At 59.8% G+C, this 51,062-nt stretch carries 38 protein-coding genes, 4 pseudogenes and 1 riboswitch; of the genes and pseudogenes, 13 read left to right on the forward strand and 29 right to left on the reverse strand.

What is annotated here, in order from left to right:
- Positions 1–248: 248 nt before the first annotated feature.
- Positions 249–2,378 (reverse strand): prolyl oligopeptidase family serine peptidase, encoded by a 2,130-nt coding sequence (locus AC0L3D_RS25455; RefSeq protein WP_473646197.1) that lies wholly within the window; start codon positions 2,376–2,378, stop codon positions 249–251.
- Between the two features lie 1,232 nt (positions 2,379–3,610).
- On the opposite strand from AC0L3D_RS25455, the pseudogene AC0L3D_RS25460 reads away from it, so the two are divergent.
- Positions 3,611–3,787, forward strand: a pseudogene (locus tag AC0L3D_RS25460) (transcriptional regulator domain-containing protein); the annotation flags it as partial.
- A 115-nt stretch (positions 3,788–3,902) separates the two neighbouring features.
- On the forward strand, positions 3,903–4,418 hold the full coding sequence (locus AC0L3D_RS25465; RefSeq protein ID WP_176478106.1) for a DUF2285 domain-containing protein: 516 nt from the start codon (positions 3,903–3,905) through the stop codon (positions 4,416–4,418).
- 1,439 nt (positions 4,419–5,857) lie between these two features.
- Here AC0L3D_RS25465 and AC0L3D_RS25470 read toward each other — a convergent pair.
- From AC0L3D_RS25470 to AC0L3D_RS25495, 6 genes are all read right to left on the reverse strand, one after another.
- Complete coding sequence (locus AC0L3D_RS25470) at positions 5,858–6,016, reverse strand: HAD hydrolase-like protein (RefSeq protein ID WP_473646199.1); 159 nt, start codon at positions 6,014–6,016, stop codon at positions 5,858–5,860.
- Complete coding sequence (locus AC0L3D_RS25475) at positions 5,977–6,606, reverse strand: HAD-IIA family hydrolase (protein ID WP_473646201.1); 630 nt, start codon at positions 6,604–6,606, stop codon at positions 5,977–5,979. Before AC0L3D_RS25475 ends, AC0L3D_RS25470 begins: the two co-directional genes overlap by 40 nt.
- A gap of 397 nt (positions 6,607–7,003) precedes the next feature.
- On the reverse strand, positions 7,004–8,479 hold the full coding sequence (locus tag AC0L3D_RS25480) for an NAD-dependent succinate-semialdehyde dehydrogenase (protein ID WP_065011143.1): 1,476 nt from the start codon (positions 8,477–8,479) through the stop codon (positions 7,004–7,006).
- Between the two features lie 342 nt (positions 8,480–8,821).
- Complete coding sequence (locus AC0L3D_RS25485) at positions 8,822–10,663, reverse strand: type II toxin-antitoxin system HipA family toxin (protein ID WP_065011144.1); 1,842 nt, start codon at positions 10,661–10,663, stop codon at positions 8,822–8,824.
- A 282-nt stretch (positions 10,664–10,945) separates the two neighbouring features.
- Entirely contained in the window at positions 10,946–12,331 is a 1,386-nt protein-coding gene (locus AC0L3D_RS25490) for a M16 family metallopeptidase (RefSeq protein WP_473646239.1), read from the reverse strand.
- A 4-nt stretch (positions 12,332–12,335) separates the two neighbouring features.
- Positions 12,336–13,895 carry a M16 family metallopeptidase gene (locus AC0L3D_RS25495; protein ID WP_473646203.1) on the reverse strand — a complete coding sequence of 520 codons (1,560 nt, stop codon included), beginning with the start codon at positions 13,893–13,895 and terminating at the stop codon, positions 12,336–12,338.
- Between the two features lie 518 nt (positions 13,896–14,413).
- Here AC0L3D_RS25495 and AC0L3D_RS25500 point away from each other — a divergent pair.
- Positions 14,414–14,626 (forward strand): cold-shock protein, encoded by a 213-nt coding sequence (locus AC0L3D_RS25500; protein WP_008874821.1) that lies wholly within the window; start codon positions 14,414–14,416, stop codon positions 14,624–14,626.
- A 218-nt stretch (positions 14,627–14,844) separates the two neighbouring features.
- Positions 14,845–15,507: a prephenate dehydratase gene (locus AC0L3D_RS25505; protein ID WP_473646205.1), complete on the forward strand. Its 663-nt coding sequence runs from the start codon at positions 14,845–14,847 to the stop codon at positions 15,505–15,507.
- Between the two features lie 563 nt (positions 15,508–16,070).
- Here AC0L3D_RS25505 and hemN read toward each other — a convergent pair.
- The gene (gene hemN, locus AC0L3D_RS25510) at positions 16,071–17,405 is read right to left on the reverse strand and encodes an oxygen-independent coproporphyrinogen III oxidase (protein ID WP_473646206.1); all 1,335 of its coding nucleotides are present in this window, start codon (positions 17,403–17,405) and stop codon (positions 16,071–16,073) included.
- Positions 17,406–17,609: 204 nt separating this feature from the next.
- Positions 17,610–18,077, reverse strand: coding sequence for a Ros/MucR family transcriptional regulator (locus AC0L3D_RS25515; protein ID WP_065011147.1), 468 nt, complete (start codon positions 18,075–18,077; stop codon positions 17,610–17,612).
- A 537-nt stretch (positions 18,078–18,614) separates the two neighbouring features.
- On the opposite strand from AC0L3D_RS25515, the gene AC0L3D_RS25520 reads away from it, so the two are divergent.
- A complete protein-coding gene (locus tag AC0L3D_RS25520) occupies positions 18,615–19,652 on the forward strand; it encodes a cytochrome-c peroxidase (protein ID WP_473646208.1) in 1,038 nt (345 codons plus the stop codon).
- Positions 19,653–19,872: 220 nt separating this feature from the next.
- Here AC0L3D_RS25520 and tdh read toward each other — a convergent pair whose 3' ends face one another.
- The 5 genes from tdh to AC0L3D_RS25545 form a co-directional block, all read right to left on the reverse strand.
- On the reverse strand, positions 19,873–20,925 hold the full coding sequence (gene tdh, locus AC0L3D_RS25525) for an L-threonine 3-dehydrogenase (protein WP_473646209.1): 1,053 nt from the start codon (positions 20,923–20,925) through the stop codon (positions 19,873–19,875).
- Between the two features lie 328 nt (positions 20,926–21,253).
- A complete protein-coding gene (locus AC0L3D_RS25530) occupies positions 21,254–23,410 on the reverse strand; it encodes a peptidase domain-containing ABC transporter (RefSeq protein WP_473646211.1) in 2,157 nt (718 codons plus the stop codon).
- A 32-nt stretch (positions 23,411–23,442) separates the two neighbouring features.
- Positions 23,443–24,528: an HlyD family secretion protein gene (locus AC0L3D_RS25535; protein WP_473646212.1), complete on the reverse strand. Its 1,086-nt coding sequence runs from the start codon at positions 24,526–24,528 to the stop codon at positions 23,443–23,445.
- A 513-nt stretch (positions 24,529–25,041) separates the two neighbouring features.
- Positions 25,042–25,203: a hypothetical protein gene (locus tag AC0L3D_RS25540; protein ID WP_473646213.1), complete on the reverse strand. Its 162-nt coding sequence runs from the start codon at positions 25,201–25,203 to the stop codon at positions 25,042–25,044.
- Positions 25,204–25,240: 37 nt separating this feature from the next.
- A complete protein-coding gene (locus AC0L3D_RS25545) occupies positions 25,241–25,402 on the reverse strand; it encodes a hypothetical protein (protein ID WP_473646216.1) in 162 nt (53 codons plus the stop codon).
- A gap of 489 nt (positions 25,403–25,891) precedes the next feature.
- Between AC0L3D_RS25545 and AC0L3D_RS25550 the strand changes: the two are divergent.
- Positions 25,892–25,978: pseudogene (locus AC0L3D_RS25550) on the forward strand (IS5/IS1182 family transposase); the annotation flags it as partial.
- 93 nt (positions 25,979–26,071) lie between these two features.
- On the opposite strand, the gene metE reads toward AC0L3D_RS25550, so the two are convergent.
- From metE to AC0L3D_RS25570, 4 genes are all read right to left on the reverse strand, one after another.
- The gene (metE, locus tag AC0L3D_RS25555) at positions 26,072–28,417 is read right to left on the reverse strand and encodes a 5-methyltetrahydropteroyltriglutamate--homocysteine S-methyltransferase (RefSeq protein WP_473646241.1); all 2,346 of its coding nucleotides are present in this window, start codon (positions 28,415–28,417) and stop codon (positions 26,072–26,074) included.
- A gap of 115 nt (positions 28,418–28,532) precedes the next feature.
- A riboswitch (cobalamin riboswitch) is annotated at positions 28,533–28,722 on the reverse strand.
- A 381-nt stretch (positions 28,723–29,103) separates the two neighbouring features.
- Positions 29,104–30,096 (reverse strand): adenosine kinase, encoded by a 993-nt coding sequence (locus AC0L3D_RS25560; protein WP_473646217.1) that lies wholly within the window; start codon positions 30,094–30,096, stop codon positions 29,104–29,106.
- Positions 30,097–30,204: 108 nt separating this feature from the next.
- Positions 30,205–31,380 carry a methionine adenosyltransferase gene (gene metK, locus AC0L3D_RS25565; protein WP_473646219.1) on the reverse strand — a complete coding sequence of 392 codons (1,176 nt, stop codon included), beginning with the start codon at positions 31,378–31,380 and terminating at the stop codon, positions 30,205–30,207.
- Positions 31,381–31,434: 54 nt separating this feature from the next.
- A complete protein-coding gene (locus AC0L3D_RS25570) occupies positions 31,435–32,772 on the reverse strand; it encodes a serine hydroxymethyltransferase (protein WP_473646242.1) in 1,338 nt (445 codons plus the stop codon).
- A 102-nt stretch (positions 32,773–32,874) separates the two neighbouring features.
- Here AC0L3D_RS25570 and AC0L3D_RS25575 point away from each other — a divergent pair, with 102 nt between their 5' ends.
- The 4 genes and pseudogenes from AC0L3D_RS25575 (at position 32,875) to AC0L3D_RS25590 (ending at position 35,195) form a co-directional block, all read left to right on the forward strand.
- Positions 32,875–33,132: a hypothetical protein gene (locus AC0L3D_RS25575; protein ID WP_473646221.1), complete on the forward strand. Its 258-nt coding sequence runs from the start codon at positions 32,875–32,877 to the stop codon at positions 33,130–33,132.
- 304 nt (positions 33,133–33,436) lie between these two features.
- Positions 33,437–33,640, forward strand: a complete 204-nt coding sequence (locus tag AC0L3D_RS25580; RefSeq protein WP_473479300.1) for a hypothetical protein — start codon at positions 33,437–33,439, stop codon at positions 33,638–33,640.
- 77 nt (positions 33,641–33,717) lie between these two features.
- Positions 33,718–34,335: a type IV toxin-antitoxin system AbiEi family antitoxin domain-containing protein gene (locus AC0L3D_RS25585; RefSeq protein ID WP_473479302.1), complete on the forward strand. Its 618-nt coding sequence runs from the start codon at positions 33,718–33,720 to the stop codon at positions 34,333–34,335.
- Positions 34,328–35,195, forward strand: a pseudogene (locus AC0L3D_RS25590) (nucleotidyl transferase AbiEii/AbiGii toxin family protein). The gene AC0L3D_RS25585 and the pseudogene AC0L3D_RS25590 overlap by 8 nt, the downstream one beginning before the upstream one ends.
- A gap of 363 nt (positions 35,196–35,558) precedes the next feature.
- Here the strand turns inward: AC0L3D_RS25590 and AC0L3D_RS25595 are convergent.
- The 7 genes and pseudogenes from AC0L3D_RS25595 to AC0L3D_RS25625 form a co-directional block, all read right to left on the reverse strand.
- Complete coding sequence (locus AC0L3D_RS25595; RefSeq protein WP_473646222.1) at positions 35,559–36,509, reverse strand: restriction endonuclease; 951 nt, start codon at positions 36,507–36,509, stop codon at positions 35,559–35,561.
- Positions 36,506–37,771, reverse strand: a complete 1,266-nt coding sequence (locus tag AC0L3D_RS25600) for a three-Cys-motif partner protein TcmP (RefSeq protein ID WP_473646224.1) — start codon at positions 37,769–37,771, stop codon at positions 36,506–36,508. Before AC0L3D_RS25600 ends, AC0L3D_RS25595 begins: the two co-directional genes overlap by 4 nt.
- Before the next feature lie 27 nt (positions 37,772–37,798).
- Positions 37,799–38,587, reverse strand: a pseudogene (locus AC0L3D_RS25605) (phage Gp37/Gp68 family protein).
- Between the two features lie 36 nt (positions 38,588–38,623).
- The gene (locus AC0L3D_RS25610; protein WP_473639606.1) at positions 38,624–39,055 is read right to left on the reverse strand and encodes a PIN domain-containing protein; all 432 of its coding nucleotides are present in this window, start codon (positions 39,053–39,055) and stop codon (positions 38,624–38,626) included.
- Positions 39,052–39,351, reverse strand: a complete 300-nt coding sequence (locus tag AC0L3D_RS25615) for a hypothetical protein (protein ID WP_473646225.1) — start codon at positions 39,349–39,351, stop codon at positions 39,052–39,054. The genes AC0L3D_RS25610 and AC0L3D_RS25615 overlap by 4 nt, the downstream gene beginning before the upstream one ends.
- Positions 39,352–39,983: 632 nt before the next feature.
- Positions 39,984–40,436, reverse strand: coding sequence for a BRCT domain-containing protein (locus AC0L3D_RS25620; RefSeq protein ID WP_473646227.1), 453 nt, complete (start codon positions 40,434–40,436; stop codon positions 39,984–39,986).
- 133 nt (positions 40,437–40,569) lie between these two features.
- Entirely contained in the window at positions 40,570–40,887 is a 318-nt protein-coding gene (locus tag AC0L3D_RS25625; RefSeq protein ID WP_473646229.1) for a hypothetical protein, read from the reverse strand.
- A 614-nt stretch (positions 40,888–41,501) separates the two neighbouring features.
- Here AC0L3D_RS25625 and AC0L3D_RS25630 point away from each other — a divergent pair.
- On the forward strand, positions 41,502–41,795 hold the full coding sequence (locus tag AC0L3D_RS25630) for a hypothetical protein (RefSeq protein WP_473646230.1): 294 nt from the start codon (positions 41,502–41,504) through the stop codon (positions 41,793–41,795).
- 361 nt (positions 41,796–42,156) lie between these two features.
- On the opposite strand, the gene AC0L3D_RS25635 is transcribed toward AC0L3D_RS25630, so the two are convergent.
- Positions 42,157–42,486, reverse strand: a complete 330-nt coding sequence (locus tag AC0L3D_RS25635; RefSeq protein ID WP_473479318.1) for a helix-turn-helix domain-containing protein — start codon at positions 42,484–42,486, stop codon at positions 42,157–42,159.
- Between the two features lie 64 nt (positions 42,487–42,550).
- Positions 42,551–42,904 carry a hypothetical protein gene (locus tag AC0L3D_RS25640; protein WP_473479320.1) on the reverse strand — a complete coding sequence of 118 codons (354 nt, stop codon included), beginning with the start codon at positions 42,902–42,904 and terminating at the stop codon, positions 42,551–42,553.
- 1,018 nt (positions 42,905–43,922) lie between these two features.
- Here AC0L3D_RS25640 and AC0L3D_RS25645 point away from each other — a divergent pair.
- The gene (locus tag AC0L3D_RS25645; RefSeq protein ID WP_473646232.1) at positions 43,923–44,486 is read left to right on the forward strand and encodes a DUF6088 family protein; all 564 of its coding nucleotides are present in this window, start codon (positions 43,923–43,925) and stop codon (positions 44,484–44,486) included.
- 383 nt (positions 44,487–44,869) lie between these two features.
- On the opposite strand, the gene AC0L3D_RS25650 is transcribed toward AC0L3D_RS25645, so the two are convergent.
- Positions 44,870–45,415: a (2Fe-2S)-binding protein gene (locus AC0L3D_RS25650; protein ID WP_473646233.1), complete on the reverse strand. Its 546-nt coding sequence runs from the start codon at positions 45,413–45,415 to the stop codon at positions 44,870–44,872.
- Positions 45,412–48,234 (reverse strand): xanthine dehydrogenase family protein molybdopterin-binding subunit, encoded by a 2,823-nt coding sequence (locus AC0L3D_RS25655; protein WP_473646235.1) that lies wholly within the window; start codon positions 48,232–48,234, stop codon positions 45,412–45,414. Before AC0L3D_RS25655 ends, AC0L3D_RS25650 begins: the two co-directional genes overlap by 4 nt.
- A gap of 1,802 nt (positions 48,235–50,036) precedes the next feature.
- Between AC0L3D_RS25655 and AC0L3D_RS25660 the strand changes: the two genes are divergently transcribed.
- On the forward strand, positions 50,037–50,288 hold the full coding sequence (locus AC0L3D_RS25660; protein ID WP_473646237.1) for a hypothetical protein: 252 nt from the start codon (positions 50,037–50,039) through the stop codon (positions 50,286–50,288).
- Positions 50,289–51,062: the final 774 nt, after the last annotated feature.

The following is a 51,062-nucleotide window of genomic DNA, read 5'->3' on the forward strand; positions in this document are numbered from 1 at the left end:
GCGGAGACGCGGAGGGGGCTTTTGGAATCGCGATAGCCGGCTGTGCCAGCAGCATCAAGACGACGGCCGCTGTTACTCCCCGCGCCACCTTCACTCGCTTTGTTGCCATGATATTTCTCCTTGCTCTTCAGAAACGGTAGACTGCTATAGTCCTGCAGTATTGATTGATATCGACAGCGTGCGGGGCGCACATTTGCGCAAACCGTGCTCGCATTATTTACACCTTTGTCGCAGTCCTCGACCTGTACTCACTCATCCGAAGTCCGCGCTTGTCGAGCTCCCGGTCGTCTATGGAAGCTATCGGCGTGCCAGCCGATCGCGCTGCGAAGGAAGTTGATGCCAAGACTGATGAATGCAGCGCGCTCCCGATTGTCCTTGCCGGAGCCGTGGCCGCCCGCGCCGGGCTCGTAGAAGAACGCGGGATAGCCAAGGGCCTGCAGCTTTGCCGCCATCTTGCGCGCGTGGCCCGGATGGACGCGGTCGTCCCGCTTCGTGGTCGCGAGCAGGATCGGCGGATAGGGCTGTCCGGGCGTCGCGGCGTGATAGGCGGAGATTTCCTTCAGGAAAGCCCAATCGTCAGCCTTGTCGGGATCGCCATATTCGTCGATCCAGCTCGCGCCCGCCAGGAGCTTGGTGTAGCGGCGCATATCGATAAGCGGAACCGTGCAGAACAGCGCGCCGAAATGCTCAGGATAGCGGGTAAGCATGTTGGCGATCAGCAGGCCGCCATTTGAGCCGCCCTCGGCGGCAATCCGCCTCGGCAGCGTAATGCCCCTTCGCACGAGGTCGGCGGCAACGGCGGCGAAATCGTCATGGGCGAGACGCTTGCCCTCCCTCCGCCCGGCATCGTGCCACCGGGTGCCGAACTCGCCGCCCCCGCGGATGTTCGCCACCACACACGTGCCGCCGCGCTCGAGCCACAGCTTGCCGAGCGAGGAGTTGTAGGAGGGCAGGAGCGATATGCCGAACCCGCCATAGGCGCTGAGATGAACCGGGGCATCCCCGTTCCCATCCGCCGGACCGACCTGTGTATAGGGAATCATCTCACCATCGATCGATACTGCCTCGTGGCGCGTGACCACCAGGCCGGATGCGTCGAAATTCTCCGGGCTGCGCTTCAGGATTACTGAAGCGCTGACAGGCGGCGCGGCATTGAGATCGAATAGGAAAAGCTGCGGCGGGGTGATTGGATCATGAGCCCCGACCAGAACCTCCCCATTGGTCTCGTGATCTGCGGCATCGAGTGACCAGAGGTGAACAGTCCCTTGCACGGGAACGGTGTCCAGGGCTCGGCGCGTCCATTCCTGCGGGCCCGGCGTGAACACCTCGAATCTCGGAACGAGGTTCGCCAGGTAGGCGATAATGAGCTTCCCGTCATTCCAGAAGAATGACTGCAGACAGCGCCTCTCGTCCGGTTCAAACAGGGTACTGAAACGGCGTTCGCCGGCCAGGAAAGAGGAAAGCGAGATGCCGATCAGCGCGTCGGCGTGATAGGTCGTCCCGGCAACCGTCCATGCTGTGCGCGGCTTTACCGCCAGCCAATCGCCGAAGTTACCCCACCAGGCGTCCTTAGGAAGGTCGATCTCAATCTTCGGCCCGCTATCATCGCCAATGCGGACTATCTTCTCGAAGCAGGCCAGCTGCTCGATGAACCACACGCGCTCGCTCTCGGCGGTACGGTCCAGATGGCCAGACACACCCAGGGTTTCGGAACCGGTCTCGAAGATTACCGGCGCGGTGAGAGGATCCGCGCCACGCTTCCACAGTCGCACGGTGCGCGCGTAACCGGAGCGGGTGGCCATGCCATGACCAAGCGCACTGGAAAGCAGAAGCGTGTTGGGGTCGAGCCAATCAATGTCACCCTTGGCCTCGGGGAGATTGAAACCGTCGGCGACAAAGCTCAGAGAGCTCAGGTCGAATTCGCGATGCACGACCGCGTCGCTGCCGCCGCGCGACAGGCGCAAGACGGCTCTTTCGCGCGTCTCCGGCTCGATCGACGCGCCGCCCCAGACCCAGTCTTCTCCGTCGCTAGCCGCGAGGGCGTCCAGATCGACCAGTAGCTCCCATTGGGGATCCGCCTTCATGTAGGCGGCAAGGGTGGTCCGGCGCCACTGTCCGCGCGGGTTTCCGGCATCTTGCCAGAAATTGTAGAGGTACTGACCACGGCGCCAGATGGTGGGAATCTTGTCAGGACGGTCGAAAATCGCTGTCAGGGCCGCCCGATCGCGCTCGAACTGCGTTCCCGCGAAGTGCTTCAGGGTCTTTGCCGACTGGCTGGCGGTCCACGCAAGTGCCGGTTCGCCTTCTACATCTTCAAGCCAAAGATGAGGGTCATCGTCGGGCGCATTCAGCGTTGGGCGGAAATCGAATTCGCTCATGTGCGAAAGACCTGAGGAATGAAGGCGCAATGGCTCTCGCCTGCTCGAGAAGGATCAATGTTTGCGGCGTCGCCCGCATGTTCGAAAAGCGTGATCATGGATGAGTTCTTCCCAGTCGGTGCGGCGTCGCAGTGCTTTTGCGCATAGGACCGCAACCGTCGTGCCAACTGGGAAATCCCTTACGGAACAATGGGATCGCTCTGGCAGCGCTGTGTCAGATGTCAGACATCGTCGCGAATGCGACAACGAGCGTACCCCGTAATCACCGGATCAACCTCCGGCGCGAGCGGTGACACCGTGCAGCACTCAAGCAGGAGTGGCTGGGCTGTGGTCCAGCGGCAAAAAACCGGAGATTCGAGGAAAGGGCTGGGCGCCGCTTGGGCGACCTGATGGTGCCCAAGCCCTGCCGCAATCTTGACCTGCACCGTTCCCTTGATTGCATTCTTGAAGTCTGTCGATCAAGTCACCAAGCTGCATTCCGGCGAACGCATGGGACTCGTCCCTATGGCAACCTGGGCTGATGTCGGGCCGCCGTCCGATATGAGGGTTTAGGATTGGGGGAGCTCGGGCTCGGCGTAGTATCTCAACGAGACGCCTAATGGTCGACGATGTCTACCTGACGCTACGCATTGGTGTGCCGCGGCAACAGGGCAGTGCGGGGCAAGTCTGCTTGGAAGAATCAGCTGCAGCAGGCGCTAGTGGACCCCGGCCGCGCTCGATCTCCATACCGTCCGCAAAGAAAGCTCGGCGTGAGCACCGGCAAAAAGCGATCTGCGCGCCTCGCCGGTTCGTTTTTCGGTCCACTGAGCTGTCGGCTTAACCTGTACAACTATACAGGCTGCCATAGCGCGGAACTTGGCCTCCAATGGCGGAAATTCCCCCGAGGAGACCTCCATGACTGAGCTTATAGCGCCGGCGCTACGACAACTTTCCCACCAGCAGCGTGCAATCCACCGCCACGCCACTACGTCTCCAAGGAACCTCTTGAACGGGACGGATGAGCCGATCACCGATACGAAACCGATATCCTTGGCGTGCTCAGGCCGCGCTGGCTGTCGCTGCGCGGGTTCGACGGTGTTCTTGCTGTTTGCGCGCGCCTTCTGCCCTCCAAGGTGCCAATGGCACAGTCTTCGACCAAATGGCGTCATCGGGGTCTGGTGGCCCCGGCGCCGGTGCTTTGCCAGGTCGCATGATGTTTCGACCTCCCTGGGGGCGGGCAGGGGAGCACAGTGATGCCTACAGTTCTCGTGACTGGCGCGGATGAGGCTGATTGGCGCGATGAAAGATCGTACGATTACACCGCTGGTCTGACGCCGCGCGAATGGGCCTGGGAGTTCTTGCGCCGCAATCCAGCATTCCAGCGGGAGGTGACCGCTCCAAGCCAGCAGGCCAATACTTTGTCCTACCGACCCTTTCTCGACGTCGTCGCGCTCGCCGGCGACCTGTCACACTGGGGTGTCCTGTTTCGCCGACTCTTATGGGCGAAATTCGGTCGTATTCTGGTCTCCGCTCTGGTGCGTCCATGTGCTGCCGGTCATTGCAGAACAGCTGTCCGCATCCTCGGCGACATTGCCGTTCGAGCTCTCGGCGTTGCCATGTCGTGCGACGGTCCTGCTGGCGCCCGACAAGGGCCAGCATGTTCTTCTTCGCAATGCGGAACATACGCTCCAGCTCGCCGTCTCTGGCGCGGATATCTTGCGCCCTGTTTGCCTCCGCACCGAGGCGATCTGGCCAGCGATGCTTTCGAAGCCCCGTCTGAGGACGCTCGAGTGCCTCAATGTTCTGAGTCTGGGTCAGCAACTGCCTGCCCGCTTGTTTCCGCGGGAAAAACGCGGTCCTCGTTTGACCTTCGTTCTTCGTGCGCTCGACGGCTCACTTGCCGGGGCATCACATCGCGAGCTCGCCGAAGCTCTGGTTGGTCAACGGCGCGCCCATGCCGACTGGAGGGATCCTCGCGATCATCTGCGCGACCGCATTCGCCGCGCCGTCTCTCGTGGCCGCGCGCTCATGAATGGAGGGTACAGAGATTTCCTCACTTGAAAGTGATATCCGCCCTGTGCGTCAGCCGGCGAACAGTTCGGAGCTAAAACCCGTCACCACCGATTGGCCCGCTCGACATGGCAGCGAACGGCCTTCGTGAGGCATCATCGATGCCAAGAGGCACGTTCGTATTGTCCGATAGCCGACAATGTCGAGTACGCAAGGTACAGGAACCTGACTCTCGGGTGTTTTTAAGCGCTTTTTGACTTGGCACGGTACATGCTCGCTATTCAGCAAAACACGCGGACTGAGTGGTTCCCACCTCCACGAGAGTCGCTGAATTACGCCACCTCCCAAGGCGTACCCGGCCCGGCAGCGAGCTCAGTCTCCTGCCGGGCATCCGTGTTCAGACGTACTCGCGTTCAGAACTTCAAATTAGAGGCGCAATGTTTCGCGTCCGGCTATGCGAACTGGTGCTGAAGATTTGTCAGACTTCGAGCGCGGTCGGTATTCACAGCAGCGACTATTTCGGCCATTGCCACTCGAGATCCGCCTTTGGAGTAGATGTGGAAAGGCTCACTCGCAGCGTAGACTTAGCATCTTGATAGGTGATCCCCATCGTCGTCAGCACATACGACGGATCGCTGGAGCCAGCGCGGCAGGCGGAACCTGTGGACAGACAGATTCCGCGCATCGCCAGGCGCTCGACAATCGCATCGGCCTCACACCACGGGATGGTCAAGAGCACGTATTTGGAAGGCGCGGAGCTTGAATCTCATTAAAACGTACTTGCGGCAGGCGGATTGCAACTCCCGTTCAAAGTTGTTTCGAAGCGCTTCGATGCCACTCGCTACACTCAGCCGCCGAGCCGCCTGTTCCGCGGCAACGGCCAGTCAGGCGGCTGCTTAGCTGTTCAGCGTCCCGCGCCGTCGCCCGTCCTCCTGTTCACCATAAAAAAAGCGGTTCGAGGCGCAACCCCTCCCTAATGTACAACGCGCCCACGCCTTTCGGGCCTTGGAATTAATGCGCTGATAGGGAGAGCAGATCGACTTCGACGAACTCGTCTGTCAGATCTATGGGTATACGACTAACAATCTGCACGGCGTCCACGTGTAGGATCGCCTCCGGAGCGAGGCGGCGACGATATCGGTCTAAACTACAATGGGTTGAACGACGCCCATCTCGTTGTCGCAGCCATGACAGAAACGAAGGCGGTGTCGGGCGTGAGTGTCGCAGCGAACGCATCTGGTCGATCCGACCTGCCCATTCGCTGGACTAGCCTACTTCGGCGCGCGAGATTCTTCGGTCGAAGACTCTTGCTTCATAGAGGTCAAGACCGGCCTGCATTGGGCTACATGGGTATACTTCGACTAAGTTGTCATGCTTATCACTTCTTTTCTGGATGTGGCCAGCTGTTCCTGCCGATAATTGCCCAGGTTGACGGCCGCCATGCGGAACGCAGAGGGAGCGTTCGGTCTTCGTGTAAAGGTGCGCTCGGCTTATTGGTTCACGATGATCTGGCCCAGATCGGCAAGGCACTCGACCACGTGGTCCGGTCTGAATGGAAACCGCTCTATGTCAGCCAGTTTCGTGACCCCAGTAAGCACAAGGGCTGTCTTCAGGCCCGATTCCAGCCCGGCGAGCACGTCGGTGTCCATGCGGTCACCGACCTGATGGTATTGACAGCTCGCACTCCGAGCCGGTCGAGCACGTTGCGCATCATGAACGGGTTCGGCTTCCCGACGAAATAGGGCTGACGGCCGGTGGCCTTCTCGATTAGTGCTGCGACTGCACCGCATGCCGGATGGGAGCCCCGCTCGGTCGGGCCAGTCGCATCCGGATTGGTGGCGAGAAAGCGCGCGCCCTTCGCCACAAGCTCGGCGCCAGTTGCGATCTGCTCGTAGTGGTACGAAGTGGTGTCTCCGAGGACCACGAACTCGGGGGCAAACTCCGTTATCCGGCAGCCTGCCTGCCGCAGGGCCTCGACCAGACCGTGGTCGCCGATGACATAAGCAGATGATCCGTGCTTTTGTAGTTCCACGAACCGCGCAGTGGCGAGCGCCGATGTGTAGATGTGTTCTGGCTGCACGGCGAAGCCAACCGCTCTTAGACGCTCGGCATGATCTTCGGGCGTGAAGCGCGAGTTATTGGTGAAGATCTGAAACGGCTCACCCTTGGCGACTAACCCGGCGACATAGTCGACCGAGCCAGCAATCGGTTGGCCGCCGCGGACCAGGACCCCGTCCATGTCGAGCAGATGCGCTATAATCATTGGATCTCACCCTTCAATGTCTCTGTGGATGCGCGGCCTGGGTACGTCTACTGTATATTCTCCAGGCGAGCACGCCGGCGACTCTAGCGATTCAGAGCGATGCGCGAAGGGCGCTCAATTGCTTGTGCGGCAATAAGGAGGTTGCGGCGTAAACTTGCCGCGGTTAGATAGGATGAGCAACGTACCGTCCGGTACCGGCGCCTTGGCTCGTCGCCGTAGAGGCGGTTCAACGTAGCTGGGCGCTTAGATGCACACGTAAGGCGCGCAGGCCGGATCGCGATAGACGACCCGAATCAGCCGCAAGAAGGTTCGCCAAAGCGCTCGATCATCCCTTTGGTTCATTCTGCGCCTGAGGTGTCCATCCACATAGAGATCAGATTCCGCCTATGCAGAGATATTTCATTTCGAGGTAGTCTTCGAGCCCGTGGCGGGAACCCTCCCGCCCGATGCCGGACTGCTTCATCCCGCCAAAGGGCGCCGCTTCCGAAGACATACGCCCCGTGTTGATGCCAACCATGCCATATTCCAATGCCTCGGCCACGCGCCAGACACGCTTCAGGTTCGAGGCATAGAAATAGGCGGCTAGGCCGTAGATCGTGTCGTTGGCCTCACGCACAACCTGATCCGCCTCGTGGAAGCGAATGATCGGCGCCAGCGGCCCGAAAGTCTCCTCTTGCGCAACCGCCATGATGCTGGAGATTTCAGTGAGGACTGTGGGCTTGAAGAAGGTGCCATCCTTGCCAATACGTTCGGCCCCGCATCGAATTGTCCCACCCTTGGCAACGGCATCTGCGATGTGGGACTCGATCTTGGCCAAAGCATGCAAGTCGATGAGCGGTCCGACGTCCACTCCGGGGGCGAAGCCGTCGCCAACCGACAAGTACCGGATTTTCTCCACGAACTTCTCGACGAACTCATCGTGAACGCTCGATTGGACGTAAAGGCGGTTCGCTGAAACGCAAGTCTGGCCGGCGTTGCGGAACTTCGCCTGGATCGCGCCGTCAACCGCAGCGTCGATATCAGCGTCGTCGAAGACGATGAAAGGCGCATTGCCGCCGAGCTCGAGGCTGACCTTCTTGATCTGGTCCGAGCACTGGCGCATCAGCAGCCGGCCAACCTCGGTCGAGCCTGTAAAGCTGATCTTTCGGACCTTAGGATTGGAGCAGAGTTCGCGTCCAACGTCAGCACCTTCGGACGCATAGATCAGGTTGACGACACCGGAGGGAAAGCCGGCTTGGTGCGCGAGGGCGAACATTGCGCCTGCCACGAGCGGCGTCTGTTCAGCAGGTTTGAGCACGATCGCGCAGCCCGCCGCCAGGGCCGGCGAGATCTTGCGCGCCACCATCGAGGCTGGGAAATTCCACGGCGTAATCGTGCCGACCACACCGATGGGCTGCTTGATCACCAGCATCCGACGGTCTGTCGATGGTGCGGGGATCGTCTCGCCATAGATGCGATTGGCTTCTTCGGCGTACCATTGCAGATACGCGGCCGCATGCGACACCTCCGACTTGGCTTCGGCAAACGGCTTGCCCATCTCTGCAGTGAGTATCGCTGCAAGATCACCGGCGTGGTCAATGATCAGCTCATGCCATCGCCACAGAACGTCACTGCGTTCTCGGGCGGTCAGCCCCGCCCATCCAGGCTGCGCTACGTAGGCCTTGTCGATCGCAGCGCGTGTCTCCTCCACACCCATGTCGGGAAGTACTGCCAGCACTTCGCCGCTCGACGGGTTGAGGACCTCGAATGTCCGCTCGCTAACCGGCGTGCCGAGCGCCGGCAGGCGATCGAGGGCGCCAAACAGATCCGGGGATTTCAGGTGGCGGATCATCGGCAGGCACAGGGGCAATACCGGATTCCTCTCAAACGCGGCGGATATGTATGTCGACAGGGCGCCGGCGTGTACTCCGCACCTGCGGGTTCCTTATAGGGCCTCGGCCAGACGCTTGGTAGACCATTCCACTCAACTTGAGAGGGAGAATTCTTGAACTCTTCTGGTCGATGGCTTGCGGTTCTCACCATGTGCAAACTGAACAATGGACATCGGCTGGGGCCCCTAGTACGGCCCCTCCACTGAGCATCTATCACTAGCCGGAACTTTTGAGCCCTTGCCAAGCTTTGTTCGGGAGGTCTCGTCTACCACGCTGGGAAGTGCGGTCCTTGGAAACCGGCATACCAGTTAGATTATCATCTACGCAAACCCATCGATGCGTTCGTGGACAATCGCGCGCATTTGCTCCGCCATCTTCGCGCCTTGAGAGCCGTCTGATAGAGGCGGCGGCAATTCGAGGTGGTTGAGAGCGCGTGAGAGGGCTGCAACAAGATCGTCGATGCTGGTATCCGCATCGGCTGCCTTGAGGCCAGCCGTGCTCGCGAAAGCCTTGAAGTCGGCGCGCCGCAGACGATCGTCCTTGTCGTTCAGCTTGAGGGCCATCCGGTCTTTTTCGAGATGTGGAAACACGCGAGTCGTGACCGCGTCGTAGAGCGGAGCCATGCGGACTGAGCTGAACTGCGCGCTGCTGGGCTCTGCGATTTTCAGCAGTGCCATGTTCTTCAGGTGCATGTCGCCATCTGCGATCAGCCAGGCGAATAAGGATCGCTTGAGGACAAGCAGGACGTCTTCTTCGGGAGAGGTCGATAGCGGCCTTAGTGCCCGCGCGATGCGCTCCATTGTGCCGCCGTATTTTGCTTCCGTGGGCACACCGAGCACCGAGCAAAAATCCTCAAGCGCCAAAAGATGCTTGTCGTCAAGGCTCGTTCTGATGTCGAACCGCTCCACGAGGAGCGCCGGAGGCATCCTGTCAGGCATCGAGACGAGCGCCGTCGCGGGCGTCGTGAAACCGGCCGCGCTGCCCAAAGCGAGCGACTGCCATTCGATAACCGGCAGGGCCTCAAATCCACCTGTACCGGCAGGCTTGAGGATGTGGGTGAACGGTTTGCCGGTACTGGGGGAGAGAGTACCGTCGGTATCGAGGAACATCGGCGCTTTGATCTGAACGCCTGATAAACGCGGCGTATCGGTACGCTCGAAAATCTCCGCCAGATTGCGCTCGAAGCTCTGCTCCAGATCGCCGCGACCCGGCCCTGCATACTGGCCAGTGAAGATAGAATTTCTAGTGAAGCCATCGAGCCGGGTTAGCAGGACGTCGGGCGGCAGGGCGGAGAGATCGCTCGCACGCTCGACGATGGTAATGTTGGACATGTAGCGTTTGCCCGAGCGCAGCGTCGCGCGCTCGTCGCGGTCATTCAACACCGACTCAAGCCAGCCTTCAGGCAGCAGCGACAGAATGAAAGGAGGGAGCTTGCCCGGCGTGGTCTGGCGAACAAGTGGCGGGCCATCCTGATCATCTGGATTCCAGCGCCACTCAAAACCATCATGTTTGAGATTGCCGAGCGGAGCGCCGTGCCACGCTACGATCAGATCGAACGCGGCTTCATTGCGCGCAGGCTCTGCGGTCACTGGACGGCGGAGGAGGAAGCGCTCGGCGTGCTCGCCTTCGCGATACCACTGGTTTTCGTGGGCGAGCGCCCATGTCGCGTCGGCAGCGCCCTGGGCGCTGCCGTATTCTTCTATGAGGCGGTTCGCAATTGTCTCGCGCATCGTCTCATCGATGGATCCCGCGTGTTCGCTGCGCAGGCGGAAAGCTTCGAGGAAGCGCTGGCGCATCGAGGAGACGTCGATCCGGAATTCTCCCATGCCATCATCGATATTCGCTTGAGCGACTGATGGGTGGTCGGGAGCTGCGTTCTGAATGATTTCCAGCGAGCGCAAGCGCGTGCGTTGTATTCGTCGCCCGCTCAGGAACAGGCGGCCATCGCGGGTCGGGCCGAGAAGGACAGCGCTCGCGGCCGAGAGGTAAGCGTTGGGATACAGGTATTTGGCGATGCGGACGGCGTGCTTGAGTATCGTGGCCTCGATATCCTCCCCGGCATCGACATAGATGCCGCGCCTTAGCTGAACGAGCTTGCCCGTTTCAGCCTGATAGTGGCTGCGGGTTTTATCGATGTTTTCCCCGACGAGGTGAAGAGCCATTTTCTAACTTTCTCGTATGTGAAATACGGGAAAGTTAGCATACTGAGCTCCAGAGTAAGAGAATTTAACTTTCCCGTATTTCAAATACGCGAAAGTTAATACCTTCTCTGAACGTCGGGCGTTCTCCGGCTCGGCAATCGAACCGCCGGGCGAGAACCCGATCTGCGAGGGCGAGCAGGCAGAAATCAAGGCGTTCATTCTGCCGCACCATAGTCGAATCAGCCAAACGTATGTGGGCGGAGTCCTTCAGCGAGTATTCTTAGAGCGCAGGATTATTCGCTGTCACGGGACACCAGGTAGCCGCGGGCCAACGCCCATAATGGCGGGCTCGGCCGACAGCAGTTTCTTCGCCGCCGCCCTGACCTGGTCGAGCGTCACCTGCTCGATGAGGGCCGGGCGGTGCTGGATGTAGTCTATGCCGCGCTTGTCGAGCTGCAGCCTGAGAAGCGTGGCTGAGATCGCCCTGGAGGAACCAAGATTGCTGATAGCATAGGCCCCGATCAGATACTTTTTGCTCGCTTCGAGCTCGGCCGCTGTTGGCCCGGTGTCCACCAGCTCCTTGATTACTTGTCTAATCAGGTCGAGTGTCTCCGCCGCCCTGTCGGCGTGCGTCGACGTGGTCACGACAAGCGTGTTGGAATGCTGGCGGCCTTCCAAACTGGAGGACACACCGTAGGCCAGGCCACGCTTTTCCCGCACTTCCTGGAACAGACGTGAGGTGAATGGCGAGCCTCCGAGTATATCGTTTATCAGCTGCGCGGCATAGAATTCCGGGTCGCTGCGTCCGACGCCGGGAAAAGCCAGCTGGAGCGAAGTCTGGGGCAGGGCGTATGCGACCAACGTCCACTGGCCGAGCTTCGGGGTGACATCAGGTACCTGGGCGAGCGCCTGCTTCTGAGGCAAATCGCCGAACAACTGGTCGAGCCTTGCACTCAGGGCTTTGGCATCGATGTCGCCGACAACCGCCACGTGCAGCCCCTCGCGGGCGAAAGCGGCCTTGTGGAAGGCGCTTAGATCGGCGGGCGTTATGCGGGCCAGGCTTTCCTTGGTGCCCTCGGGCGGCCTCGAATACGGATGCGCGCCGTAGAGCCTGCGCCGCCATGCATCCCTGCCGATCGCGTGAGGTTCGCGCTCGTTGGCGATGATGCCGAAGAGAAGCTGAGCGCGGGTTCGGTCAAAGGGTTCCTGATCGAAGCGGGGCCTGTTCAACGCGAGCCTGATGAGATCGAAAGCGGCGTCCTGGCGCTGGGAAAGCATGCGCACCGAGCCATAGATGCCGTCAGGCCGCGCGTGGAAGCTCATCTCAGCGCCGGCATCATCGAGCCGCACCTGAAAGGTGTCGCCGTCGTGATCGCCTGCGCCCTCGTCGAACAAGCCGGTCATCAAATTGACAAGCCCCTCCTTATCGGCCGGGTCCTGGCTGGTGCCGCCGTCGAACACGAACTGGAGCGTGACGATCGGCAGCGTATGGTCTTCCACCAGCCAGGCGGTGATCCCCTTTTCAGATTTCACCTCCTGGATGTTCGTCGCAGCACGGGCGGTACACGCTGGCAGGGTGAGGAAGAAAATAGCAAGGCAAAGGACAGCCAGCCAGGAGGCGAGGCGCCAGCCTTGTCCAAAAGGAGAGGGCAATGCTTGTGGAATGGCCCTGCGGAATTGGTTCGTCATCATATCAATTTTCCTTGGGCAGGAGATAGCCGGTGGTCGAATGGTCGGACACGAGGTAGCGGGCGGCAACGGCCTTAACCTGATCGGCCGTGACCTTGCGGATGCGGTCCGGCCATTCCTCGACGTCTTTCACATTGCCGCCTGTGGCAAGCGTGGCGCCATACATGCCAGCGACGGAGGCCTGCTCGTCATGGGCGAAGATGAACGAGCGGATATAGCGGTTTTTCGTCTTCTCCAGTTCGTCGCTGGTGATGCCGTTCCTGGCGATGCGCGCTATCTCGGCGTCGACTGCGGCCTCGACATCCGCAAGCTTCGCCTTGCCGCGCGGCCAGCCGCGGATGCTGAACTTGCCAGCATCCAGCATGGTGCCCTCGAAATCAGCGTCGGCCGCTGCGGCTATGCCCTGCTTCACAACGAGCTCCTGGTACAGCCGGCTGCGGTTGCCCCCGGCGAGAATCTGTGCCAGCAGGTCCAGCGCCTCGGCTTCGCCGGGCTCGGCGGTGCGATAGGACGGCACCACCCAATATCTGGAAAAGATGGGGACCGAAACGCGGCCATCCCTTAGCGTCAATGTGCGCCTGGTGTTCTGCACCGGCTCAGACGGGCGTTCGCGTGGCGGCAGATCTGGTCCACGCGGGACCTTGCCATAGGTCTTCTCGGCCAGCGCCTTCACGGCCTCGGGCTCGACGTCGCCTGCCACCACCATCACGGCGTTGTTCGGCCAGTACTTGTCATAAAAAGCCACGGCGTCGTTGCGGTCCAGCTTCTCGATCTCGTGCATCCAGCCCATCACCGGGATCCGGTAGGGTTGGCTCTGCCAGAGCGTCGTGACGACCTCCTCATCGAGAAGCGCCTCCGGATTGTTGTCGACCCTCAAGCGACGCTCCTCGCGGACCACGTCCCGCTCGGTGTTGATGACGTCATCCGTGAGGGTGAGATTGCGCATGCGATCAGCCTCGAAGCTCATCATCTGCTCCACTGCCGAGGGCGCCACTCTTTCGTAGAAGGCAGTATAATCGTAAGAGGTGAAGGCGTTTAGCGAGCCCCCGATCTCCGCCACCGCGCGGTCCAACTCGCCGGCGCCGTGATTGGCCGTCCCTTTGAACATCAGATGCTCGAAGAAATGCGCGATGCCGGATTTGCCCGGAGGCTCGTCGGCACTGCCGACCTTGTACCACACCATATGGGTGACGATGGGCGCGCGGTGATCGGGTACGACGACCACCTCCATGCCGTTGTCGAGCAGGAAATTCGCTATGTCATAGGCGGCCGCCGGAGACGGCGCGGTCGTCAGAAATGCCAGCGCGGTCGCAAAAAGTGCGCCCCGCAGCCAAGCAGACGGTGGCTTCGGTTGTGGTGACCGGGCGATGGACAAAGTTCGCACGGAAGTGAGTTGTCCCTCAATTTGAAGGTGCTGCGTCCCTGTCGCCCCCACTGGGAGAAGGTGGATCGGTGGGCAGCGCCGGTCCAGACGAGCCCTCACAATGCTGCCAGGCCCGGCTGGGATGTCAGTTTTGAGTAGGTCGGCGAAAGGTGGGGCGGCATTTTTCTGTGTGGGGATCATGGGACGACTCTCCTGCGCGTTTGCATGACCCCGCAGGAACCTTGCCAGATGAGAAAGCCCTTTCGGCGATGCGATTCAACGGACTCTGTGTTGCGTACCTCCGACATTGTCCGACGTCAGACACCGCCGACTGGGGAGCGCTTGCCGCTTAAAGAGGTGGCTAGGTGAAATACCCTTAGGACAGCGGCGAACATGGTGGCGTTAGCGCGCGCCCGTAGTTGCTGGTCGTCCGCGTACTCTTGCTCACATCGGCCGATCGCAGGTCCTTAACAGGACTCCAAACCAGCGATAGACGCGGTTCTGGAATTTACCGGAGCGTTTCAGAACTTGTGTTTGGCATTCGAAGCGCCAGCGCGGGAGACGCTGTCCGCGACAGGCGGTTATGATGGAGCTTGCGAGCCGCTTTAGCGATTTGACCGGGCTTTTGCTATTTTAGCTTTTGCTGCCCTAAAGTCTCGGATATGAAGCGGACCTGGCTTATGGCCTGCCTACATTGAATGGTTACAAAGGAATACACTATGGCGACTGGAACGGTGAAGTGGTTCAACAGCACCAAGGGATTCGGTTTTATCCAGCCTGACAACGGAGGTCAGGACGTTTTCGTCCACATTTCCGCTGTCGAACGAGCGGGCCTTTCGACCCTTAATGAGGGCCAGAAGATCAACTACGAGGTCGAACAGGACCGCCGTACTGGCAAATCATCCGCTGGCAGTCTCAGCAAAGCTGGCTGACCTTTTTCTGCTTCTGCCCGGCAAGAGCCGGGCAGAAGTGCCACTGACCGCGCCATAGGAGCGGGCAAGAACACGGATCCCCGCCGACTGGGGCAGCGGATTGTAGCAAGCTGCTAAGTTCTACTGCCACACGATGTTGCAAGCGAAGAGGGCGGGTCCCAGCCCTCTTACTTTCTGCAGCAGATGTTTATCGCATTCTCGATTGAGCGTGCCGGGGAATGAACGAGCAATTCAGCCAGCCTCCAGCGATCGACACCTCCTGGATCAAGAGGGCAGGGTACATTGGCCCCGAGGGGACCTGGACCCATCAAGCCTCGCTGGACCTCTTTGGTGACCAAGTTGAACTCGTTCCGTTCAGCGACGGATTGTTCGAAGCATATGAGAATGGCTGCGTCCACGTTGCATGCGTCCCAGCTACGACCTCTCTGGTCGGAGCCACTCCCTACCTCGACCAAGTCTTGAGCTTGAGGTCTCCCACGATTATCGCCGAGTACCCGAAGGTCCTGAGCTACAGCCTCATGGCCAGCAAGGATGCGAGTTTCTCGATGATCGCTAAGGTGGTGGGCCACCCAGTGGCCCTGCAGGAGGGGGCCGGGTGGCTCGACGAGAACATGCCCAATGTCGAGCGAGAGAGCCGTCGGGGATCGACATCTTTCGTGGCAGAGCAAAAATCTCCCTCGATAGCAGCATTTGGTCCTGCGCTTGGTGCCAAGCTGTACAATCTCCAGATATTGCGAACAGGAATTGAAGAAGGGCTGCATAATGTTACGCGGTGGTGGGTGCTCGGGCGCAGGACCCCTGCGCCGACAGGATTTGACCGGACTTCACCTCCGCGTTTCAGAGCAAAATCTCAGTTGTGTCCTGAACAGGTTCTCGAATGACAATTTAGCCGTTCTTAATGTCTATCAGCGTCCGACCTGCGAGCGGCTAGACACCCATCAGTATGTCATCGATGTCGCTGGACACGTTTTGACGCACCCGGCGCTGGCCGCGTTGGCGGAGATTGATGGCCTGAGAATTCTCGGATCGTACCCACGTCGCTATTAGTTGTGGCTAGGCTAGGCTAGTTTCCGTCCATACCCCCAAAACTGTTGATCTTATCACTGACGAATAAGGGGCTGCCGCATCGAACTTGATGCGATGTACACGTAATGCGCGAGCGATGGACGAGATAATCGCGCCGACGATCTTGTCGTTCCCGCCAGTTTCTTGCCTGCGAAACGGTAGTATTCATAGGCACAGATGTCGACCGGCCGGGCATCTTACAAAACCAGTGACCGTTGTATGACTGTGACGCGTTGTGGGCGGCACGCTCGTCCATTCGGGAAGGTCCAACACTTCAATCCGCGCAGGGGCGCCGTGACCGGGGCCTGCGGCATTTTTACGAGCGTGCCGTTTGGCACGAGCTTATCGCTTTGGCGCCCCTCACGCTGCTTGGCTGTGCTTATGGGACAACCCGGTCGAGAAAAGCATCGAATGCGGCAGCAACAGCGCGAATCACGAAGCGATGCTCCTGCCGCACCCGGATGAGACCGTTTTCGATGTCCACTACCCCGTCCTCGGCCAGCTTCGCCAGGCGTTCAGTTGAATCGAGAAAGCGGATTGGATCGAACCCATAGGCCGCACAGATTGCCGGCACATCGGCCTCCAAATCGCACATCAGCCGCTCGATGATTGCGGCTCGCACGCGGTCTTCGTCTGTGAGCCGGTAGCCTTTTGACGTTGCCAGACGGCCACCTGCTATGTGCCGGCTGTAGGACTCGTGTGTCACCTCGTTCTGGACGTAACCATCGCCGACCCGCCCGATAGCCGACGCGCCGAAACCGATCACGGTTTTGCAGGTGTCGGCCGAGTAACCCAGCGAGTTACGGCGTAGCCGACCGCGGGTCTGCGCCAGCGTAAGTTCGTCGTCCGGCAAGGCGAAATGGTCGAGGCCGATCTCTCGGTAGCCGGCCGCAACCAGCGTATCTGCCACGGCCGCAGCCTGGTCGGCGCGGGCGACGCTGTCCGGCAGAGCAGTCTTCTCGATCAGGCGCTGATTCTTGATCACCGATGGAATATGCGCGTAGCCGAACACCGCAAGCCGGTTGGGACGCATGGCGGCGGTTGCCGCCGCAGTCTGGACGCAGGACTCTACCGTCTGATTCGGGAGACCGAACATGAGATCGACGTTGATGCCGCTTACTCCATGCCGGCGCAGCTCTTCGACGGCAGCGGCCGTCTGCGCCTCGCTCTGGACCCGGTTGATGGCTTTTTGAACAATTGGATCAAAACTCTGCACCCCGAGACTCGCGCGGCTCACATTAGCTGCTCCCAGTGCCTCGGCGATCTCGCGCGTGAACGTGCGCGGGTCAATTTCGACGGCGATCTTAGCGGGCTCCCTGAACGCGAAGCGGCGGCGCAGGAGTTCGATCATGGCCAAGAATTCCGCTGCCCCGATCAGGGTCGGGGTTCCACCGCCGAAATGCACGTCGTCCACGACGAGCCTCTGCTCCACTTGCTCCGAGACCAAACGGATCTCGTCACGCAGAACGGCCACATAGTCGAGGATCGGACCCTGATTGCGGGCAATCGTGGTCGGAAAGCCGCAATACCAGCAAATCGATCGGCAGAACGGAATGTGGAGATAGAGCGACACCGGATCGTCAGCCGGCAGACCTCTTAGCCATTCCTCATAGCTTTCCGCGCCGACCGCTGCGGAGAACTCCGGCACAGTCGGATAGATGGTGTACCAAGGCAGGAGAGCCTCGCGATGTTTTTTCAGGATAGAAGTCTGCAACAGTTTCCCTCCCAAGCTGATAACTGTCCTCCTTTTACCCCTGCGATCTCCTGTGTCTCTGCGTTATGTCAATTCCGTTCCGCTTCGCGGGTGTGTAATCACACCGTCTGCAAGGAAAAGGCGGGATTTGATCCCGCCTTTCGATGTTTCGCTCACATCATGCCGATCGAGCCGCCAGCCCCACAGCGGGTCTGGATGAGGAAGTCACGCTGGTACCTTCTTTCTGGACCGCTTCTCCGGCGCCGAGACTTCAGGCTCTTTCGGTTTGCGGCCGAGTCCCATTGTCTTGGCCAGGGCAGAGCGCGCAGCCGCGTAATTCGGCGCGACCATGGGATAGTCCGCCGGCAGACCCCATTTGGCGCGATATTCATTAGGGCTCAGCCCGTAATGGGTCGACAGATGACGCTTTAGCGATTTGAATTTCTTCCCATCCTCAAGGGAGACAATGTAGTCCGGCGTCACCGATTTTCTGATCGGGACCGCCGGCGTCAACACCGTCGGCTCTTGTGCCGAGACGCGACCGGCCGCCGTGCCCTTCAAAGCTTCGTGCACTTGGCCGATCAGGGCTGAAAGGTCCCCCACCGGAACGGGATTGTTGGAAACATAGGCTGAGACAACATCTGTGGTAAGCTGGATGAGGTTGTCGATGTTTTTGAAGTCTTCTTCTGGCATGAAACTCTCCGGTGGATTGGTCTGCGGAGCGTCGCTTCTAGTGGTGATTTCCGGTGAAAGCAACAAATGTCACGACAGGATTGTTCGTTGCTCGTCCAAGATTGAGGTCTATAGCACCACATCACGCGGTCGTGACACTGATCTGCCTGGTAGTCGCTGTCCCATAACTGCGCCAGTGTCCGCCTTTCCGTTCCGATCTCGTCCGTCTGAATTGCAGAGGGAAGACGCAGAAAGCTTGTAAACCATGAGCCGTGCACTCGATGGGGGCAGAAAAGCTTGCGCGTATGAAACAGGCTGGCGTTGCGCCAGCATGTGGCGACAGGCCACAGAACCGACCAAACCCTCAGTCGAACAAACAGCGACTGCGCGTGCGCCACCATTGGATTCCGCCGTCGGGCGATGAATCGCAGTCAATGTCTCCGCCGCTCGATTGGCTTGGTCGACAGGCACGATTCCCTCGATCCGCTGATCTAGCGCAGGGCGTTCGCAGGCCGCATGTGGAGAATGGTTTCCGTGCACATCGTAAGGACTCCATTTATGAAAATTCTATTCCCTGCGGTGGCTGTTGCGCTTGTGGCAGCCACAGCTTTTGCTGCGCAGTCCATCCCGCTAGACCTCAGAGAAACGGCACTGGCCACCTTCAAGCCCTTGCCATTCACGCCGGCGCTCGCCAACAACCCGAGCACGCCGGAGAAGATTGCCCTCGGCAAGGCACTGTTCTTCGATCCACGCCTCTCGTCCTCAGGCGTTTTCTCCTGTAACTCGTGCCACAACCTGGCCACCGGGGGCGACGACAATCGTGAAACTTCGATTGGCCATGGTTGGCAGAAGGGGCAGCGCAACGCGCCGACGGTGTTTAACTCTGTCTTCAACAAATCACAGTTTTGGGACGGTCGCGCCGAAGACCTGAAAGCTCAGGCCAAAGGGCCGATACAGGCCGGTGCCGAGATGGCCAACACATCGCAGCAAGTGGTCGAGACGCTCAAATCGATGCCGCAATACGTGGAGTTGTTCCATTCAGCTTTCCCGGAGCAAGCAGATCCCATCACCCTCGAAAACGTAGTCAATGCACTCGCAGCCTACGAGGGGACACTGGTCACGCCGGCCCCCTTCGACGCCTACCTCAATGGAGATGACACCGCCATCGGTTCCGAAGCGAAACAGGGCCTGGCCCTTTTTATGGAAAAGGGCTGCTCGTCCTGCCATTCCGGTGTCAATATTGGTGGGGAAGGCTATTACCCATTCGGCCTCGTAGACAAGCCTAGCGCCGACATTCTGCCGGAGAACGACAAGGGACGATTTGCCGTCACCAATGTACCAGAGGATTCCTATGTTTTCCGCGTGCCATCGCTGCGCAACGTAGCAATCACCGCGCCATACTTTCATTCGGGCAAGGTCTGGGACCTGAGCGAGGCGGTCGCCATCATGGGCACCACCCAGCTTGGCGAAGAGCTAGCGCAAATCGAAATCGATCGGATCGTTGCCTACCTTAATTCGCTGACCGGAAAGCGACCGGAGATCACATATCCCATCTTGCCAACTGAAACGCCCACAACACCTCGACCTCGATCCTAGGCATTGGGAAAACAGGCGATCGCGTCGGGGGCCAATGAGCATTCCTTGACCGATCTGGGCGAATTGCCATAAGCGCAACCGTGCGATCGGGCCGTGATACGTCGCGGCACGATTGAGCGTCGCACGTTGGTGGCAGGAGCCACTGCCTTGCACCAGCGATGCCCCTCGCGGGGAGATCGACGGCAGCCAGGGTGGCGTTCCCGTCAGCACCTCCGCAAAGTCACATCGACCAGTCGCCCTGCCAGTCCATCACCACCTTGCCCGAGCTGCCGCTGCGCATCGCGTCGAAGCCTACTTGAAAATCATCAATGCCGATGCGGTGCGTGATCAGGCCGCTGACATCGAGCGGGCCCTGCACCAGCGCGATCATCTTGTACCAGGTTTCGAACATCTCGCGGCCATAGATGCCCTTGAGATGCAGCATCTTGAAGATGACCTTGTTCCAGTCGATCTCGAAGCCGGTCGGGGCGATACCGAGAATGGCGATCTTGCCGCTATTGTTCATGGTGTCGATCATGTCTCGGAATGCAGGGGCGGCGCCCGACATTTCGAGGCCGACGTCAAAGCCTTCAGTCATGCCGAGCGCCGGCATGATATCGCGCAGCTTTTCCTTCGACGCATCGACAACGTGCTGCACGCCGAGTTTTTTCGCCAGTGCCAGCCGCACCGGGTTGATGTCGGTGATGACCACTTTTCGCGCGCCGACGCACTGCGCCACCAGCGCAGCCATGATGCCGATCGGCCCGGCGCCGGTGACCAGCACGTCCTCGCCGACGAGATCGAAGGACAGTGCGGTGTGGACCGCATTGCCCAGGGGATCGAATATTGCGGCGATCTCATCGGGCACGTCGTCGGGGATCGGCACGACGTTGTGCTGCGGGATCGCCAGATATTCACCGAAGGCGCCGGGCCGGTTGACGCCGACGCCGAGGGTGTTGCGGCACAGATGCCCCCTGCCCGCCCGGCAATTGCGGCAATGGCCGCAGACGATGTGGCCTTCGCCCGAAACACGCTGGCCGATCTTGTATTCGGTGACCGCCGCGCCGAAGTCGGCGACTGTGCCGACGAATTCGTGGCCGGTCACCATCGGCACCGGCACGGTCTTCTGCGCCCACTGGTCCCAATTGTAGATGTGGACGTCGGTGCCGCAGATCGCGGTCTTCTTGATCTTGATCAGAACGTCGTTCGGGCCGATTTCCGGCGCCGGCACTTGTTCCATCCAGATGCCCGGTTCCGCCTTGGCCTTGACCAGCGCCTTCATCATGTTCGACATCAGAATCTCCTTACACGTAGGGTGGTGCGACCAACCGCTCGACCGCACGACCGCCATATCGCCACCGTGCTTGCCGGCATCCTGAGCAGGGAGCGTGAGCGGGCCACTTCCTCCCGCAGACCTGGCAGGCGCCTTCCCCAGCTGGTGAAGCTACCGGCAGGGCAGGAGGTTCACCGCTTCTACACAGCCTAGCGGCAGCCGATCTTCTTTGACCGCTCGACCGACGGACGGTTCAGCGCTCCCGACGGCTCCTATGGCGTTCTGATGAGCGCACCAGCGCGAAGCCATGATTGGTCTTGGGATTCTGCAATGTCCTCACCTGAAGCTGTTAGCTGGTTTCGGTTTGCACTCGCCACAAGCGAGCGTAAGCGCCTTCAGTTGCCACCAAATCAGCATGCCTTCCCTCCGCAACAACCCGCCCCTTGTCCAAGACCACTATTTTGTCCGCCCCACGGATGGTGCTGAGTCGATGAGAGATGATGACGATGGTCTTGCCGCCCCGACGCAGATCCTCAACCACTCGCAGGACAAACGCCTCGGCGACCGAGTCGAGAGAGGAGGTTGCTTCGTCGAGGATCAGGATCTCCGGATCCCGATACAGAGCCCGAGCCAACGCAAGGCGCTGCTTCTCGCCCCCGGAGAGGCGTACGCCGCTTTCGCCTAGATAGGCCTGGAAGCCACCGGGCCAGCGCTCGATCACCTCCCGCAGCCCTGTTTGATCGCAGATTTGAAGGATCTTTTCGACGTCCGGCTCGAACTCGCCAAGGGCGATGTTGTCGATCACCGAGCCCGAGAACACGTCGACCGATTGCGGCACCGCAGCCACAACCTTGCGCAGGGATACGGTCGAGAGGTCCTGGAGGGCATAGTGGCCTATCCGTATGTGTCCACCCTCAAGCGGGTAGACATTCTGCAGCAGCGCCGCAAGGGTGCTCTTGCCCGAGCCGCTTTCCCCCACCACCGCTGTCATTTCCCCCCGACGGAAGGTGACGCTAAGATCCTGGAAAAGCTCGAGCTGGCTACCATGGCGGAACGTGATCTTCTCCAGGTGGATGTCGCCAATGTCGGATTTGTCGGCATTGATGCCGCCACCGCTTTCCGGCTCCAGGTCGAAGATCTCGAACAGGCGATCCGCCGCGATAAAAGCATCCTGAACGATCCGGTTGGTCTGGATCAGACTGGCAACCGGCCGGGTGACATAGCCCAGCAAGGTGTAGCAGGACAGTAATTCGCCGGGCGTGATGGTTTGATCGAGGGCAAGCGTCGTTCCGAACCACAGCAGCACGATGGAGAATAGAGTTGCGAGGAAAGTCGAGGTACTGTCTCCAAAGATCGAGATCAGGCCGGAGCTGTAGACGGAATGCAGCATCTTGATGAAGCGGGTCTCCACCTTGAAGTTCGCGGAGCTCTCCATGCCGGAGATCTTGATCGTGGAGACAGCTCCGAGTGACTCCACCAGTTGCGTTTCAAGTTCGGCAGCGTTCTCCATCATGGCGCGCTGTCGATTCCTATGCAGCCGGTTGATGGTCCAATAGACGAAGAGGTACAACGGGATGGAGGCCGCCACGACCAACGCGATCTTCCACGAGTAGATGAACATCAGCCCTAACGAGAACAGTATCATTAGCACGTCGACGAACATGTTGATCGAGACGTCGTTCAGGAAGCTCCTGATCTTCACCGCGTCGTTCATGCGGGAAATGATTTCGCCCATGCGCATCGTGTCGAAGAACTTCTGAGGCAGGCTTAGGATGTGATTGTAATAGCCAAGGATTAGGTGGACGTCGATTTTCTGTCCCGTTTGCAGGACGAGCAGGTTTCTGAGGAGATTGATTACGACCTGTACAACCAAGATCAGCAGCATGGCGACGCTCATGAGGTTGAGCAGATTTCGGTTGCCCGCTGTAATCACATGATCGACGATCTTCTGGACGTAAATGGCCGTCGAGAGGCCAAGGATCGTCGTCACCAGGGCCCCCGCGAGAGCCTGCGCCATCGCCGCCTTGTGTGGCGCAAGCAGACGTACGAAACGACCTAGGGGTGAGCTGGTCTCGTCGCGGCGCTTGAAGGTGTCTGCCGGAACCAGGAGCACCAGGGCGCCAGTCCATTGCTTTTTGAATTCCTCGTGCGCCAGCTTGCGGATTTCACCATAGGCTGGGTCCATGACGATGACCCACCTGGCATTGATCGCCTGGACTACGACGAAGTGATGCAGGACCTCGTTGACGATTACGTGCGCGATGGCGGGCTTGGGGATCTTGTATAGGCTGTCGAAGCCACCCTTTACCCCCTTGGCAACGAAGCCCAGCTTCCGGGCCGCTTCCATGAGGCCCAGCACAGTCGTGCCGGAGCGGTCGGTCGAGGCATACTGCCGGACGCGCGACAGCGGCAGCTTGTAGCCATAGAAGGCCGCGACAGAAGCAAGGCTGGCGGCCCCGCAGTCGGTGATATCGCGCTGCTTGAACTTAATGGCTTTGCTCGACATAGCGGCTCGCTGACTTTTTGGAAAATGAAGGATCAGTGGCTCGCCAGGAGCGGATTGAGCCAATCGTCGGCCTCGCTGTACAGGAGTCCCAGGACACTGCGGTCACCCAGGAGGAAGCGGGCCCGGACGGTCATGCCTTTCTTCAGGTTACCGATGACCCCGTGCTTGAGGGCGAGGTGGCGGCGAGAGAGCGCGCAGCGGACCTTGAAGACCGGTCTCCCGTCGTGCAGGGTGAAGTCGTGCGCCACGTCGAGCACCGTCGCGTCAATGACACCCCATTGATTGTAGTTGAAGGCATCCACTTGGAGACGCACCGACTGGCCCGGGCGCACAAAGCCGATGTCGTTGGGGGAAACGAAGATTTCCGCCACCAGTTCACCATCCGGCGAAACCCAAGCGACGGTTTGCCCGGCCTGGACGTAGCTGCTGGAAGCGAGGCCCGAGAATTGCTCGAGAGCGCCTGATACGGGGGCTCGAATGAGAGTCAGGTCCCGTTCGCTCTCAAGCTGATGCAAGGCGGCCGTGAGTTCCTGGAGGCGCAGGTTAACGTCGAACAGCTGCTGGTTCCATTCGGCGAATTTGCGCCGGGCGAGGATCTCGCCCTGGATCTCGACATTCTGAAGTGCGAAGGCGTTTTCCTCAACGGCCTTTGCCGGTGCTACAGCAGCGGAGAGCAGTCGCTTAGCACGCTCAAGTTCCGCGGCCGCATTATCGCGGGCATATTGGTTCTCCCGCAGCAGGTTGAGGAAATGGGCGCGCTCGGCCGTGGCTGACTCGGTTAAGAGGCGGATCGGGTCCTTGGCTTGCGTGCCGGAGGAGATCAGGGTTTCGAGGTCACTGGCAAAATCGCTCTTCGCGCGAATATCGCCTTTAAGCGCCCTGAGCTTTTCCTCAACCACCCCATCATCGAGGGCGAGGATCTCTTGCCCTTGAGCAACCAGATCGTTTTCGGCGGCAAGGATGCGGGAGATGCGTCCGGAGACCGGTGCGACTAGGGGCGTCTTCTCGACGGTGGGTCGAATAATACCGGCACTTTGGAAAGATACCGTTACTGTGATGAAAGGCAGCGAGACCAAGACCGCGGCCACAGAGAGCACAATAATCTTGTAGACGATCAAAGCTCTCTCTGATCCTCGAGAAAGGATGCTCTCTGCAGTGCAGTTGGCGAGTTCAGGACTAAGTGAGATATTGATGACGATCTCGCTGGTTACAATAATGTTGATCTATGATGGTGCCAATCATGCACCATGTCTTCGGCGCGCACTACGTCAACGAAATCCTACAGCAGAAACTGAGGCTATGAACCAAAGACCACCGGAAGTTGATGGTCCTGCTTCTCGGGTTAACGGGGTCAAGCAGTATACTGATGTCTCGGTATTCATTGGTTTCCTTTTCCAAAACGATGAAAATCGGCGATCATTCTGCCGCTTGGCAGCACTCCCCCGCGCCTAATGGCGGCAATACCCATGCCCACCACGCAAATAGAGGCCAAAAAAGACGTTCTATATCTTTTTCCCAACCCGACTGAGAGTACGTCGGCCGAACATCACGCTGTCAGCGCGACAAACCAGGCCACAGCTGCCTGGAGATGACCAAGGTCAACCCCAGAGCAGTCGCGAATATTATGGATCTTAATGATGCTTAACATATGTTATCACGGCTGCTATACCAAATACTAACGCAGCAACTCCGCTAAATATTGCCGACGCCAGCCAGAACCACCCTCCGGACGTTGCACATGCTTCTTCGCGCGTTAACTCGGTCACACCATAGGCTTGCATATTGGTCTTCATTTTTTTCTCCTTTCCTAGAGCTTGAAATAAGGGTGAATCAGTGATTTGGGTCGGCGACTTTTGCCCCTATGCTTACAGCTGCAAGGCCGAACGTCCCCAAAATCGCGAAAGCTATTGCCCAAAACATCCCTCCCGAAATTGCAGATGCTTCTTCGGGAGCCAATTCGGTCACACCATAGGCTGAGATATCGGTCGTCATTGTTGGCCCATTCTAGTGCTGAATAAGAGCATGAATCAGTGATACCGGTCGGACGCGTATGCCGCCATACCACTAGAACATCAAGAGTCGTGCCAACTGGGTAGGAAGCGCCTCAGAAAAACTGTTCTGCACGTTATCAATGGCTTCACTGAAAGCGCGGCGACACGCCGGGCCGAACATCGCCGTGTCGCTAACTCGACAAACCCGACAGTAGGGGCCAACCCAAGGTGCGTCGGTCTCCTTAGGTTGGCGCTGAGGTCCGGGTTCGTACGTCGGGCCGCGACCGGGACATCCATTGTGCAACCGAAGCTACGTCATCGAAACGACGAGTCCGGCTGTAACGGACTCGACTGGATCGGCCGCTATCTCGATGGTGCCGGTGCTCAGGCGGCATCCTCAAGCGTTGGCCCTCGGTGAAGTGTCTGTTGGCCGCTGGCGCCTGTGAGAGGCTGCAGCTCTGGACAAAGCCGTCTTCCTTCATTTCGTGGCGAAATCATCCGTCCTTCGGACCGGAAGCGCTTCCAAATCCTGCCCCGCCGCTGGGCCGTCGAGCGGACCTTCGGCTGGACGACAAGGGTGGGGACTCGCAGGCGTCCACCGACCTGTGCGCGGCTTTTCGATGTCGTCCTTTGTTTGAATTATCCGCGAAGCCCGCCACATGTTTGCCCGTCACAGTGGCTCAGCGGCCTGCGCCTGCACTTTCTCCCGCAATGCGCATGCTGCAGCGACCATGTTGATGAGGGCAGGGCGGACCTCCTCCCATTTCCTTGTTTTGAGGCCACAGTCCGGATTCACCCACAATTGGCCGTCCGACAGTCGCTCGCGGGCAAGTTGGGCGAGATGCAAAATCTCGCCAATCTCCGGGACACGTGGTGAGTGAATGTCGTAGACGCCAGGACCGATTTCGTTTGGATATTTGGACTTGGTGAAGGCGTCCAGCAGTTCCATTTTGGAGCGCGACGTCTCGATCGAAATGACGTCCGCGTCCAGTTCAGCGATCGAGTCGATGATCTCATTGAACTCCGAATAGCACATGTGGGTGTGAATTTGGGTCGCGTCCTCTACACCCGTTGAAGCGAGACGGAAGCATTCGACTGCCCAGCCGAGATAATGTTTCCAATCGGACTTCCGCAGGGGCAAGCCTTCGCGAAACGCGGCCTCATCGATCTGGATCACCCTTGCGCCAGCTCTTTCAAGGTCGGCCACTTCATCGCGGATGGCGAGTGCGATCTGGCGGCAGGCCTCGGCGCGGGGTACGTCGTCGCGAACAAAAGACCAGTTAAGAATCGTCACTGGGCCTGTGAGCATGCCCTTCACCGGCTTTTTCGTCAGCGACTGGGCAAATTGCCACCAGAGAACCGTCATCGGATTGGGCCGCGATACGTCGCCGAAGATGATGGGAGGGCGCACCAGCCGGGAGCCGTAACTTTGCACCCAGCCATGCTGGGTGAAGGCGAGGCCGGACAGCTGCTCGCCGAAATGCTGGACCATGTCGTTTCGTTCGAACTCGCCATGTACCAGCACGTCCAGCCCGATCTCCTCCTGCCAGCGGACCGCCGCCTCGGTCTCCTTCTTCAGGAAGGCCTGGTAATCGACATAGCTCAGCCGGCCCTTCGCATGAGCGGAGCGCGCCCTGCGCACCTCGGGCGTCTGCGGGAAGGACCCGATCGTCGTCGTCGGGAACGGCGGCAGGCCGAGCGTGTCAGCCTGGACTCTGGAGCGCTTGGCAAATGCGCTCTTTCGTTGCTTCATGGCGCCGTCAATGCTGATAACCCGCCCATGGACGAGCGGATCATGGACCTTTCCAGACATTGCGCGCGCCGCGGCCGCCTCGGCAGAAGCTTTCAGTGCGCCTGCTACGGCCTCCCTGCCTTCGGATAAGGCTTGGGCCAGCACAAGCAGCTCTTCACTCTTCTGGGCGGCGAATGCCAGCCACGAACTGACATCCACATCGAGCGCGGTCTCCATCCGCAGGTCCATCGGCACATGAAGCATCGAGCAGGAAGGCGCAATCTCGACGCAATCCAGCGGCCAGCCGGCAATGATCGGCTTGATGCGGTCGAGAATGGCAGCCAGGTTCGCGCGCCAGACGTTGCGGCCGTCGATCAAGCCAAGTGAGAGCACCAGATCCTTCGGTGCGAGCCGACCAACCGTCTCCAACTGCTCGGGAGCGCGCACGAGGTCGAGATGTAGGCCCGCCAGGCGCAGCGAAAGCGCGGTCGCCAGATTGTCTCCCAGCGGCCCGAAATAGGTCGCCAGCATAATTTTCAACTTGGGCGCGGCTTTCGACAGCTGGCCGTATGTGAATTCGAAGGCAGCTCGTTCGTTCGGGCTAAGGTCGAGCACAAGGGCCGGCTCATCAATCTGCACCCAGTCGGCCCCCGAGAGCTCCAGCCTCCGCAGGAGTTGCTCGTAGACGGGCAGCAGCCGCGGTAGGAGCGCTATGGGATTGAAACACTGGTCGGGAGACTTCGCCAGCTTGAGGAAGGTGACCGGTCCAAGGATGACCGGGCGTGTATGGATGCCGAGCTCCTTTGCCTCCAGAAAGTGATCGACTGGTTTCGTCGACGAGAGGGCGAATGCCTGATCGTCGCTCAGCTCCGGCACGATGTAGTGGTAGTTTGTGTCGAACCATTTGGTCATTTCCATCGCGGTTACGCGCTGGCCCTGAACTGCATGCCCGTGACTGGCGTGAACGCAACCCGCAGTATCGCCTTGCGTCCCGCGCGCCATCGCGAAATAGATGTCGAGGGGGACCTCGCCGCCCGTCCAGCCATAACGGGATGGCACGGCGCCGACCATTGCTGCGGTGTCGAGCACATGGTCATAAAGTGAGAAATCGTTCGACGGGATTTTCGACACGCCGCGGTCGTGCTGCTCGCTCCAGCTGGCGGCACGGAGTGCCTTCGCCGTCGACAGAAGGTTGGCAGCAGAAGATTTTCCGGACCAGTAGCTTTCGAGCGCGAATTTCAGTTCTCGCCGGCGACCGATACGCGGCATGCCAAGCGTTGCTATGGGAACTTGCTGGGAGACATTCATTCCATACCCCAATGGTTGCGGCGGGGACAAGGAAGGCGCTAGAAGGCCGGCATAAACGCCGAGCTGCCGCGGCCACCAGACACCCCGCCCGTGGACGTTGTTTACCGTGGCAGGTCTCCTGGCTCGCGGGTTACAGCCTCTGCCCCGTCTTCCCGGGGCAGTTCGCCCCAGTGACATTGATGGGTTTGGCTCGCCGCTTACAGTTGCGGGGGCAGCGCCGGCTTCCCTCTTAGCTCCGCTACGGCAACGCCTAGCGGAGAACCACGACACGCGGACAATCGCAGCAGTCCGCTTTGTTGTCAATGCGGTATAAAGAAATGTTTATGTCTTTATGTGAAATTGTTCGTTTGCGGCGTGTTCTCAAGTCGCAGGTCGCGGTAGAGCTGAGCCGTTTGCGCCACTCTCCGGGCTTGTGCCTCGCCGCTCGGGCAATCTGCCGGTGACACGATCCCGGCTCAAAAACGACTTCGTCAAAAACACGTTTTGGCCATCATGATCGGCGGCAGTACTGGCCGAAGTGCGACAACGTTCCTGAGCCTGCAAAATTGAAATTTGGAGAAAACCGCCATCCTTCACGGACGGGCACGCGACATTTCGATGTGTACGCGCTTGTCTGGACAGCCTCACAAAGGGCGCTGGCAGCACCTCGCTGAAACACCGCCCTACAACAATCCCGCCTGCTCAGCCTCGCGGCGCAGATTCTGCCGCGGCCTGGGGCCGATCTGCTGGATCACCAGTCCGGCCGCCAGGGAGCCAAGGTCGCCGCAGGTCTGCAGGTCGCGGCTTTGCGTGTAGCCATGCAGGAAGCCGGCGGCATAGAGATCGCCGGCACCCGTCGTGTCGACCAGTTCCTTGATGGCGGTCGCCTTGATCACCACGGTCTCGTCGCCGCGCACGATGACGGAGCCTTTTTCCGAGCGGGTCACGGCGGCGATGCGGCAATCCTTGCGGATCTGCGCCAGCGCCTCGTCGAACAACGCCGTCTGGTAGAGCGACTTGATCTCGTGGCTGTTGGCAAAGACGATATCGACCGTGCCCGAACGCATCAGGTCGAGGAATTCGTCGCGGTAGCGGTCGACGCAGAACGAATCCGATAGTGTCATTGAGACTTCGCGGCCTGCCGCGTGCGCCAGCTTCGCCGTCTGCCGGATCGCTTCCTTGGCGCGCGGCGGGTCCCACAGATAGCCTTCGAAATAGGTGACCTTGGCGCCAGACGCCTTGTCGGCCTCGACATCCTCCGGCCCGAGCTCGACGCAGGCGCCGAGATAGGTGTTCATCGAGCGCTCGCCATCGGGCGTGACGAAGATCATCGAGCGCGCCGTCGGCGGCTCGCCCTTGAGCGGCCTGGTGTCGAAGGCGACGCCCTGCGCGTGGATGTCGTGGGCGTAGATTTCGCCCAGCGCATCGTTGGAGACCTTGCCGAAGAAAGCGGCGCGGCCGCCGAAGCTGGCGACACCCGCCGCCGTGTTGCCGGCGCTGCCGCCGGAGGCTTCGATGGCCGGGCCCATGCGGCTGTAGAGCAGTTCGGCGCGCTGTGTGTCGATGAGGTTCATCGCACCCTTTATGATGCCGTTGGTCTCGAGGAATTCCTCGTCGCACTGCGCGATGATGTCGACAATGGCATTGCCGATGCAAAGCACGTCATATTTCGACATCAGTGTCTCCGCCAAAACCCGAGCCGGCTTCTCGCCACGCCGGGGCCGGCGTGTTTTTGGCGAGTGTGGAATGGGTCGCCCTATGCCCACGCATCCAATACCCGCGCATCACGCAGCTGCCGGTCCTGCCTCACGCAACAGGTCGTCAGCTCTGTCCGTCTTTTCCCAGGTGAACTCCGGCTCTTCGCGGCCGAAGTGTCCGTATGTCGCGGTCTTGCGGTAAATCGGCCGTAGGAGATCAAGCGCCTTGATGATGCCTTTCGGCCGGAGATCGAAAAGCTCAAGGACGGCGCGCTCGATTCTTTTTTCATCAATCTTTGCGGTTCCGAATGTATTGACGAGGATAGAGACCGGCGCGGCCACACCGATCGCGTAAGCAAGCTGAACCTCGCACACCTCCGCCAGTCCGCTGGCAACGACGTTTTTTGCAACGTACCGCGCCGCATAGGCGGCCGACCGATCAACCTTGGACGGGTCCTTGCCCGAAAAGGCACCGCCGCCGTGACGCCCCATACCGCCGTAGGAATCGACGATGATCTTGCGGCCCGTAAGCCCGCAATCGCCCCGCGGCCCACCGACCACGAACCGGCCTGTTGGATTGACCAGGAACCTTATCCCGGTCGTATCCAAGTCGTGGGGCAAGACCGGCCTTATGATCTCCTCAATGACGCCTTCGCGGACCGTGGCTTGTGAGACCTCTTCGTCGTGCTGCGTCGACAGGACTATGGTATCAAGCGCTACCGGGCGCAAACCCTCATAACGGACGGACACTTGAGATTTAACGTCCGGGCGAAGCCAGCCAAGGCGGCCGGTTTGGCGCACCTCCGCCTGTTTTTTTGTCAATTCGTGAGCGAGTTGGATTGGCAACGGCATCAATGTTTCGGTCTCGTTGCACGCGTACCCGAACATGAGGCCCTGATCCCCGGCTCCCTGATCGAGATCCTGCCCTCGTCCCTCGTCGACGCCCTGGCTGATGTCAGGCGACTGCTCGGTCAAGGCCAAGATCAGGGCGCAACGCCGGCCGTCAAAGCCGATCGCATCGTCGTCATATCCAATGTCCAAAATGATATCGCGGGCAACTTGGCTGTAGTCGATATGCGCGTGACTGGTGATCTCGCCAGCCAGAACGACCATCCCTGACTTCACCAACGCTTCACAAGCGACACGAGCCTTGGGATCCTTGCGAAGGATCGCATCGAGCACGCCATCTGAGATATTGTCGGCCATCTTGTCGGGATGTCCGGCGCCGACGGATTCGGAAGAAAACACGAATTTTCTAGTCATGGGATTTCCTCGCTTCAAACGTTGGAAATAGATGTGACAGTTGATCAGGCCGTCTTACCTGTCGGAGATGCCAGGCACGTCGAACGCAGCGCAGAAGTCGGCAACGTCTCTGCGCACGCGGGCATGGACGTCCGAATCATCGGGCTGGCGGCAAACCAGGTCGATGAAAGCGGCAATCTGCAGCATTTCCGCCTCGCGCATGCCCACAGACGTCACTGCTGGCGTGCCTAACCGAATGCCGCTGGTGAGCGCGGGATGGCGCCGGTCCCCCGGCACCATGTTGAAATTCGTAATGATACCTGCTTGCGACAGACGCTCGGCATAGGCTTTCCCAGACAGCGGCCGGTCCCTAAGATCAAGGATCAGCATGTGATTGTCAGTGCCCCCCGTGACGAGTTCATAACCTCGCTCCAGAAGGGCCTGGGCCAGAGCCTTGGCGTTGTTGACGATCTGCTGACCGTACACACGGAAGGATGCATTCCCTGCTTCGTGCAGAGCGACAGCTAGCGCGGCAATCGTATTCATGTGCGGTCCGCCCTGGAGGAGAGGGAACACGGCACGGTCTATGCGTTTGGCCAGATTGTGTTTGCTCTTGGAATGGTAGAGCGCCTGATAGCGGTCTTCATTCCTTGACAAGATGAAGCCACCGCGGGGGCCGCGGATCGATTTGTGAGAGGTGCTGGTGACAACATCGCAATGGCCAACGGGATTCGGATGCACTCCTGCGACAATGAGGCCGCTGATGTGGGCGATGTCGGCTACCAGATAGGAGTTCACCTCCGAAGCAATGTCGGCCATTGCCTCATAGTCAAAGATGCGCGGATAAGCAGTTCCGCCGACCCAAATGAGCTTCGGTCGTTCGCGTTTGGCCGTCTCGCGCAAGCGGTCATGGTCAATCTGCTGCGTCTTTTCGTGCAGCCCGTACGGAACTCGCTGATAATCAGTGCCGGAGAAGTTGACGGCCCAACCGTGCGTCAGATGCCCCCCGCCGGGGAGGGTCAAGCCCATCATCTTGTCTCCCGGACACAACAGCGCTCGACAGACAGCCTGATTGGCCGGCGAGCCGGAATAAGGCTGCACGTTGGCGTGTTCATAGCCGAACAGCGCCTTCAATCGCTCGATGGCGAGATTCTCAAGCTCATCGACAATCTCGTTTCCGGCGTAGTAGCGCGCGCCGGGATATCCCTCGGCATACTTGTTGGTGAAAATAGACCCGGTCGCTTCCAGCACCGCCGAGGACGCGAAGTTCTCGGAGGCGATAAGTTTGAGGGTCGTCCGCTCCTGGCGCTCCTGTCTTAAAAGCAGCTCGTGAACGCGAGAATCTGCGACAGCCAGGTGAGGCCACTCGCAAGTGTCAAGCTCCGCGATGGCGCCGCCAGTCGAATTGTCCATATCAGCTTCGCGCTCCATTGGGACTAAGTTTCAGGACAAGCAGGCGGCCACCTTGGACCGCGCGCCCTGTATCGCCTCCAGGCGCTGTAGGTCTTGTCTGTGATGGCCATCGCCGTGGGGCAGGAGATCAACCAACAATTGAACCAAGCCGCCGTCCGAGCCTCCTGCTTCGAGGTGGTACGAAGGCCAGGGGCGATGTTGGTTGCCGAGAAGAAAGCCGGCTCTGGCGAGCTGGCGCACGTGTGCGACCACGTGCTCGCGAGACAGACTCAGAACTTCTGCCAGCTCGCAGACGGTCAGGTCCGCATGCGCACAAAGTCCCAGGATTCGAAGTCGATCAAGATGAGCCGCGGCCTTTAGGCGCATGACCAGTGTCATCATCGGCCGGCACTCCTTGTATTGACTTCCTCCATTTGGCGTCCTTCCACTAATTTCAGAGGCAATCTTGCCGTCCGACGAGGTCAATACGCCCGACCGCATCGCAGATCGTTTCCGATACGTCACGGTCTCGACCCGCAGCCCAAATGATAGGCTCAACGTACATATTCTCAGCGGTTTGGAGTGCTAAAAGTCCGCGATTTTCTTTGAAGGATCTGTTGCGACACGTGCATACCGGATGCGCCCCAGCACAACGGCGGCTGCGCGGTAAGGCCGGCTTGCGAAGATGCGGCGTACGGCCGAGGCCTTCATGCGCCGGTCGCCGCGCGATGGGACGCTCAGCATCGACGGGGATGAAATCCATCTTGTCGATGGCTCCGATCTCTATCCCGATGGACCACATCCCAAGGAAACCGATATCCTGCTCGAAGACGCCGCCGTCCACGGCGAGCTCAAAGCATGGCTGCGGCGCAAGGCTCAATGCGGCTGACGATTGGCTTCCATTGATTCTCAACAAGTGATACAAATCCTCGGACTGTAACCCCTTAATTCCGAGATTTCGTATCAATGCCAGAGCCCGCTCCCCAGCGCCAAATCGCCCACGCACTTCTGACAGTGCGCGGAATCGCGCGTCTCGCGGAGCTGCGCAACGCCGGCGTAACAGCGGCCACGATGAGTCGCATGGAACGGGATGGGGAGGTGCTCCGGCTCGCACGCGGCCTCTACCAGCTCTCCGATGCGCCGCTCGACGCTAATCATAGCCTAGCCGAGGCTGCCAAGCGCGTACCCAAAGGCGTTGTCTGCCTTGTGTCAGCCCTGGCATTCCACCAGCTGACGGATCAGCTTCCGAGACAGGTATGGCTGGCCATCGGCCAGAAGGACTGGGCTCCCAAACCCGACGGCACACCCATTCGCATCGTGCGTTTTACCGAAAGTCTGCTCAACGACAGCGTAGAAACTCATGTTGTCGAGGGCGTGACCGTAAAAGTCTTTGGGGTTGTCAAAACAATCGCGGACTGTTTTCGATATCGCAACAAGATCGGCCTGTCGGTGGCGATCGAGGGCCTCCAGGAAGCGCTTCGCCAGCGCAAGGCCACGCCCGGCGAAATTGCCAGGCAGGCTGAGCGTGGCGGTGTCGCCACGGTCATCCGGCCGTATATCGAGGCGCTGACTGCCAATGGCTAAAGAGATCAAGAACATCGGCGCCTCAGTGCGCGCACGTCTGCTGCAACTCGCCAAGGTAAGTGGCCAGACCCTCGATCTGGTTCTGACCCGCTTCGCCTCGAGCGGCTGCTTTCCGGCTTAGCCAGTCACCCCACGCCGACCGCTTCGTGCTGAAGGGCGCGATGCTGACGATGAGCTGGTTCGATGATCCGCACCGCGGCACCCGCGACCTTGACCTGCTGGGTTTTGGCGATCCGAGCGCGGAGCCGATGCTGGCGACGTTTCGGGAGGTCCTGGCGCAGGACGCTGGCGATGGCGTCGAGTTCGACGCTGACGCACTCCGGGTCGACCGCATTCGCGAGGAGCTGGAGTATGGTGGGCTCAGGCTGCGGACGACGGCCTCGATCAGCGGCGCCCGGGTCAGCCTGACGATCGACATCGGCTTTGGCGATGCGCTGGAGCCTGGTGCCGAAGAGCTGGACTATCATTCCATGCTCGACTTTCCCATGCCCCGGCTGCGGGCTTATGCGCGGGAAACCGTCATTGCCGAGAAATTTCAGGCGATGGTGGCGCTGGGGCGGGCGAATAGCAGGATGAAGGACTTCTACGACATCTGGATTCTTAGCCGGTCCTTCACCTTCGACGACGACAGGTTGCCACGAGCGATCGCCGCCACCTTCGCGCGGCGCGGAACGGCGATACCTCAAGACCTGCCCGATGCGCTGACGTCGGCCTTTTCCGAGGATGCGCAAAAGTAGCGACAGCGGCGCGCGTTTGTTGGAGAAGTCGCTCACGATCCGGGTGATCTTGGGAACGTCATTAGAGATGTAGCTGCATTCCTTATGCCCCAGGCAGCCTCAGCAGCGAGCTTGGGCCAATGAGCAGCTTGATTTCCACTGTCGGATTGTGGGGAGCGGACAAGGCGGTCGCGCTGAGTGGATATACGCCCCATCAGCACGTCCCAAGTCCGATCGAGCTCACTTCTCTGCTCCAGAGCGCGTATCGGGTCCAACGTAGGCCAGTATCGCTCGCGGCGGTCGTAGCGAGAGCCGCTACGACCCGAGACGATGGGCCGGTCGCAAATGAACCGGTCGAACTGTCTGGGCGATACTCATTGAGATCCCTCCTGGGATGCACGCCCCTGGCCAGGATTCTCACAGCAGATTGTCCGATTGCTGCGCATACACGTAGGGCCGGGCGGGGGCACAAACCGGTAGACGTTTTTCAAAATGCAATGTGTGTCGCTATTTCTCGGCTTCAGACCGATCGCCTCCCATTCGCAGATCGGCGGTGTCCTCGGAGTCTTTTGGGATCTGGAGGGAGATGCGCCAATCGTTCGTTTTTCGCCGGCGCGAGGCGAATTCGACGCGCTGGATCGCGGCCATCTTGTCGGATGCGTATTCGACCTTGTGCCCCTCATCGAGAGTGATCTGCTCGGCCTCTGTCCAAAGTGCGACGGTGAGGAGGACGTCACCCAGCACGCAGGGGCCGTTGGTGGTTGTGAGGGTGACTGAGCCAGGATAAGGAAAGCATGCCGTCCGGAACGCAGGCGGTTGCGCCTTATGAATGCCGTCAAACGGATCTGCGGCCTCTTGAATTTGGTGCCACAGATCGGTTAGAGACCAAGTTGTATCGGACTCAGTGTTGCGAAAGATCGGTGCGAGCGGGTCAGTATCCTCCGGTAAAATGAAATCGACGTCCTGGGGACTGGGAACTTTCCAATCGAGCGAACGAAATCTCCGGATGCCGACCTGTGCAATGGCACAGGCCCGATGCCAAAAGAGCACAAAGTCCAGTCGCAGGATCGAGTTGATTTCCGCAACCGTAATTTCCGAAAGTTTCCGCAGCGAAATGCCCGCATGAGACGCGACAATCTGAGCCTCTGGGGAAAAGCCAGATACACTGACGGCAATGGTTCGATCCGCGCCAATCGAAGACTTCTTTGTGGCTAGCTGCTCGATCCAAGTTACGTCCTGGGTCTTTCGCCAGCGTCGACATTCGATTGTAACAAGCATTTCGGTGCTGCCGACCCGAGCACGAATGCTTGCATCCACTTCTCTCATCCGACCGGTGAGTTTGCAGCGAAGACGATCCGGCGACGTAACGACCAGGCCCTGAGGTCCGGCGTCGGCCTCAATCCGCGCGACTAGGCATTCGAACTCGCGCCATTCCGGGTCCCGACGCCGCGCGGTCATCCTTTGGCACCGCCCTTTGTCCCGGCGTTCAAGAACATTGGGAAGAAGCTGATCTGCTTCTTGATCTTGATCACGTCATCGACGCCAATTGTATTGGCCTTCCTCCGCTCACCTCCAGCGGGGGTTATGACCTCAAGGTCCGGATTCTCTATGATCGCCGCGTGCACATCGTCCGCATGTGCAGGTGTGATGTTGTAGATGCTCTCATAGAAGTCCATGACGGACATGGCGTCCCCGGATTCCGTGATCAAGCGTGGAATATCCCCGAGAAGCTGATTCTTCGCCGAAGCTCGACCGCTGATATCGAAGAGATAGAGCATGCCTTCATGATGCTTTGGATCATAGGACAGCATGTTAAGGCCAGACCGACCGAAATGTGCCTGTAAGCTGGCGTTGTCGTGGAGGACATTGTTGTAGACCTGCCTAGCCCGATAAGCATTGGCGAAGTGGATCAGCCAATACCGCCATCCTCCGTGGTTGTTGATCGAGAATGGGCTGACATAGGGTGCACACAACCGGAAAGCATCAAAGACGATTTTCTCGGCCGTGCCGAGCCAATCCTTCTGACTCATCAGGGCATCCAGCGCTTGGATGTCATTGCTCGTCAAGCCGAGATGATCCAGTTGGGCGCGAAGTCGCTCCGGCTGGTCCTTCTGAAGGAAGGCCAGCAGGGAGCTAATGACGAAGGTGTAGAAGATCTCAGCCGCGGGATAGGAGTGCATGATGTCGAGAATGGTGTTTCGCTCGACGTGACTATGCCCGCACTGATCGAGATTGAAGATGACGCTCCGATACCGGCCTTGCTCCAGTAGGCGCTTGATATTGGGATAGGCGACTTCGAAGAACTCGTTCAGATACTCGACGCGTAAATGCAATTTTGGGCAGGCTTGGTTTGCCTCCGCTTGCATGGGGGCGACGTGCGTCTTCAAAAGCTCGATGACTTCGCGGCTGGCGTCGTTGAATACGAGGAGGCATTCAACTTCGACAGCGCCAAGCCCTTGGACGGCGCGCTGCGTGTTCACCGCCTCGAGGGCTCGTTTCAGTTCCTCGATGAAAATCAACGGCGATCCAAGTGAGCCGCACTGGCAGCGCCCGCCGCCAGCGAAACCGTCGACGATAGCAAGGCGAAAGCGCTCCTGCTGAGGCAGCCTGCAGCGAACCGTCAGGTAGTCGAAGACATATTCGCGCAATATTTTATGCTTGCGGCGAGAGTGTTCCTCCAGCTTTGCTCCGTCGACCCATTCATATCGTTTTTCGACCACCTAAACTTCCCCCCGCCGGATGTTATTCTACATTGCTACCGCGTCCTGCGGGGTAGTCGGCGTCTCGTCCCAAGTCTGGCCCCGATACTCACGCCCGTTGGCTTTCTTTGAACGCTTTTTATTGTCCTTGCCCCAGGTTCCCCACTGCTTGAAGAAGAAGGCGGTACCGGCCGTCAGGCATTGGCCGTAAATTCCATCGATCCATTCTTCCCTGATCGGTCGAGCGAATTTGCCGCTTTCACCGCCTACGATTGCCCAATAAATGTCACGGAGATCGACGGTGCCAACCGATCCAATCAGAGGCTCAAAGGAGATGAAGCGAATGGTCGCGGGTGCCTGGCGGAGATAGTCGACTCGCTCACGACGTCCGCGTTTTCAATGCTCGTGCCCAGCCAGACATTGGGCAGGATGTCGCCCATCGCCGAGGCGGCAAGGGCTGCCATTCGCTCGGGACGCTTAGTAAGAATTTGATAGTTGTGGCGCGGGGTCTCGCGCATGACCTTCCAGACCTTGAGGATGAACTCGTCGCTGACACCCTCGTGAAAGAGGTCGCTCATCGAATTTACAAAGATTTTTCGCGGTTTCTTCCATCCGTAGGGAATGGCCAGCGCCTCGCGGTCTTCCCGCACCACGTCATTCCACACCGTGCGCTTTCCCGTTTTACGGGTAAGCCCCGCACATTTCGCGATGCCCATGGCGTCAAGGCGTTTGGCCCATCTCCATTGCATAACAATGGGTGCAGCCTGCCGTAACGATCGAGCATCCTGCGACCGGTTTCCAAGTGGAGTCTGTCCACTCTATCTGAGTTTCAGCCATCTTGCCCTCCCGAGCATTCCTTGACCCGCCGCCGCATCAGACCGCTCCGCGTATCGGATTGACGACCTCGAGCCCGGCAAAGTCTTTTTCGTTATCCGTTACCAGCACGCACTCGTTCGCTCCGGCGACAGCGGCGATGATCATATCGAGCCCGCTGCGCGGCTTGCCGGCCGCTTTTCCTCCTGCCATCAGCCGCGCCCAGATCAGCCCGGCCTTGTCGTCGAACGAGAGGATGCGGCCTGCAAACAGCGCCTGCGGCCCCTCAGGCCCAGAGAACCACCTGTCGAGTGCGTCGCGTTTTTTCCCGCGCGGCTTCTCCAGAACCCCGCGAAGAATTTCCGCAACGGTCAGCGAAGCGATAAACAAATCCTCGTCAAGCTGTCTCGACATCCATGCCAGGAGCGATTCCGACGGCTGCGATTTGACGACATTGCTGATGATGTTGGTATCGAGGAGGTAGCGTGTCACAGGTCGATCTTGCGTCCCTCTTCACGGGGGCGGGAAAGATCGAGATCAGCGCCGACTAGTGGAGAACGACGCAAGGCGGCGAGGATTCCGCCGAGCTTGGGCGGCTCGCCAGCGATGGTCCGGTTGACAGCAGCGCGCAGGCTAGAGGCGTCCGGCCCATCTTCGGCCAGGCGGCGAGCCAAAGATCGAATAAGGTCGCGATCGGCATCGCGGCCAAGCACTTCGAAGCGCGCCAAGCCGCGCTCGCTGAGGCGAGATCGATAGTTTTGAATGGCGCGTTTTTGCGAGCTGCCCATAGTTGCCTCCGACATATTTCCAGTAATATAACCAGAACGCAGGGGTTGATCAAGGCGCGGGCAGTCCGGGCGGTGCTCCCTTGCGGTTGGATGGCATCGGTCTAGGATGCATGGTTGTGCGACGGTATTTTTTGACGAGCGTCGAGCAGGCCGCCGGGCGGCCGCCAGGTGCAAAATCGTCCACCGGTCCCGATAGTTGACGAAACCTCAAACATATTTTTTCGGCGATTTTCCCTAAAATAGAAAGCGTAACTTTTTGACGCCTCAGGGTCGTGGCCAGAAACATTTGGCAGTAACTCAATGGGTTATATGTTGTTTAAACAACCGCGTGGCCTACGTTGAGGGGCATCGATCCGGCTCCTGTTCCGAGCGGAGGACTATCCCCGCTGACAGCCGCCCGACGTGTCGGGCTGAGCGCTGCAATCACGGCGCAGGCGCAGCCGCAGCGGCGGCATGCTCGCAGCCGATCCTTTGCGGGTTGATGGCGCCAGGTGCCGCCGCTACCCGCCTTGAAAAACGACCCGTATCAGGATTCACTAAGGCTCAGGTGTTCAGGCTCCGCGCTTCCGACGACTAGGCTCTGAAGCCGCACCTCCAAGACAATAGGGTTTCCCTTTGCCGGATGGAGGCGGTCAGAAACCCAACGCTTTGGCCAGCATCGGTTCAAGAACCAGATCCGGCCGACCTCCCTTTTCGCGAAGCTCCATTGCCCTTATGATCTTCGTGCCTTCGTGGCTGTGCTTCCAGTCCCGAGACGCTTCGGCCGCGACGATGAGGTAGTCGGTCTGGCCGCAGACGGTGTCCTTCCAATCACCGCCGCGTTCGCAAATCATCGCAGCGACTGCCTTTCGCGGGCCGATGGCGAATTTTCCCGTGAGGACGAACATCCGGCTCGGGATCACGAACTGGCTTGCATCCTCCAAGGCGCCGTCAATGACACCCACATTGCCGAAGGTAGGCAGCCCCGTGTCTGTCGCGCTGTCGCCGACAAGACGGGCAATCCACCCGCATATGTCTTCTGCCTCGTCGGCGGTTATGCGACCGTCAGCAAAAGACCTTCTGGCAGTTTCTCCGAGAGATGCCACGCGGCTGTCTCTGCGCAGGACCACACTCGAGTCCAACCTGGACAGCAGTTTTTCGACCTCTGCTGGCGTGATGGAGTTGTCGCAGGCGATACCGGCACAGAATCCGTAGAACTCGTTGACTTCGTCCTTGTCGTCAGCGGCGACAAACTCCCGTGAGCCCGATTATCGTTTCAAGGACGGCGTAGATCTCTTCGGGCGCGTTACCCCAAATGTCCAGATCGCGGATGAGCTCGGCAGCATCATCGTCGTGAAGAAGGGACAGGAACTGCTCAGCTTCGACCCTGAGTGGCGGCATCTCCGCCCGCTCGACCCGCTCGCTGGCCATCACGCCCTTCAAGAACCCGAGCCAGTACCCCAACGCCTTGCGGTGATTTGCCTGCGCATGGACTCTGCCGGGCGCGGCCCCTTCGTGTTCGAGTTTACCGCTCCTTCCGCGGAACACTTCAACCATTGTCGCCCCCCCCTCGACGCTACTTTTCGATTGTAGCAGACATCACAACACTCATCTATCCGCCGACTTGACAACGCGTGCCGAAACCGGAAGGCTTAATCCCCTTAGCTCCTTGCTTTCGAAATGGTAGGGCCAGGTTGCTACCCCCAGGAACGGCGTTTCGCCGAGCGGCCGACCAAAGAAGACGCTCTGGACTCACCAAGGATCAGGCCGCCTGAACCCGGTCCGCCTCCGACGCGCTCTGTCCCTCGCGCAGCCGTGCTCGTCCTCAAGGGACGCTCCGCTCAGGCCCTTGCGGAGTGCGCGCGCCTGCGCTTGACGGGACGCGCGACGGCGGCTCCGGGGATCAGGCTTGGGTTCCAGGCCGCTTCGTGCGGGAACCTAAAGCTCGGAGACCGCCTTTCGCCCACTATGCCGACACTGTTCTGTCCCTGGCGCTGCCGTGCTTGTCACCTTTGATTGCATCTGCCGAATTCTCGCGTATCCTGCGGCTGCGCATGTGAGTACAAGGTGGCGCCTGGCGCTTCGACGAGCCACCCCAGCAAGAATCAGCGTCGGCATGGCGACCGAAATGCTGAGGCAAGAGACCGCCACTCCTGAAGGAAACGTTCGTCATGGATTCCCATGCCGTTATTGCGTCCCTGCCAGTCGCCGGGGCCGACCGTACTGTGCTTATCGAGGCCGCCAACGCCGCGTTCGAAAGGGTCATTGAGCGGATTGAGCCGGCCAACGAGAAGCTGACTCGCACCCTTTGGGACGCCGAGTCCTATATCGATAATGAAATCACGGCAGACATGTTGCCTTTTTCCCGGGACGAGGCTGCGTACCTCGTCGACGTGTTCCTGGTGCATCATGTCATCGGACTAGCTGTCGCAGCAGACGAGGAGGCCGCTGAATCCCGGCCGTGAACCTCCCCGGAGGCAGCTGGATCTGCGTGCTGCAATTTCGCGGGCCGCGCGATCAATGCAGTGACCTTTGCCGCCACCTCTTCAAGGGTGGCGGTGAGCCGGTTTACCTGCGAGGCGGTGGCGGCCAGTTCCGGGCCGTAGCGGTGACGAGATATTCCGGTTCTGGCTAAGGGACTGGAGGCGCAGGCCCGCCTCCAGGGCGTGCTCCGTGCGTCTCGACAGGTCGTGCTGCAGTTTGCGGATCTGATTGGGATTATGCCCACGATGGAGCAAAGCGCGGTCGAGTTAGAGTTCATTGGCATGCCGAGTAGCCGCGCGATGGAGTGGCCGTTCCGACGGCCCTCTCCCCAGACTTAGACTACTAGGGCGACGGCGCCGCCACTTCGTCCTCCATGTCGAGCGATTTTTCGACTGCCTCCGGATTCCGGGCGATGGTCCAAAGCAGAGTATTCGCCGCTGCATCCGGTTCCGAGCGACCTTGCTCCCAGTTTCGAAGCGTTGCCAGATCGAGGCCATACCTCACGGCGAACGCCTCCTGGGACAGCTTGGTGCTATCCCGAACTTCGCGAACGCTTATCGGCCGCGGCGCATGAACCTTCGCGATCACTCCTGCGGACGAGAGTTCGTCCTTCAGTGCCCGCAGGTCGTCGACGCAAGGAACAGTCACGAACGCCTTGCCCTGATCGACCATCTCCGTGAGGACCGCATGGGCCGTCCTCAGCGGCAGCTGTCTCCTGACGAGAACCCTAGCAGCCTCAGGAGTATTTGCGCCGTGTAGAAAGCTGAGGCTCAGCCGGACGGGAGAGCCTGACGACACCTGGACGACGTCCCGGGTTCGCACCCGTTGTCCGAACCGCTCCATGAACTTCGATGTAGTCGACATTAAGCTTCTCCGCGATCACTCGATCGAGCTTGCGCAATTTGGACCAACCCCATTGGACCTGGGCATCGCCTCCAATATGGAGGTCACGGACAACAAGATGGTTGCTGCCCATCTCCACGTCCCCCAATAGCTGAAGCACGCCATCGGGCGTGACGACATCAAAGAGGAGGCATGGGTCCTCCGAAATTTCAGCGTCCACAATGAGTTCGATATCATCGGGCTGCAAACGCGTTCCCTACGCAAATTGCTTATAGAAAGTATGTCAGGTGCTGGCGAGGGTCAAGGCCGCACCGGTCTTCGAATTGGCGCGGTGCTAGCACTCCCGAATCGTGCCAACTTGGCGCTGCCGGGCCGCTCGGACGAGGTGAAAACTCCCGCTGCGAGCTTGGCCCGGGAGCGCCTACGACTTGGTGCTCCGAGTGGACCCCGCCAACGGGTCGGTTGCAGCCGTGGCATCCCTCCCTTCGGAGAGCTTCAGCAACGCAACTCCGGGGCTGCCAACACCCCTTTTATTTTTGGGTATTTGAAAAACACCTTGCCTGCTATGTTGCTAAAATCGATTTTTGTTAAACGGAACCTGCGGAAATCCCGATGACGAAGACAGCTGTACGTATGCGTCGCGGCCAAGAATCCGTGGGCAAGCGAACGAGAACCCTTCCCAAACTGGCTGAGAAATTGCAGATGCGTCGCTTGGCCAGGATTAACGCCGTCCTGCAGAGGGCGGAAGAATCCGGCCTGCGCGCTGAGAAGGACGGCAGAATTACGGGGCGGTGAGTGCTGATCTAATTAAGAAGGCCAAAGCTCGAACCGGATTGACATCTGATGCCGAGCTCGTCGAATTTGCGTTGGCCAATGTGGCTCTGGAAGACGACTTCGGCGAGACCTTCAGGAAAACACGCGGAACTGTGGATCCGACGCTGAAGCTCGGATTCTGAATTGGCCGATTTCGACTTTGGTGCGGCCGTAAGATGGTCGCGATTTGATTCCCAAAAACCTTGAGCCGCGGCCCCGACATGGAGCTGCCGATCATCGGCAACCCTCGTCGGGCCTGAAGTTCCGGGCGAAGGCGGCAATGAATCCAGCCATCTTCGGCAGTCGCCCGACCCGGGATGCCTCATTCGTCCACGCAGGACGGCCCCAAGACCTGCGGCAGCCTTGATCCCGTTCCAAAAAAGCTCAATGCAGACTTCCGGTTATGCACAGGCAGGCCGCGTCATAATTTGGATGGGATATAGCGTCCAGATTTGGCCATAGCCGATCTTGAACTGTTCTTTCTAATCAATACGATAAGAGACAATTCGGTCAGAACTCGAATCTTCTCTCTGACAGGAGCTAATGCCATGGAAGGGGTCACGCGGGCGGTTCAAATGCGTACGAAAAGAGCCAAGGAAGGTGCTTTGCTCACTTCGAAGGAATTCGTTGGCTCTGGAAACCCTGCGGCAGCCGATCAAGCTCTGAGCAGACTTGCCAAAAAGGGCGAACTGGCGCGCGTCTACAGGGGAATGTACACGCCCTACAGGAAGACGCCGTATGGATATGTGCTGCCGGAAGCGGAACCCGTCGTGAAGTCGTACGCTTCCTTGTCAGGTGAGAAGGTCGTCAATACCGGTGCTACGGCGGCGAACCAGCTCGGCCTGACGACACAAGTTCCGGTTCAAAACAGTCTTTCTCACGACCGGAAAGTCGAAGAACCTGAAACTTGGCCGCTGCACAATACGCCTCAAGCACGCGCCCGCCTGGATCACGAGCCTGCCAAAGAACAGGTCGGGCGAAGCCATCCGGGCAGTCGCGCACCTTGGCCGAGCTAACGGTGTCCACTACGCGAAGTTGCTCAAGAACAGACTGACACCCGAGGAATGGACTCGCGTAGTCGCCCTCAAGGGGAAAGTGCCAGCTTGGGTCCATGCGGCGATCTCGAAAGCAGAAAATGAGCGGTGAACCGTTCTTCGATTTGAAACGGGGCCAAGAAAGAGACGCTCTTCTGGACCGCTTCGGCAACATTGGGACGCGAGCCGCATATTCTTGCAAGGCGTGCCGCGCAAGCGCAGGCACGGACGAGAACTATTTGACCGTACCGCGGCAAGCAAAAGGAACACGCCCAGGTGCCGGAAACAGAAACGCCCGTATTGGCTGCACGTCGACCTGATGCGTGCCGCAGGCCAAATATCCAGGAACGCCTCATCGCCGGACCTCAGCCCTGTACCAGGCCGGGCGTGCTCAGGATCACGTGACGGACCGCCTCATAATAACGGACATAACCGGTGCAACGACAAATCTGCGGCGCAAGCGCCTGCTCGATCGTGCGTTCGACATCCGCCCTACGGACCGGCTTCTCTTTGAGATGCTCAACCAGCACGGTTGCACCGGTGACAAAGCCCGGCGTGCAATAGCCGCACTGGAACGAAAAACGTTCGACGAAGGCCTGCTGAATCGCCGAGAGCCGGACGACATCGCCATTCGAGTCGCGTTCGGCATGCGCTTCGATGGTGCGGACGGACTTGCCCTCGAAGAAATGCGCTCCGGTGATGCAGCTCCGCATCTCGCTAGAATTTCCTTCCGGCCCATCGAGAATGATCGCGCAGGCGTGGCAGATGCCTTGGCCGCAACCAAGCCGCGAGCCCGTGAGGTTGAGATATTCGTGCAGGAAGTCGATCATCATCAGATCGTCGGGTACGTCGACCGGGCCGACCTTGCGATCGTTGACGGTCATCGAAAGTGGTCGCGTGGCGACGGTCACGGGAGGGCCTCCAAAATCCTTTCCGGCGTGATCGGCGTTTGATAAAAACGCTTGCCGATGGCGTGGTTGACGGCATTGACGATCGCCGGAACGATCGCGATCATCACGACCTCAGCCATTCCCTTTGGTGGGTCGATTTCGGAAAGCGGCGCCAACACCTCCGATCTCTGTGTCCAGACCGCGACATCCCTGGCATGCGGCAGGCGATACCGGTTCCAGTTCCACGTCCCGTCGCCGGGACCGTCCTCATAGAGCGGCAATTCCTCGAGCAGGGCGTGGCCGACGCCCATAGCCAGGCCGCCTTGGAGCTGACCCGAGACGAGTTCCGGCACGATTTGAGTGCCGCATTCGAGGATGGAATGATGTGCAAGGAGCTTCACGTCGCCTGAGGCGGTGTCCACTGCGATTTCGGCGATCGTCGCTACGCCCGTGTAACAGGTGCCGGCGGCGTTCTGGCGCTTTACCGGCGGATAGAAGACCTGGCGCCGGTCGAGAAAATGGAAGCCGCCGCAGGTCATCAGCGCCTTCAAACCAGCCGGCGCGCTTTGGCCATAGCAGACCGAAAGCGCGTCGACCGGCAAGCGGACGGCGCCGACGTTCGGCACATCGAACACCGCCTCGGCCCATTGCCAGCGGTTGAACACATGGACGCTGACTCCCGTGACCAGGCCGAGCCTGTGCGCCGCCGCCGCGAGTTGTTCCAGTGCGAGCGGCTCCATCCCTCCAGCCGTCAATTTGCCATCTGCGATCCGCACGTCCGCCATGTCGACAGCGAGCGGCCCCGCCCGCCCGCCGCCTGGTCCACTCGACCAGAGCGCGACCGCAGCCGGCCAGAGCGACAGGCGCAGCAGCGCCCGCGCCGCCGTCCGCGTGGCGTGGCCGACGAAATAGGCGCTGTTTGAGGCGCTCATCGGGGAAATAAACGAGGGCGTCCAGCGCGGATTGCGTGTCAGCGCGTCCTCCCTGTCCTGCGGCGTCGTATAGGGCTCCTCGGCGGAGAGGAGAGGCATCTCGGGCCAGTCGACGATCCCGAAGGCGCAGTCGTCCGGCACCCGGCCGATGATGTCGGCGACCATCACCGCCTGCGAGGTGGTCAGGCCCGTGCCGATATCATTGCCGTTCTGGCGCATGGTGAGCCGGCCGGACGGATCGAGCGACAGAGTGGTCACCGCTGCCTCGGCTCCGGTGCCGTAATCCTTCTGCACCTGCGCGAAACCGATGCCGTAGCGCTTACCCGGATTGGCGGTATCGAACGCCGCTTTGTTCGCATCGCGATCCCTCCACAACGAATGGGCACGGGCCCGCTCCAGGATCTCCTCGGTCCTTAGCGCCTCGCCGGCAATGGCGCCCTGCGAGTTCTTCATGCCGGTCTTGAACGCGTTCTTGAGGCGAAGCTCGATCGGATCGATGCCGAGCAGTTCGGCCGCTTCATCGACCATCATCTCGGTCGCGGCCATGGTCTGCAGCGTTCCGTACCCGCGCGTCGAGCCAGCATCGACAGCGCGCGAAGCGCGGACCTCGACCGAGAAATCGCTCTTCGGCAGATAATAGATGCTCTGCGCCGCGCTGGCCCCGACCTTGCCAACCTCGGGCGAGAAATTGCGCCGTCCTCCGGCATCCGTGCGATAGTTGCCTCTCATGATGCGGAAGGCGTGCGTGGAGCGATCCACGACAAGCGTATTCTCCATCCAGAAGGCATGGCGCTTCAACCCCATCTGGAACTGCTCGAAGCGGTCGTTGGCAAGACGCACCGGGCGCCCGTCGCCATAGAGGCCAGCCAGGACGGCGCAGTAGGGAAAGATCGAATGATCCTTGGTGCCGTATCCGACCGTGTAACCGATCGAAAGCTCGAGCGCCTTCACCGCGAACCGCGATTTCGACAGCATTTCCAGCGTCGAGGTCGCCACCTCGTAAGGCGATTGGGTCGCGATGAGTGCGTGCAGGGTCGAACTGCCCGGCTCGAACCAGGCATTGCCATTGTCGGCTTCCATCGCGCAGGCGTCGGTCGACTGCGAGAAATAGCTTCGCTTCAGGACCAACGCGCCGTCCCCGGCAGCCGTGATCTCACGCTCGATCTCGCCCGCCGCCCACAGGGCGCGGGCCGCCGCATCGCCGCTCCGATCCGGCTTCGGCCAGACGACCCGATCGCCGTCGAAACTGCCGTAGATGGTGGTGCCTTTGAGCGGAGCGGTTTCATCCGATATCGTACCGCCGATGCGCACGAACCGGCTGGCGCCGTAATGAGGTGGCGTTTCGTAGCCGCCGACCGCGCCCCAGCGCACGATGCCCTTGGCGAAACGGACCAACCGCTTGGCCGCGTCGAACCGCGCGAAATCCTTGTAGATCAAGAGCGCGACTGGCTGACCGAGCAGGCGCGGAATGCGCCCCTTTGGCACCAGGAACATGTCGCCATAGAAGCCGGGAGCCGTCGTTTCCGGCGGCGCAAGACCATCGCGCACAAGGTCTTCGCCGACTATCAATCGGTCGGGCTTGAGACCTTCGCCCAGCAGTGAGAGGTTCAGCCCGTCGAACGGAGCGTCGGCCCGGGTGCCGCGGATCAGGAACGCGTGGCTCTGTTCTTGCGGCCAGCCCGCTATGTCACGGGCGCGAAAATCGCGGGTGAAGGTCTTTTCCCCGGTGACCTTGGCCACGGCGTCCATCCGAAAACGCGGCCGACCGTCCGGTCCGATCCAGTTTGGCGAACGGCCGGGAGAATTGGCAATGGGCGCAGCGGGCCGGCCCAGAAAACCGATCTTGACCGCGATCCCCGCGCCAGCCGCCGCTGCGATGAACTGGCGCCGCGAAACCCTGCCGCTCATGCCGTCTCCCCGAACGGCCGAGAGCCCGACCCTACACCCGGCCGGCTCGCCTCACCTATGTACTCCCGACTCGGGGCCGTTTCGCCATTCCGGCATCGCCGACAAACGGAACGGCCTTGCCCGGTCATGAAAATCGCCGGCCTTTTGCATCAGTCCGCAAGATTGAAGCGCATGACTTCTGCTTCGGATCCGAATGTCCTGATACACACGTTTTCTGTTGTGAGCCCTTCCGAAGGAGATGGTCGAGCTCGATGTGGTCGCGCGACGCCGGCTGGCTTGCGGTGGTGTGTCCCCTTTCACCATGCGGAATCGACATTGTGAATTTCCCTTCCTGCATCCGTGCCACCGTGATCGGGCGGCTATTTTCACAGCCAAGAGTGGCCGCCACCTTCAGAGCTCCCGCCAAACCCAGCAGCGCGGCGCGGTTTCCGAAACGTCCAGTCACGTTTGCAATGCGCGTGTTGGAATCGGTGAATCTGCGACACATTACCGCCACGGTTTGGCCACGAAGCTGCCGCAACTTCCCACGACATAGCCGGCGTTGCCTGAGACGGTTCGGTCCGGCACCGGCTCAACCAAGCCCCCCGCCCAAGGGTCAGTGCCGGATCGAACCACTCTCTTCTTGAGGGACTCAAGTCCGAGCTCGAATGTGCTCAGCAGAAGCAAGCTGAACCGCTTCATTGCCGCGCGGTCTCCCAAATCGCACAGGGCGGCAAAGACCTGCACTGAGGCCACCCTCGGCTTCGGGCGAGAGGCAACTCTTGGCTCAACGATGCCTTCGTTGTGAGAGGCTCCTTCAAAGTAGCAAACTGATGCGTCGCTAAGCAGGCCTTCATACCCGTCGTTCGATGCTCCCATCATAGTTGGTGTCCTCAACCGTGCCTGATGATGCAAAGATCACGTCGATGTTGCAGTGATCGTGGTAGATCTTGGTCAGTGTGCCTTAGGTCTGGCTGCAGATCGTCCCATAGGTCGTGGTCGAATTAATGTTGGAACCGGTCAGCCGCGTCTCACGCTTTCCCACGTGAAAACACGCTGACCGTCTATGTTGATCTCCGCATCGGGGTGGGTCGCCCCAGGACGTGAAATGCCGCTTTGCAGGATCCTTCTAACGATATCAGGGCTGCGCCCATCTGTTCCAACCTCTGGCAGCCAGACAAAGTCGACGCGCGGCCGCCGCAATGATGCCTGTCATGTTCATTCCTGGGATTCCCCCTCATTGTATCGCGGTTCCGTGCAGCGTTTGAGGATCATCTGCTGCACCAAGCGTGCCAAAAGAGAAAAGCTTTCAACTACACGGTTGTGGGCCGCTCATGTCAGTCGGACCTCTGACATTGTTGCAAAGTCGACACTGTCGTCCTGGCTGGCCATAGGGCTTGAGACATTCGGTCGCGACCAAGCAAGCCAGAGCCGACTCGGCGACGAGGCGCGGGGGCATCGGCAAAAAACGTCAAGTACCGTGCACATGCTCCTTGAGAATACATCATTGCGGTCGGATCCACTTGAGATCTGGAGTGACAGTTAGCCTGCATCGTTTGCCTTGGCCGCGCAGAAATATGGGTGGTGAGCGCGTGCTAATGCCGACCGCGACGGTAAGCTGAAGCGTCTTTGAGCCTTGATAGTGCGTCAATTCGGGCTGTGCCCAAGCACTAGCATGGTCTCGGCCAGGATGGCTGCATTCCCGCGGTAATGCCAATCGCGTCTGACAAGCAGTGCGCGTCGGCGCCACTTGCGCCCCTCGTTCATCGAACCCTTTGCATCCGATCGTGTAGGACCATGCACAATTGGCCCTAGACTGCAGCGTGAAGGAACTGACCGTCTGTGTGGGCATTGAAGTTTTCTGTGAGTCCTGCACCGTCGCGGGGCTGGTAGGCGAGGGGATGTTGAAGCCAAAGCAAGTGATGTCGATGGTGCGCCTGCAAAGATGCGATTGGGGCAGCGCGGCAATTGCAGCCGGTCATGTTGCTGCGGAGGTGGCGCTGAATATGCCTTCCGTTCCGGGGTGGCTGCGCCAGGTGACTCCCGTTGTGAAAACCCAGGCCCAAAGGCATTGAAGAAGTCGCGATCGCCCAGGCGTTGGTTGGCTCGCCACCGGCTGGTGCTGGACGACCGCGGCACTCATAGACGACACACGGCCGAGTGAAGGACGGGGCGGCATTGCGCGACCGTGCGGCCCGCCCACGCGCGATTTTTTCCCGTCTGTCCTTTGCTCCTCGCCTAGTGCCGGCTGGGTCGGGAGATTGCCACGGGCCTCCAGCAGGAATGCCTTAGTCGTGGCATGGCGCAGTGATGCTATTGGCGCGGCGCTGCGCAAATTGCCGGTCAGGTCGCGACTGTTTTCCTTGCCGAGGGAGCACGACAACTCGGCCGCGGCTGATAAGCCGGAGGGGGCGATGGTCGTCATCGAAACCCTCAAGCATGCAAACCTGCGCTCAAAGGAGAAGCTGCTGCGGGGGACATCATGCTGGGCTCAGACGGAAGCAGTCGGCCAAAGACTCGGGACGGCGTGCCATTCATGCCCTCAGGCAGAACTCACTCATCGCATTTGATGCCCGCCTCATCGTCTTTGGCTTAGACGGGGCTGGGAACCCTCTGCCAGACTACAACTGTAACATCATATCTGTTCAGCAGGTCAAGCTTCGGTGGTAACCTCATTGCGTAGAATAGCGACTTTGGAGACCGAGCATGGATCGCGATAACAAACGGGCACGCGCAGCTGCAAGTTCATCCCAAGGCGGCAGGGAACCCAGCAACATCCTGTCCCTTCCAGAGGGGGCATTAAGCGAGGTAGCAGAACGGCTGGTAACCGCTAACCCGCGCGATACAGC

Source organism: Mesorhizobium sp. WSM4837, assembly GCF_055811435.1.

What these genes read in the sequence shown, in the direction of transcription:
- AC0L3D_RS25585 (WP_473479302.1), top strand. Translation starts at nt 33,718, where the DNA reads ATGCCAGAGCCCGCTCCCCAGCGCCAAATCGCCCACGCACTTCTGACA.
- AC0L3D_RS25490 (WP_473646239.1), bottom strand. Translation starts at nt 12,331, where the DNA reads ATGACGAACCAATTCCGCAGGGCCATTCCACAAGCATTGCCCTCTCCT.
- AC0L3D_RS25475 (WP_473646201.1), bottom strand. Translation starts at nt 6,606, where the DNA reads ATGGACGGGGTCCTGGTCCGCGGCGGCCAACCGATTGCTGGCTCGGTC.
- AC0L3D_RS25470 (WP_473646199.1), bottom strand. Translation starts at nt 6,016, where the DNA reads ATGGACACCGACGTGCTCGCCGGGCTGGAATCGGGCCTGAAGACAGCC.
- AC0L3D_RS25560 (WP_473646217.1), bottom strand. Translation starts at nt 30,096, where the DNA reads ATGTCGAAATATGACGTGCTTTGCATCGGCAATGCCATTGTCGACATC.
- AC0L3D_RS25580 (WP_473479300.1), top strand. Translation starts at nt 33,437, where the DNA reads ATGCGGCGTACGGCCGAGGCCTTCATGCGCCGGTCGCCGCGCGATGGG.
- AC0L3D_RS25625 (WP_473646229.1), bottom strand. Translation starts at nt 40,887, where the DNA reads ATGGTTGAAGTGTTCCGCGGAAGGAGCGGTAAACTCGAACACGAAGGG.
- tdh (WP_473646209.1), bottom strand. Translation starts at nt 20,925, where the DNA reads ATGTCGAACATGATGAAGGCGCTGGTCAAGGCCAAGGCGGAACCGGGC.
- AC0L3D_RS25530 (WP_473646211.1), bottom strand. Translation starts at nt 23,410, where the DNA reads ATGTCGAGCAAAGCCATTAAGTTCAAGCAGCGCGATATCACCGACTGC.
- AC0L3D_RS25455 (WP_473646197.1), bottom strand. Translation starts at nt 2,378, where the DNA reads ATGAGCGAATTCGATTTCCGCCCAACGCTGAATGCGCCCGACGATGAC.
- AC0L3D_RS25635 (WP_473479318.1), bottom strand. Translation starts at nt 42,486, where the DNA reads ATGGTCGATCAGGGCAAGGCGTTCGTGACTGTTCCTTGCGTCGACGAC.
- AC0L3D_RS25545 (WP_473646216.1), bottom strand. Translation starts at nt 25,402, where the DNA reads ATGACGACCGATATCTCAGCCTATGGTGTGACCGAATTGGCTCCCGAA.
- AC0L3D_RS25515 (WP_065011147.1), bottom strand. Translation starts at nt 18,077, where the DNA reads ATGCCAGAAGAAGACTTCAAAAACATCGACAACCTCATCCAGCTTACC.
- AC0L3D_RS25540 (WP_473646213.1), bottom strand. Translation starts at nt 25,203, where the DNA reads ATGAAGACCAATATGCAAGCCTATGGTGTGACCGAGTTAACGCGCGAA.
- AC0L3D_RS25655 (WP_473646235.1), bottom strand. Translation starts at nt 48,234, where the DNA reads ATGAGCGGCAGGGTTTCGCGGCGCCAGTTCATCGCAGCGGCGGCTGGC.
- AC0L3D_RS25495 (WP_473646203.1), bottom strand. Translation starts at nt 13,895, where the DNA reads ATGATCCCCACACAGAAAAATGCCGCCCCACCTTTCGCCGACCTACTC.
- AC0L3D_RS25570 (WP_473646242.1), bottom strand. Translation starts at nt 32,772, where the DNA reads ATGGACAATTCGACTGGCGGCGCCATCGCGGAGCTTGACACTTGCGAG.
- AC0L3D_RS25630 (WP_473646230.1), top strand. Translation starts at nt 41,502, where the DNA reads ATGGATTCCCATGCCGTTATTGCGTCCCTGCCAGTCGCCGGGGCCGAC.
- AC0L3D_RS25520 (WP_473646208.1), top strand. Translation starts at nt 18,615, where the DNA reads ATGAAAATTCTATTCCCTGCGGTGGCTGTTGCGCTTGTGGCAGCCACA.
- AC0L3D_RS25500 (WP_008874821.1), top strand. Translation starts at nt 14,414, where the DNA reads ATGGCGACTGGAACGGTGAAGTGGTTCAACAGCACCAAGGGATTCGGT.
- metK (WP_473646219.1), bottom strand. Translation starts at nt 31,380, where the DNA reads ATGACTAGAAAATTCGTGTTTTCTTCCGAATCCGTCGGCGCCGGACAT.
- AC0L3D_RS25615 (WP_473646225.1), bottom strand. Translation starts at nt 39,351, where the DNA reads ATGGGCAGCTCGCAAAAACGCGCCATTCAAAACTATCGATCTCGCCTC.
- AC0L3D_RS25505 (WP_473646205.1), top strand. Translation starts at nt 14,845, where the DNA reads ATGAACGAGCAATTCAGCCAGCCTCCAGCGATCGACACCTCCTGGATC.
- AC0L3D_RS25595 (WP_473646222.1), bottom strand. Translation starts at nt 36,509, where the DNA reads ATGACCGCGCGGCGTCGGGACCCGGAATGGCGCGAGTTCGAATGCCTA.
- AC0L3D_RS25575 (WP_473646221.1), top strand. Translation starts at nt 32,875, where the DNA reads ATGGCCATCGCCGTGGGGCAGGAGATCAACCAACAATTGAACCAAGCC.
- AC0L3D_RS25485 (WP_065011144.1), bottom strand. Translation starts at nt 10,663, where the DNA reads ATGGCTCTTCACCTCGTCGGGGAAAACATCGATAAAACCCGCAGCCAC.